49 protein-coding genes and 1 riboswitch (2 of these 50 only partly in view) are annotated in these 56,237 nt (G+C 69.1%); of the genes, 34 read left to right on the top strand and 15 right to left on the bottom strand.

Annotation, left to right across the window (positions count from 1 at the left end; genetic code table 11):
• The 3 genes from NKJ47_RS00480 to NKJ47_RS00470 form a co-directional block, all read left to right on the top strand.
• Positions 1–487 carry the final stretch of an RHS repeat domain-containing protein gene (locus tag NKJ47_RS00480; protein WP_254459639.1) on the top strand. The gene continues 503 nt to the left of window position 1, outside the view, so 487 of the gene's 990 nt are visible here — the last part of the coding sequence; its start codon lies beyond the left edge, outside the window; its stop codon occupies positions 485–487.
• Complete coding sequence (locus NKJ47_RS00475; RefSeq protein WP_254459638.1) at positions 465–992, top strand: hypothetical protein; 528 nt, start codon at positions 465–467, stop codon at positions 990–992. The genes NKJ47_RS00480 and NKJ47_RS00475 overlap by 23 nt, the downstream gene beginning before the upstream one ends.
• 125 nt (positions 993–1,117) lie before the next feature.
• Positions 1,118–3,265: a S46 family peptidase gene (locus NKJ47_RS00470; protein WP_254459637.1), complete on the top strand. Its 2,148-nt coding sequence runs from the start codon at positions 1,118–1,120 to the stop codon at positions 3,263–3,265.
• Positions 3,266–3,496: 231 nt separating this feature from the next.
• On the opposite strand, the gene NKJ47_RS00465 is transcribed toward NKJ47_RS00470, so the two are convergent.
• From NKJ47_RS00465 to NKJ47_RS00455, 3 genes are all read right to left on the bottom strand, one after another.
• Positions 3,497–4,036 (bottom strand): gluconokinase, encoded by a 540-nt coding sequence (locus tag NKJ47_RS00465; protein ID WP_429002468.1) that lies wholly within the window; start codon positions 4,034–4,036, stop codon positions 3,497–3,499.
• 455 nt (positions 4,037–4,491) lie between these two features.
• Positions 4,492–6,918, bottom strand: a complete 2,427-nt coding sequence (locus NKJ47_RS00460; protein ID WP_254459636.1) for an AAA family ATPase — start codon at positions 6,916–6,918, stop codon at positions 4,492–4,494.
• 263 nt (positions 6,919–7,181) lie between these two features.
• A complete protein-coding gene (locus tag NKJ47_RS00455; protein ID WP_254458495.1) occupies positions 7,182–8,105 on the bottom strand; it encodes an IS110 family transposase in 924 nt (307 codons plus the stop codon).
• Between the two features lie 650 nt (positions 8,106–8,755).
• On the opposite strand from NKJ47_RS00455, the gene NKJ47_RS00450 reads away from it, so the two are divergent.
• The 4 genes from NKJ47_RS00450 (at position 8,756) to NKJ47_RS00435 (ending at position 17,889) form a co-directional block, all read left to right on the top strand.
• Positions 8,756–12,187 (top strand): hybrid sensor histidine kinase/response regulator, encoded by a 3,432-nt coding sequence (locus NKJ47_RS00450; protein ID WP_254459635.1) that lies wholly within the window; start codon positions 8,756–8,758, stop codon positions 12,185–12,187.
• A 121-nt stretch (positions 12,188–12,308) separates the two neighbouring features.
• Positions 12,309–14,165 carry a tetratricopeptide repeat-containing sulfotransferase family protein gene (locus NKJ47_RS20685; RefSeq protein WP_302329800.1) on the top strand — a complete coding sequence of 619 codons (1,857 nt, stop codon included), beginning with the start codon at positions 12,309–12,311 and terminating at the stop codon, positions 14,163–14,165.
• 324 nt (positions 14,166–14,489) lie between these two features.
• Positions 14,490–17,201: a TonB-dependent receptor gene (locus NKJ47_RS00440; protein WP_254459634.1), complete on the top strand. Its 2,712-nt coding sequence runs from the start codon at positions 14,490–14,492 to the stop codon at positions 17,199–17,201.
• A gap of 100 nt (positions 17,202–17,301) precedes the next feature.
• The gene (locus NKJ47_RS00435) at positions 17,302–17,889 is read left to right on the top strand and encodes a 2OG-Fe(II) oxygenase family protein (protein WP_254461292.1); all 588 of its coding nucleotides are present in this window, start codon (positions 17,302–17,304) and stop codon (positions 17,887–17,889) included.
• A gap of 100 nt (positions 17,890–17,989) precedes the next feature.
• Here NKJ47_RS00435 and mntP read toward each other — a convergent pair whose 3' ends face one another.
• A complete protein-coding gene (gene mntP, locus NKJ47_RS00430) occupies positions 17,990–18,565 on the bottom strand; it encodes a manganese efflux pump MntP (protein ID WP_254459633.1) in 576 nt (191 codons plus the stop codon).
• A gap of 482 nt (positions 18,566–19,047) precedes the next feature.
• Positions 19,048–19,247, top strand: a riboswitch (cobalamin riboswitch).
• Positions 19,248–19,385: 138 nt separating this feature from the next.
• On the opposite strand from mntP, the gene NKJ47_RS00425 reads away from it, so the two are divergent.
• From NKJ47_RS00425 to NKJ47_RS00400, 6 genes are read left to right on the top strand one after another with little or no spacing between them, the layout of a single operon-like run.
• Positions 19,386–20,900 (top strand): CoA-acylating methylmalonate-semialdehyde dehydrogenase, encoded by a 1,515-nt coding sequence (locus NKJ47_RS00425; RefSeq protein ID WP_254461495.1) that lies wholly within the window; start codon positions 19,386–19,388, stop codon positions 20,898–20,900.
• A gap of 11 nt (positions 20,901–20,911) precedes the next feature.
• Positions 20,912–22,090, top strand: a complete 1,179-nt coding sequence (locus tag NKJ47_RS00420; RefSeq protein WP_254461494.1) for an acyl-CoA dehydrogenase family protein — start codon at positions 20,912–20,914, stop codon at positions 22,088–22,090.
• Positions 22,087–22,896 carry an enoyl-CoA hydratase gene (locus NKJ47_RS00415; RefSeq protein ID WP_254459632.1) on the top strand — a complete coding sequence of 270 codons (810 nt, stop codon included), beginning with the start codon at positions 22,087–22,089 and terminating at the stop codon, positions 22,894–22,896. The genes NKJ47_RS00420 and NKJ47_RS00415 overlap by 4 nt, the downstream gene beginning before the upstream one ends.
• Positions 22,881–24,071: an enoyl-CoA hydratase/isomerase family protein gene (locus NKJ47_RS00410; RefSeq protein WP_254459631.1), complete on the top strand. Its 1,191-nt coding sequence runs from the start codon at positions 22,881–22,883 to the stop codon at positions 24,069–24,071. Before NKJ47_RS00415 ends, NKJ47_RS00410 begins: the two co-directional genes overlap by 16 nt.
• Positions 24,068–24,958 (top strand): 3-hydroxyisobutyrate dehydrogenase, encoded by an 891-nt coding sequence (gene mmsB, locus NKJ47_RS00405; protein WP_254459630.1) that lies wholly within the window; start codon positions 24,068–24,070, stop codon positions 24,956–24,958. Before NKJ47_RS00410 ends, mmsB begins: the two co-directional genes overlap by 4 nt.
• Positions 24,955–25,623: an epoxyqueuosine reductase QueH gene (locus tag NKJ47_RS00400; RefSeq protein ID WP_254459629.1), complete on the top strand. Its 669-nt coding sequence runs from the start codon at positions 24,955–24,957 to the stop codon at positions 25,621–25,623. Before mmsB ends, NKJ47_RS00400 begins: the two co-directional genes overlap by 4 nt.
• Positions 25,624–25,758: 135 nt before the next feature.
• Here NKJ47_RS00400 and NKJ47_RS00395 read toward each other — a convergent pair whose 3' ends face one another.
• A complete protein-coding gene (locus tag NKJ47_RS00395; protein WP_254459628.1) occupies positions 25,759–26,424 on the bottom strand; it encodes a response regulator transcription factor in 666 nt (221 codons plus the stop codon).
• Positions 26,425–26,571: 147 nt separating this feature from the next.
• Entirely contained in the window at positions 26,572–28,515 is a 1,944-nt protein-coding gene (gene acs, locus NKJ47_RS00390; protein WP_254459627.1) for an acetate--CoA ligase, read from the bottom strand.
• Between the two features lie 215 nt (positions 28,516–28,730).
• Here acs and NKJ47_RS00385 point away from each other — a divergent pair, with 215 nt between their 5' ends.
• The 5 genes from NKJ47_RS00385 (at position 28,731) to NKJ47_RS00365 (ending at position 34,674) form a co-directional block, all read left to right on the top strand.
• Positions 28,731–30,143 (top strand): DcaP family trimeric outer membrane transporter, encoded by a 1,413-nt coding sequence (locus NKJ47_RS00385; protein ID WP_254459626.1) that lies wholly within the window; start codon positions 28,731–28,733, stop codon positions 30,141–30,143.
• Between the two features lie 36 nt (positions 30,144–30,179).
• Positions 30,180–30,497, top strand: coding sequence for a DUF485 domain-containing protein (locus NKJ47_RS00380; protein WP_254459625.1), 318 nt, complete (start codon positions 30,180–30,182; stop codon positions 30,495–30,497).
• Positions 30,494–32,224, top strand: coding sequence for a cation acetate symporter (locus NKJ47_RS00375; RefSeq protein WP_254459624.1), 1,731 nt, complete (start codon positions 30,494–30,496; stop codon positions 32,222–32,224). The genes NKJ47_RS00380 and NKJ47_RS00375 overlap by 4 nt, the downstream gene beginning before the upstream one ends.
• 113 nt (positions 32,225–32,337) lie before the next feature.
• On the top strand, positions 32,338–33,021 hold the full coding sequence (yjjG, locus tag NKJ47_RS00370) for a pyrimidine 5'-nucleotidase (RefSeq protein ID WP_254459623.1): 684 nt from the start codon (positions 32,338–32,340) through the stop codon (positions 33,019–33,021).
• A gap of 216 nt (positions 33,022–33,237) precedes the next feature.
• Complete coding sequence (locus NKJ47_RS00365) at positions 33,238–34,674, top strand: coniferyl aldehyde dehydrogenase (RefSeq protein ID WP_254459622.1); 1,437 nt, start codon at positions 33,238–33,240, stop codon at positions 34,672–34,674.
• Positions 34,675–34,692: 18 nt separating this feature from the next.
• On the opposite strand, the gene NKJ47_RS00360 is transcribed toward NKJ47_RS00365, so the two are convergent.
• On the bottom strand, positions 34,693–35,901 hold the full coding sequence (locus NKJ47_RS00360; RefSeq protein WP_254459621.1) for an FkbM family methyltransferase: 1,209 nt from the start codon (positions 35,899–35,901) through the stop codon (positions 34,693–34,695).
• Positions 35,902–36,333: 432 nt separating this feature from the next.
• Here NKJ47_RS00360 and xth point away from each other — a divergent pair, with 432 nt between their 5' ends.
• Positions 36,334–37,110, top strand: coding sequence for an exodeoxyribonuclease III (gene xth, locus NKJ47_RS00355; protein ID WP_254459620.1), 777 nt, complete (start codon positions 36,334–36,336; stop codon positions 37,108–37,110).
• Complete coding sequence (locus NKJ47_RS00350; RefSeq protein WP_254459619.1) at positions 37,107–37,538, top strand: GFA family protein; 432 nt, start codon at positions 37,107–37,109, stop codon at positions 37,536–37,538. Before xth ends, NKJ47_RS00350 begins: the two co-directional genes overlap by 4 nt.
• A 67-nt stretch (positions 37,539–37,605) precedes the next feature.
• On the opposite strand, the gene NKJ47_RS00345 is transcribed toward NKJ47_RS00350, so the two are convergent.
• On the bottom strand, positions 37,606–37,857 hold the full coding sequence (locus tag NKJ47_RS00345) for a GlsB/YeaQ/YmgE family stress response membrane protein (RefSeq protein WP_017908994.1): 252 nt from the start codon (positions 37,855–37,857) through the stop codon (positions 37,606–37,608).
• A 141-nt stretch (positions 37,858–37,998) separates the two neighbouring features.
• On the opposite strand from NKJ47_RS00345, the gene NKJ47_RS00340 reads away from it, so the two are divergent.
• The 8 genes from NKJ47_RS00340 (at position 37,999) to NKJ47_RS00305 (ending at position 43,791) form a co-directional block, all read left to right on the top strand.
• Positions 37,999–38,631 carry a 4'-phosphopantetheinyl transferase family protein gene (locus tag NKJ47_RS00340; RefSeq protein ID WP_254461493.1) on the top strand — a complete coding sequence of 211 codons (633 nt, stop codon included), beginning with the start codon at positions 37,999–38,001 and terminating at the stop codon, positions 38,629–38,631.
• A 47-nt stretch (positions 38,632–38,678) separates the two neighbouring features.
• Entirely contained in the window at positions 38,679–39,320 is a 642-nt protein-coding gene (rsmG, locus tag NKJ47_RS00335; RefSeq protein WP_254459618.1) for a 16S rRNA (guanine(527)-N(7))-methyltransferase RsmG, read from the top strand.
• Between the two features lie 90 nt (positions 39,321–39,410).
• The gene (locus NKJ47_RS00330) at positions 39,411–40,208 is read left to right on the top strand and encodes a ParA family protein (protein WP_254459617.1); all 798 of its coding nucleotides are present in this window, start codon (positions 39,411–39,413) and stop codon (positions 40,206–40,208) included.
• A complete protein-coding gene (locus NKJ47_RS00325; protein WP_160946928.1) occupies positions 40,208–41,128 on the top strand; it encodes a ParB/RepB/Spo0J family partition protein in 921 nt (306 codons plus the stop codon). The genes NKJ47_RS00330 and NKJ47_RS00325 overlap by 1 nt, the downstream gene beginning before the upstream one ends.
• Positions 41,129–41,164: 36 nt before the next feature.
• Positions 41,165–41,473, top strand: a complete 309-nt coding sequence (locus tag NKJ47_RS00320; protein ID WP_017917017.1) for a helix-hairpin-helix domain-containing protein — start codon at positions 41,165–41,167, stop codon at positions 41,471–41,473.
• 203 nt (positions 41,474–41,676) lie between these two features.
• Positions 41,677–42,642, top strand: coding sequence for an NAD-dependent epimerase/dehydratase family protein (locus tag NKJ47_RS00315; protein WP_254459616.1), 966 nt, complete (start codon positions 41,677–41,679; stop codon positions 42,640–42,642).
• Between the two features lie 83 nt (positions 42,643–42,725).
• Complete coding sequence (locus tag NKJ47_RS00310) at positions 42,726–43,448, top strand: glycosyltransferase family 2 protein (protein ID WP_209230346.1); 723 nt, start codon at positions 42,726–42,728, stop codon at positions 43,446–43,448.
• A 1-nt stretch (position 43,449) separates the two neighbouring features.
• The gene (locus tag NKJ47_RS00305; protein ID WP_048491144.1) at positions 43,450–43,791 is read left to right on the top strand and encodes a lipid-A-disaccharide synthase N-terminal domain-containing protein; all 342 of its coding nucleotides are present in this window, start codon (positions 43,450–43,452) and stop codon (positions 43,789–43,791) included.
• Positions 43,792–43,887: 96 nt separating this feature from the next.
• Here the strand turns inward: NKJ47_RS00305 and NKJ47_RS00300 are convergent, their stop codons facing one another.
• Both NKJ47_RS00300 and NKJ47_RS00295 read right to left on the bottom strand, forming a co-directional pair.
• Entirely contained in the window at positions 43,888–44,112 is a 225-nt protein-coding gene (locus tag NKJ47_RS00300; RefSeq protein WP_254459615.1) for a hypothetical protein, read from the bottom strand.
• A 110-nt stretch (positions 44,113–44,222) separates the two neighbouring features.
• Entirely contained in the window at positions 44,223–45,116 is an 894-nt protein-coding gene (locus NKJ47_RS00295) for a hypothetical protein (protein ID WP_254459614.1), read from the bottom strand.
• A gap of 124 nt (positions 45,117–45,240) precedes the next feature.
• Between NKJ47_RS00295 and NKJ47_RS00290 the strand changes: the two genes are divergently transcribed.
• Entirely contained in the window at positions 45,241–47,049 is a 1,809-nt protein-coding gene (locus NKJ47_RS00290; RefSeq protein ID WP_429002557.1) for a DUF885 domain-containing protein, read from the top strand.
• A gap of 26 nt (positions 47,050–47,075) precedes the next feature.
• Here NKJ47_RS00290 and NKJ47_RS00285 read toward each other — a convergent pair whose 3' ends face one another.
• Genes NKJ47_RS00285 through NKJ47_RS00270 form a run of 4 tightly spaced genes read right to left on the bottom strand, consistent with a single transcriptional unit; the run spans position 47,076 to position 53,035 of the window.
• Positions 47,076–50,285: an efflux RND transporter permease subunit gene (locus NKJ47_RS00285; protein ID WP_254459612.1), complete on the bottom strand. Its 3,210-nt coding sequence runs from the start codon at positions 50,283–50,285 to the stop codon at positions 47,076–47,078.
• A 10-nt stretch (positions 50,286–50,295) separates the two neighbouring features.
• Positions 50,296–51,486, bottom strand: coding sequence for an efflux RND transporter periplasmic adaptor subunit (locus NKJ47_RS00280; protein WP_254459611.1), 1,191 nt, complete (start codon positions 51,484–51,486; stop codon positions 50,296–50,298).
• On the bottom strand, positions 51,483–52,640 hold the full coding sequence (locus NKJ47_RS00275; protein WP_254459610.1) for a TolC family protein: 1,158 nt from the start codon (positions 52,638–52,640) through the stop codon (positions 51,483–51,485). Before NKJ47_RS00275 ends, NKJ47_RS00280 begins: the two co-directional genes overlap by 4 nt.
• A gap of 56 nt (positions 52,641–52,696) precedes the next feature.
• A complete protein-coding gene (locus NKJ47_RS00270) occupies positions 52,697–53,035 on the bottom strand; it encodes a hypothetical protein (protein WP_254459609.1) in 339 nt (112 codons plus the stop codon).
• Positions 53,036–53,189: 154 nt separating this feature from the next.
• Here NKJ47_RS00270 and NKJ47_RS00265 point away from each other — a divergent pair, with 154 nt between their 5' ends.
• A complete protein-coding gene (locus NKJ47_RS00265; protein ID WP_254459608.1) occupies positions 53,190–53,927 on the top strand; it encodes an ATP-grasp domain-containing protein in 738 nt (245 codons plus the stop codon).
• Positions 53,928–53,937: 10 nt separating this feature from the next.
• Here the strand turns inward: NKJ47_RS00265 and NKJ47_RS00260 are convergent, their stop codons facing one another.
• On the bottom strand, positions 53,938–54,327 hold the full coding sequence (locus NKJ47_RS00260) for a RidA family protein (protein ID WP_254459607.1): 390 nt from the start codon (positions 54,325–54,327) through the stop codon (positions 53,938–53,940).
• Between the two features lie 132 nt (positions 54,328–54,459).
• Between NKJ47_RS00260 and NKJ47_RS00255 the strand changes: the two genes are divergently transcribed.
• The 4 genes from NKJ47_RS00255 to cls form a co-directional block, all read left to right on the top strand.
• Positions 54,460–55,365: a LysR family transcriptional regulator gene (locus NKJ47_RS00255; RefSeq protein ID WP_254459606.1), complete on the top strand. Its 906-nt coding sequence runs from the start codon at positions 54,460–54,462 to the stop codon at positions 55,363–55,365.
• A 287-nt stretch (positions 55,366–55,652) separates the two neighbouring features.
• Complete coding sequence (gene rpmB / locus NKJ47_RS00250) at positions 55,653–55,889, top strand: 50S ribosomal protein L28 (RefSeq protein WP_184414189.1); 237 nt, start codon at positions 55,653–55,655, stop codon at positions 55,887–55,889.
• A gap of 10 nt (positions 55,890–55,899) precedes the next feature.
• Positions 55,900–56,067, top strand: a complete 168-nt coding sequence (rpmG, locus tag NKJ47_RS00245; protein ID WP_169411268.1) for a 50S ribosomal protein L33 — start codon at positions 55,900–55,902, stop codon at positions 56,065–56,067.
• A 161-nt stretch (positions 56,068–56,228) separates the two neighbouring features.
• Positions 56,229–56,237, top strand: the 5' portion of a protein-coding gene (gene cls, locus NKJ47_RS00240) for a cardiolipin synthase (RefSeq protein ID WP_254459605.1). Its footprint extends 1,410 nt past the window's final position; only the first 9 of its 1,419 coding nucleotides appear in the window; the start codon lies at positions 56,229–56,231; its stop codon lies beyond the right edge, outside the window.

The raw sequence follows: 56,237 nt of genomic DNA, 5'->3' as shown, positions 1-56,237 counted from the left end.
AAATATGGCTGAATTTTGGTTCAGCGATTATCCGAATTATACACTAATAACTCTGCGCACGGCTGCTTTTGATACTGCCATAAAATACATAACAGCAATAATAAAATTAAATAATCTTTTAAACAAGAGTGAATCAGTTGCTGACCCTTCAAGTGCTTCGGGTGAAAATGGTTCAGTAGGTATTCCTCCTCTGCCCACAGATTTAGTTGGAGATCAAAGCAGTCCCCTTGCCGGCCCCAATAAAAGCGGAAAGAGACATACAAGTGGGAAATTGACACCTGAAAATGGGGGTACCGGCGACTATGCAACTGACCTAGAGAAGCTTACTGGTGGGACGAGACCTTGGAGGCCAGGTGACAAAGCGCCGCCAGGCAGCCAGGTTGGAGAGAATGGAATCTTTGGGCGGCCAGTTAATTCATCTGGCGGGAAAACTATTGATATTCCTCAAAATGGCGAAAAGCCTCATGAATCCTTACACTACGACTAAAGAAACCTCTGATGGAAGAATACTCTTACCGCTGCAATGTGATGGTGTTCAGTACGAAAAAATTAAAGATTTGCTGACAGGGGAAAAGTTGCAGTCAATAAATTTTCCTAATGGTCAAGAGCTGTCTTTGACTTGGTTCGTTCGATTAAATTTTGCTTCTGGGGTGGTGGCAGAGATTACATCCTCAAGCACGCTAGCATTTGAAAATGAAGAGCTTGGAAGTATTAATTTTGGAATCGTAAGTTCTGGAAAATTGCAAGCTAATCTAGAAGATTTTGAAGTAAAAGACTTCACTGTTGCTAATGTTCAGATATTGAGCTTTTCCATAAGAAATTTTACTGTTGATGCGGGGCTTGTTATTACTTCTGGGAAGGATGAAAAAATGTTCTTGGCAGCCGGGGAATTTCCTGGCTCTATTTCGGTGGCTGCACCTTTCATATCAGGTTCATTTGCGCCTCAATTCCCAATTGAAGATTACGAGTTGCGCTGCTTCATCGTGCCCTAGAGCGCACCATGAAGTCAGCTTCGCCGGAAATGGCCGTTGATGCAGGGTAACGCGGCAGTCAGAGATTGCCGGTCCAGCGTGGGCAAGCTAAGGTCGACACCTGTCGTGTTTCCCGAAATAGCTCCATGCCTAAGCCCACCAGACTGGCTGCGACCCTCAGTCTCGCCATCACCGCAAGCCTCGCCGCCCATGCCGACGAAGGCATGTGGATGCCGTCGCAGATGCCAGAGCTGGCCAAGCCATTGCACGAGACTGGATTCCAGGGCGACCCGCAGAACTTGGCCGAGGTCACGCAGCCGCCGTTGAGCGCGGTGGTGAAGGTCGGAGGCGGGACTGGGGCGTTCGTGTCTGGGGATGGGTTGTTGTTGACCAATCACCACGTCGCCTACGGGGTGATCCAGTACAACACCTCGGCGAAGGAGAACCTGATCGAGAACGGGTTCATCGCGCGGGATCGCGCCGATGAGCGCGCCGCCAATCCCGATTTCCGGGTGCTGGTGACGGTGGGTTTCGACAAGGTCACCGATCAGGTGCTGGGGCCGGCCAAGGGCAAGACCGGGCGCGCTTATTACGATGCGGTGGATGCGGCGAGCAAGCGCATCGTCGCCGATTGCGAGCGCGAGGCTGGGGTGCGCTGCAGCGTTGCCAACATGTATTACGGCACCGACTTCTACCGCATTCGCCAGTTGGAACTGCGCGACGTGCGCCTGGTGTATGCGCCGCCGCGGGCGATCGGCAACTACGGCGACGAGATCGACAACTTCATGTGGCCGCGGCACAGCGGCGATTTCACCTTGCTGCGCGCCTACGTGGGCAGGGACGGCAAGCCGGCGGACTACAGCGCCGATAACGTGCCCTACCAGCCACCGGCGCATCTGCAGATCGCCACCGATGGGCCGAAGGCCGGCGATTTCGCGATGCTGGCCGGTTACCCCGGCATCACCTACCGGCATCGCACCGCGGCCGAGTTCGCCGAGCAGGTAGAAGCGACGCTGCCGCAGCGGGTGGCAGTGCTGGACCAGTTGATTGGGGTGATCGAGACGGCGGGCAAGACCGACGCGGAGGCGCGTACGCGCTATGCGTCGCAACTTCAGTCGCTGAAGAACAATCGCAAGCGGGCCGCTGGCGAACTGGAAGGGCTGCAGCGCAGCGATGCGGTGCGGCTGCGCGCGGAGGACGAGCGCGGCATGCTTGCGGCTACCCATGGCAGCGATGCGCGCGATATCGCGGCGCTGCAGAAGGTACTCGGCCAGGCCTCGTCGCTGCGCGAGCGCGACCTGCTGCTGGGGTTGATCGCCACGCAGACCCAGGCGCTGCGTTCGGCGCTGACGCTGGAGCGGCTGCGGCTGGAGGCGGCCAAGCCGGATGACCAGCGCGAGAGCGGCTATCAGCAGCGCGACCTGGCGCTGATAGAGGGCATGCTCAAGCAGGTGCAGCGGCGCTATTCGCCGACTGTGGAGAAGGCGCTGCTGACCGCGCTGTTGACCCGCTACCAGCAGCTGCCTGAAGCGCAGCGGGTGCCGGAGTTCGATGCGGTGTTCGGGCGGACCCCGGCGCTACTGCAGGCGGCGCTGGACAAGGCCTATGCCGGCACCGCGCTGGGCACCGAGGCCGAGCGCCTGTCGCGCTTCGCTGTTGCGCGCGAGGGCAAGGCACCCGCGGCCGATCCGTTGATGACTTTGGCCGCCACGCTGGTGCCTGCGCAGCTGCGCCTGGACGACGAGCGCAAGGCGCGCGAGGGCGAGCAGTTGCGGTTGCGCCCGGCCTACATGCGTGCGCTGTTCGCCTGGCGCAAGCAGCAGGGCCGTGCGGTCTATCCGGACGCCAACAGCACGCTGCGGATCAGCTATGGCCGCGTCGAGCCGCTGGCGCCGCGCGATGCGGTCAGCTTCGCGCCGCTGACCACGGTGGCCGGCATCGTCGAGAAGAACACCGGCAAGGAACCGTTCGATGCGCCCAAGCCGTTGCTGGCGGCGATCGCCAAGGGCGACTTCGGCAGCACCGTCGATCCGCAGTCGAAGACGCAGCCGGTGAACTTCCTGACCAATCTGGACACCACCGGCGGCAACTCCGGCTCGCCGGTGCTCAATGCGCGCGGCGAGCTGATCGGGCTGAACTTCGACAGCAACTGGGAGGCGGTCAGCGCCAGCTGGTGGTACGACCCGCGCTACAAGCGCGCGATCCATGTGGACATGCGCTATCTGCGCTGGCTGATGGCCAAGGTGTATCCGGCGCCGCAATTGCTGAAGGAGTTGAACGTTCCGCAGGAGTGAGCCCGACGTTCGTCGGGGCGCGGCAAGCCTGGTCGATGCGGTCGATTCCGCGTCGGTCGCCGCAACGCGGATGAAACGCGATGCGGCATCGCCGCTGCGGGGTTCACCGAATAGCTCGCGCCTGTCGGCAGCAGTACGCGTTGCGACGCGTGCCGCTGCCTCGGAGGCGACACGCAGCGGATGGCGGCAAGGCCACGATCGGCCGGCGGCGAGCGACGGGCGGGGTGCGCCCTAGGCGATGGCGGCATCCAGTTGCGCGATGGCGTTGGCCACGACCGTGGCGAACGGTGCGTCCACGTCTACCGAGATCACGTCCGCTTCGTCCAGCGGCAGTTCCAGCGTGTCGAGCTGGCTCTGCAGCAGCGTCGGCGGCATGAAGTGGCCGTGGCGTGCGGCCAGGCGCTCGGCGATCACGTGCGCGGCCGCGTGCAGGAATACGAAGCGCATCGGTACGCCGGTGTCGCGCAACTGTTGCCGGTGCGCCTTGCGCAGCCCGGAGAAGGCCAGCACCACGCTCTGCCCGGCATCCACCGATGCACGCAGGCGTTGCGCCAGGGCCGCCACCCAGGGCGCGCGCTGCGCGTCGCTGAGCGGGATGCCGTGCGCCATCTGTGCCTTGGCGGCGGCGCTGTGGAAATCGTCGGCGTCCAGGAAGGTGATGCCGTAGTGCGCCGCAAGCGCCTGGGCGACGCTGGTCTTGCCGCTGCCGGAGACGCCCATCACGATGATGGCGTCGGCGCGCGGCGGCGGGGAAGAGGCGAGGTGAGTCACGTGGTGCGGTTCCGGTGTGGTCTTGCGGATGATGCCCGGGTGGGCGTTGCTCGGACGTGCAGTGCGGCTGCAACAAGGTAATGCGATTTTTCGCTCAGCGGCATCCTCTGCTTGCAGGCGGATGTGGTGCTTCGTGGAAAGCCGGTTCTGTCTGGGATCATCGCGTCGGGGCTGAAGCCCCTCCCACAGGGATGCCAGCCAGGCCCCCGTGGCTGTGCTTACTTCGTCGCGTCAGCCGTTGACGGCTTCTTGGGCGTGGTGTGGACGTACGGCGCATCTGTAACTAGGTCGTGCGCCTCTTTCGCTCACCAGCGCTGGTATCTGCTGGTGGTGTGCGCGCCGTGGAAACCGTGTTCTGCCGTGGAATATCGCGTCGGGGCTGAAGCCCCTCCCACAGGGACTCCATCCAGGGCTGCTGGTTCCGCACACCGCGTCTACATCCTCCGGCCGGGCGTTTACACCGCCGCACTCGCTGTTTCCACCAGGTCGTCCCACCGCAGCCGCGTGCCGGAGGCGTCGTCGCTGTGCTGCAGGGCGCGGCGGACGGCGCGGCGCATGGCGCGGCTGATCCAGTTCTGCAGGTCGCGGCCGGACTGGCCCTCGCTGCGATCGGCGATCCAGGTCGCCGCGGCGTCGGCGTCGAGATCCAGCGGTTTGCCGCGCAGCAGGCGCGCGACGATGGCGGTACGCGCCGCGTGGTCGGGCAGGGCGATGGCGATCTGCCGGTCCAGCCGCGACAGCAGCGCCGGGTCGATCGCGGCGGCGTGGTTGCTGGCGGCCAGCAGGAACACCTGGCCGGCCTGGCTGGCGACGCCGTCCAGTTCCTGCAGCAACTGGCCGACGATCTCGCGGGTGAAGGCGTCGTCGCCGTCGGCACCGCGCGCCGGCGCGACGATGTCCAGTTCGTCGACGAACACGATGCACGGCGCCTGCGCCCGCGCGCGCTCGAACGCGGCCTGCACGCGCTGGCCGGACTGGCCGAGATAGCCGGCCTTGAGGTCGGCGCTGCTCAGGGCGATGAAGGCCAGGCCCGACTGGCTGGCCAGGATCCGCGCGACCTGGGTCTTGCCGGTGCCCGGCGGGCCGACCATCAGGATGCCGCGCGGCACCGGCACGCCCAGCGTGGCCAGGGTCTCGGCGTTGCGCAGTTCCTTGCCCAGGCCGACGAACTCTTCGACCGTGGCCGCCGGCAGCACGATGTCGTCCCAGCCGAGCGTGGCGACGACCGTGGAGCCTTTGCCGCGCAGCGTGCGCAGTTGCGCGAGCAGGGTGGCGTTGTCGAGCGTGCCGTCGACGCACTCGGCGGCGACCCGCGCCACCAGGGTGTGCAGGTCGCGGCCGGACAGACCGCTGCTGTCGGCGATCACCTGTGCGTCCGGCGCCAGTGCGAAACCGGCGCGCCGCAGTTCGGCGCCGAGGATGCGCGCGCGTGCGGCGGCGTCGGGCAGGCCGATGGCGATGCTGGCGGTGAAGCGCGACAGGATCGCGTCGTCCAGCAGCGCCGGGCGGTTGGTCGCGCCGATCACCAGCACCTGCCCGTGCGCGGCGCGGAAGCCGTCCCACTCGGCGAGAAAGGTCTGCACCAGCTCGGCGCCGAAGCTGTCGCTGTCGGTGCCGCCGCGGCGCGCGAACACGCTTTCGCATTCGTCGATGAACAGGATCGCCGGGGCGTGTTCGCGGCAGCGCTGCCAGATCGCCTGCACCTTGGGCCCGGTATGGCCGACGTGCGCGGCCTTCAGGTCGGCCACACCCAGCGCTTCGACATGGCAGCCGGCATGGCGCGCCAGCTTGCGCGCGATCAGGGTCTTGCCGGTGCCCGGCGGCCCGTGCAGGAGCATGCCTTTCGGCGCCGGGGCGCGTCCTGACACGAACAGGTCCATCAGTTTCAGGATCTGGTCGAGCGTGGCGTCGGGCAGGGCGATGTCGGCCCAGTGCCGCTGCACCGCCTCCAGGCTCTGCAGCCGCTGCTGCAGCGCGCGTTGCTGGCCGCATGCCATGTTCCAGGCCTGCACGTGATCGTGCAGCGCGGCGATCGGGGCCGCATCGTCCACCGCCTCCTGGGCGAGCGCGAGCGCCACGGCGTGCAACGCGGGCGCGGCGGTTTCCGTCAGGTCATGGTCGATGACGAGGAAGGCCGCGGCGTGGTCGGGATCCGGCAGCACGATCAGCGCCTGCAGGCGCGGTTCCTGTGCGCCGTCGTGCAGGGCCAGCAGGCGCGCACCGGACAGATCGCCATGCGTGGCCGCTACCGTCCAACGGCCGTGCAGGGCGCGCTGCGGCCACGGCGCGCGGGTCACCGGATACGTCGATCCCGGATCGTGCTGCGCGGCGTCGGCCACCTGCGCCAGCGCCAGCGGCGTGCGCGCGAACGCCTGCAGCGCGCGCCGTTCGGCATGGCTGTGGTGCCAGGCCAGCAACTGCGCGCCGGCGACGACCAGCAGGCCGTACACCAGCAGCGACGGCAGCAGGCTCTGCAGGATCAGGCCGCCATCGCCATGCAGGCCGAGCTGGCGCCACCAGTCCAGGAAGCCGCGCGTCTCGCCCAGCCAGTGCGCGCTCGTCCACGGTAGGACCAACACCAGGAGACCGATCAAGGCCGCGCGCCAGCGCCAGTCCGGCAGCAATGGCCGCAGCAGCAGTGCCGGCCCCCAGGCGCGGCGGCGTTCGCGCCGTACCGCCGCCCGCGCGGCCAGCCTCGCCTGCGCGACGAAGCGGCGCCGGATCGCGGCCACCGCCTGTTCCACCGCCGGCAGGCGCCGTTCCACCTCCGCATCGGCCTGCGCCTGCCGCGCCTGCGCCTGCTGCAATTGCGCGTGCAGGCGCTGCGTCCGCTGTTGCAGCGACGGCGGGGGCGTCGGCACGGCGGCCGGGATGCCGGACATCAGCAGGGGCGGGCGCAGGTGGTCACCGCGCGCATCTTAGCCCGAGCGCCGGCGGGGCGGCCGTGGCGGGAGCGATGTGCGCGGTGCGCTGGCATGGCCTGGATGAAGGCCACGGGGCCGATAGGTGCAGCGGGGAAGACCATCGGGGCGGCTGTCCGCTTGAAGCGGGCGCTGCGGTGGCAGGGTGAGGGGCTGGATGGCGAATCTCGGCCCGGAGGCACCACCGCGTCGTCCGACGAGAAGTGTCCTGTAGGAGTCAACTGTCATGCCCCAGCGATAACCGGAGGGGCGTACGGTGCCTGATCGCGCGCGATGGCATTGAGCCAGCGCAGGAACTTGTGCATGCAGGCGACGATGGCGACCTTGGCCGGCTTGCCGGCCGCGCGCAAGCGCGCGTAGGTGTTGGCCAAGGGGGATTTGGCGCGGATGCTGGCCCAGGTGGCCATGTACAGCACGCCTCGCACGTCGGCACGGCCGCCTTTGATGCGACGTTGGCCTTTCCAGCAGCCGCTGTCGTGATTGAACGGGGCCAGCCCGACCAGGGCGGCGAGCTTGCGTGGCGGCAGCGTGCCCAGCTCTGGCAACCGCGCGGCCAGGACCGCGCGCAGGATCGTGCCGAGCCCAGGCACCTTGGGCAAGCTCGAGCAGGTCTTGCCCTGCTGCTCGATCTCCTGCGTCAATGTCTGGATCTGCTGGTTCAGCAGGGCGACCACCTCTCGGCAGCGGCGTTGCACCTTGGCGCTGGTGATGTGCTCCAGGCGCCGCCGATGGGCATCGCGCTGGCCCACCAGGGTGGCGCGTAGGTCCAGCAGTTCGCGCAGGGACTGAAGATGCTCGGGCACCACGGTCGTGGGCGTGGCCGGGATGTGCTGGGCGGCGATGGCCAGCAGGCGCGCGTCCAGGGCGTCGGTCTTGGCCTGCAGGCCCAAGGCTTGGGCTAGCTTGCGCGGACGATCGGCGGCCATCCGCACTGCCGGCAGGTCCGCCTCTCGGAGTACCTGCAGCACGGCATGTTCGTAGCCGCCACTGGCTTCCAGCACGATCCGCTCGCAGCCCAGCGCCGCCAGGCGTTGGGCCAGCGCACGCTGCCCCTGTGGCGTATTGGGTTGGGTCCAGGCCTGCTCGTCCGGCAGGACATGAATGACCAGTTCGGCCTTGGATACATCGATCCCGACATAGCGCCGCATAGACGTTCTCCGCAGTAGACTCAGGAACGAGAGCACTCCTGCCGATGCCCATGCTTGTGGAGTTCGAGCTCGCGACTCGGGCAACTGTTCGGGCTGATGAGGCAGGAGATACGGGGTGCGGCGGCGCTGACTCCTACTCGTGCTTGCTGGCACTGCGGCTAAACGGCCTGCCGCACTCCGCTCTCACCTATAACGATAGACCCTCATTTGACACAAGCGGCTTCAGCCGCGACGGGCTTTACCGAGCATGCTTGGCACGCGGCAAGAATAAAGAGGCTGGCCCTGGCCGCGGTCATGCGCACGCTGCCGACCGTCGCCTGGGCCATGGTGCGCAACCCTGCTCCCTGCGACGGCTCCCAGCTCTTTGCCTTGCCAGAGCGTTGACGGGGAACAGAGTGCCTACAGCGCAAGCGGCACCCGGCTTGATCGTGGCGAGACCAGGCGATTGGACGTTCCCTCACGCCGCTCCCACAAGCGGAGATCGCCTCGGTTGTGGGAGGGGCTTCAGCCCCGACGCGAGGCAGCGATGCCGCTGCAGGAACCTCGCGGATGCAGTGGGCGATGGTCGGACGCGGTGGTCCTCGCGCCCCCGACTACGCCGACACGCCGGCCAGCCTCTAGACTGCACGCATCGTCGTGGGGGCTCGCCTTTGGTTTCCAGTTGGATCCTGCTGCTGGTGTCGGTCGGCTATGCGGCGCTGCTGTTCGCGGTGGCGTGGTGGGGCGATCGCCGTCCGCTGTACCCGGAACGGCCGTGGCTGCGGCCGGCGGTGTACAGCCTGGCGCTGGCCGTGTACTGCTCGTCGTGGACGTTCTACGGCGCGGTCGGCAGTGCGGTGCGCAACGGCGCCGGCTATCTGCCGATCTACCTGGGCCCGCTGCTGATGCTGCTGTTCGGCTGGCGCATCGTCGAGCGCCTGGCGCTGATCGCGCGCAGCGAGAACACGGTGTCCATCGCCGACTTCATCTCCTCGCGCTATGGCCGCTCGCGGCGCCTGGCCGCGCTGGTGGCGGTGATCGCCCTGGTCGGCGTGGTGCCGTACCTGGCGCTGCAGTACAAGGCGGTGGCGATGAGCCTGCAGGTGCTCAGCGGCCAGTCCAGCGCCGGGGCGCCGTTCTATGCCGATCCGGCGCTGTACGTGGCGTTGGGGATGGCGCTGTTCGCCACGCTGTTCGGCACCCGCCAGGTCGATGCCACCGAGCACCACCACGGCATGATGCTGGCGATCGCGCTGGAGTCGGTAGTCAAGTTGCTGGCGATGGTGGCGGTGGGCGTGTTCGCCTACGTGTGGCTGTCCGCGCGCGACGGCGGCCAGGTGCTGGCGTCGACGCGCACGCTGTTCCAGAACACCCCGCCGGTGGGCTTCATCTCGCAGACCCTGCTCAGCTTCCTGGCCCTGGTGTGCCTGCCGCGGCAGTTCCACGTGGCGGTGGTGGAGTGCAGCGACGTCGGCGACATCCGCAAGGCGCGCTGGCTGTTCGGCCTGTACCTGGTGCTGATTTCGGCGATGGTGGTGCCGATCGCCGCGGCCGGCATCGCCCTGTTCGGCGGCGGCAACGTGGCCGACGACAGCATCGTGCTGGCGCTGCCGCTGGCCGAAAGCCGCAGCGCGCTGGCGCTGGTCGCCTACGTCGGCGGCTTCTCCGCGGCCACCGGCATGGTCATCGTCTCCAGCATCGCGCTGGCGACGATGATCAGCAACGACCTGGTGATGCCGGTGCTGCTGCGCCGCCGCGGGCACCAGGCCGCCGATGCCGACGTGGCCTCGAAGGTGCTGTGGATCCGTCGCCTGGCGATCCTGCTGCTGGCGCTGATCGCCTACGGCTACTACCGCAGCAGCAGCAACGACACCACGCTGGCGTCCTACGGCCTGATGGCCTTCGCCGCGGTGGCGCAGTTCGCGCCGGGGGTGATCGGCGGGCTGTACTGGCGCGGTGCCAGCCGCAAGGGCGTGGAGACCGGCATGGTGTTGGGCTTCGCCACCTGGATCTACACGCTGCTGCTGCCGGCGCTCACCCAGGCCGGCTGGCTGGCGCCGGCCTGGCTGCTGGACGGGCCGTTCGGCATCTCCTGGTTGCGCCCGCAGCAGCTGTTCGGCATGAGCGGTTGGGACCCGCTGGCGCACGGCACGTTCTGGTCGCTGCTGGTCAACGTCGGCACGATGATGCTGGTGTCGGCGCGCTGGCGCCCGGGCCTGGACGAGCGCCTGCGCGCGGCGCCGTTCCTGGAACCGTATTCGCAGCGTCCGGCGGTGGCCGGCGACTGGCTGGGGCAGGTGCGCGTGATCGACCTGCAGGCGCTGGCCGAGCGCATGGTCGGCGAACGCCACGCCCGCCGCGCCTTCGCCGAACAGGCGCAACTGCTCGGCCGCGAGCCGCAGCCCACCGCGGTCGCCGACCGCGCCTGGGTGCAGTTCACCGAGCGCCTGCTCGCCGCTTCGATCGGCGCGGCCTCCGCACGCCTGGTGCTGACCAGCCTGCTGCGCGGCTCGGGCATGGACCTGGGCGAAGTGGTGGCGGTGCTCGACGAGGCCGGGCAGGAGCTGCGCTTCAACCGCGAGATCCTGTCCACCACGCTGGAGAACATCAGCGCCGGAGTCAGCGTGGTCGATCCGGCGATGCGCCTGACCGCGTGGAACCGCCGCTACCAGCAGATGTTCGGCTATCCCGACGGCATGCTTTACGTCGGCCGCCCGGTCGCCGACCTGATCCGCTACAACGCCGAGCGCGGCGAGCTGGGCGGCGGCCAGGTGGAGGACCAGATCGCCCGCCGCATCGCGCACATGCGTGCCGGCACCCCGCACGTGTTCGAACGCACCCGCAGCGACGGCAAGGTGATCGAGATGCGCGGCCAGCCGCTGCCCGGCGGCGGCTATGTCACCAGCTACAACGACATCACCGACTACAAGCGCGCCGAGCAGGCCTTGCTCGAAGCCAACGAGACCCTGGAACAGCGCGTGGCCGACCGCTCGCGCGAGGCTGAGCTGGCACAGCAGTCCAAGACCCGCTTCCTGGCCGCGATCAGCCACGACGTGCTGCAGCCGCTCAACGCCGCGCGGCTGTTCGCCTCGGCCTTGCGCGATGCGCACCAGAACGAGGAGCAGCGGCATCTGGCCGAGCGTGTGGATGCTTCGCTGCGCGCGGCCGAGGAACTGCTCGACGGCCTGCTCGACGTGTCGCGGCTGGACGCCGGCGGCCTGCGCCCGACCATCGAGGATGTGGATGCCGGCCTGTTGCTGCGCGAACTGGCCGCGCAGTACAGCCCGATCGCCGCCGGCCGCGGTCTGCGCCTGCACGTGTATGCGCGGCCGTTGTGGGTGCGCAGCGATCGCCGGCTGCTGCGCCGGGTGCTGCAGAACTTCCTCGCCAACGCGCTGCGCTATACCCGCCAGGGCCGCATCGTGCTGGGCATGCGCCGCCGCGGCGCGGCGCTGGAACTGCAGGTCTGGGACACCGGCCCGGGCATCCCGCCGCACCACATGCAGCAGATCTTCGACGAGTTCCAGCGCTACCAGCAGCCGTTCGACTGGGGCGAGCAGGGGCTGGGCCTGGGCCTGTCGATCTGCCAGCGCATCTCGCGCCTGCTCGGCCACGACCTGGACGCGCGCAGCCGCGTCGGCCACGGCAGCATGTTCTCCATCACCCTGCCGCGGGCGGCGCCGCCGCCGCAGGCGCAGCAACGCCCGCCGCGTGGGGCGGCGGCGGCCGATTCGCTGGCCGGGCTGCGCGTGCTGTGCGTGGACAACGACCAGGAAATCCTCGACGGCATGCGTGCGCTGCTCGGCCGCTGGCAGGTGGAGGTGATCTGCGCCAGCACCGTCGACGCGGCGCTGGCGCAGGCCGCGTGCGCGCCGCACGTGATGCTGGTCGATTACCACCTGCACGACCGGCTCGACGGCCTGGAGACCCTGGACGCGCTGCGCGAGGCCATGCCCGGGCCGGTGGCTGGCGCGCTGCTCACCGCCGACGGCCGCGACGAACTGAAGCTGCAGGCCCGCGAGCGCGGCTACCGGCTGCTGACCAAGCCGGTCAAGCCGGCCTCGCTGCGCGCCTTCCTCACCGCCTACCACGATCCGATCTAGGACCATCGCGCGTTTGTGTAACGGCAATGTATGCGCTGTATGGCAACCGACGGCGCGGCCGGCGTGGCGGCGGGCGCGGCAGGGCGGCTAAGGTGACGGACCGCCCACGACCCGCCTGCGCATGACCTCCCTGGACGACACCGCGATCCCCCCGCTCCCGGACCTGCTGGCGGCGCTGGAGGCCGGCCAGGCGCAGACCCTGGAACGCGGCGCCCGCGCCTACCTGCGGCAGCGTCCCGACGACGTCCTGGCCAGCAGCCTGCTGGCGATGAGCCTGCAGATGCAGGGCCAGCCGGCGCCGGCGGCCGCCCTGTACCGCACGCTGGCCGAGCGCGAGCCGCACGAGGTGGCGCACTGGAACAACCTGGGCACCGCCTTGCGCGAGGCCGGCGAACCCGACGCGGCGGGCGCGGCCTATCTGCGTGCCCGCGCGCTGGCGCCGGACGATCCGTTGCCGCACCACAACCTGGGCCTGCTGGCGATGGACGCCGGCGACTACGCCGCCGCCCGCGAACACCTGCTCGATGCGCACGCGCTGGCGCCGCACGCGCCGCCGCTGTGCGTGCACGCGGCGATGGCCTGCCACGAATGCGGCGACTTCCAGCGCGTGCAGGCGCTGATCGCCGACTGGCGGCAGTGGCCGCCACTGGATCCGGACACCACCGTGGAGCTGGCCTGGCTGTTGTCGCAGGGCGGCGAGACCGACGCCGCCTGCGAGCTGCTGCGCGCCTGCGCCCAGGGGCCGATGGCGCAGCCGGCGCGGGCCTGGTCGCGGCTGGTGCTGGTGCTCGAACGCGCCAACCGCCTGCCGCAGGCGCGCGAAGCCGCCGCGCAGCTGCCGCCGCCGGAACGGATCGACGACCCGGACGTGCGCCAGGACGCCTGCAATGCGCTGGCGGTGCTGGCCATGCGCGAGGGTCAGTGGCAGCAGGCGCATGCGCTGTTGCGCGGGCTGCTGGCCGCCGGCAGCGCGGTCGACCGGCGCAAGCAGAGCAACCTGTTCTTCGCCCTGGCGCGGGTCTGCGACCGCCTGGGCCTCTATGACGAAGCGCTGGACGCCTGCGCGCAGGGCCATGCCGGCCAGGTCGAGAGCCTGGCCGCGCTGGTGCCGGAGCTGGCGGCGGCGGACGCGCCGCCGTTGCCGGTCGCGCAGGTCCGCTGGGATCCGGCGCGCCACGCCGCGGTGCGGCCGGTGGCCGCACCGGCCATGGCCGACTCGCCGGTCTTCGTGGTCGGCTTCCCGCGCTCGGGCACCACCCTGCTGGAACAGATGCTCGACGCCCACCCGCAGTTGGTGGCGATGGACGAGCGGCCGTTCCTGCAAGGGCTGGCCGACCGCCTCGAGGCGCGCGGCGTGGCCTGGCCGGACGGGTTGGGCGAGCTCGACGATGGCGCCTGCGCCGCGTTGCGCGCCGAGTACTGGCAGGCGGTGCGCGGGGTGGTGCAACTGCAGCCGGGCCAACGTCTGGTCGACAAGAACCCGCTGAACCTGCTGCGCCTGCCGCTGATCCGGCGCCTGTTCCCCGAGGCGCCGGTGATCCTGGCGCTGCGCCATCCCTGCGACGTGCTGCTGAGTTGCTACATGCAGGCGTTCCGCTCGCCGGCCTTCGCCCTGCTGTGTTCCAGCCTGCCGCGGCTGGCGCGCGGCTATGCCGATGCCATGGACTTCTGGCGCTACCACGCCGCCTTGCTGCAGCCGCGCACGCTGGAGCTGCGCTACGAGGACCTGGTGGCCGACCCGCAGGCGCAGGTGGCGCGCCTGGGGCAGTTCCTGCAACTGGCGCAGCCGGAGCGGCTGCTGGAGTTCCAGCGGCATGCGCGGGACAAGGGCTTCATCAGCACGCCCAGCTACGCCCAGGTGGTGGAGGGCATCAACCGCAACGCCCTGGACCGCTGGCACGCCTACCGCGACGCCTTCGCGCCGGTGCTGCCGGTGCTGCAACCGTTCCTGCAGCACTGGGACTACCGCGGCGGCTGAGCGCTGCGTGTTGTCTGAACCGTTCCCGTCTGCGGGTTGAACGGCAAAACGCCGCACGCGCTGTACCGCGGTTGAAGCGGCGTTTTTGTCAGGGGCTGGCGCACGCTGGCACACCGAAACAACACCCTTCTTATAAAAAACTAACAAGTGCCTGACGGTCCCGTAATGGACCGCTGGCCCGAGGCATCCATTTCGCCCGCCGCGCCTTCGAGGTGCCCGGGATGGTTCGCGCCTGCGTGCAACGCCGGCGCTTGTCGCACATCACATGAGGTCTTCCCGATGTCCGTAGCAAAGAACAGACTCGCTCACGCCGTTTGCCTGGCCATGGCCGCGCTTCCCGCCACGCTCTACGCGCAGAGCGCCGCGCCGGCGGCGGCCGCGTCCGGCGATGCGCCGGTGACCCTGGACAAGCTCACCGTCACCGGTTCGCTGGTGCGTCGCGTGGACGTGGAGACCGCCAGCCCGGTCGCCGTGGTCGATCGCCAGCAGATCCAGCAGAGCGGCAAGCAGACCCTGGGCGACCTGTTGCAGGCGCTGCCCGGCATCGCCGGCGCCGCGACCAACCCGCAGGTCAACAACGGCGGCGGCGACGGCGCCTCGACCATTTCGCTGCGCGGCCTCGGCGACGAGCGCACGCTGATCCTGATCGACGGCCACCGCATCCAGAACAACGACGTCAACTCGATCCCGGCCAACATGATCGACCACGTCGAAGTGCTGAAGGTCGGCGCCTCGGCGATGTACGGCTCCGACGCCATCGGCGGCGTGGTCAACTTCATCCTGCGCAAGAACTTCGAGGGCGGCGAAGTCTCGGCCAACTACGGCCAGACCAGCCGCGGCGACGGCGCGCGCCAGGGCGGCAGCTTCACCTTCGGCAAGACCTGGGACCGCGGCAACGTCGTGGTCGGCCTGGACTACAACAAGCAGAATGACGTTTCCAGCGCCAACCGCGCGTTCTCCAAGTACGCGATGTACCTGTCCAGCGGCAGCGTCTACAAGGGCGGTTCCAGCCGCACGCCGACCGGCTACTACAAGCTGCCGGCGGCGACCCTGGCGGCCAACGGCTGCAGCGCCAACGGCGCGCTGACCGGCAACGGCAGCGGCGGCTACAAGTGCTACAGCTCCTCGGCCGACGCCTACAACTACCAGGCGCAGAACCTGCTGCTGACCCCGCAGCAGCGCGTCGGCGGCTTCGTGCTCGGCAGCTTCAACATCACCGACTCGACGCAGGCGTACGTCAACGCCTACCACAACCACACCATGTCCAACTTCGCGATCGCGCCGCTGCCGTTCGATGCGCAGAACGACGGCATCACCATCGCCGCGAACAACCCGTACAACCCGTTCGGCGTGGAGTTCGGCCCCAACGGCTACGAGTTCCGTTCGCGCTTCACCACCCTGGGCCAGCGCGAAGGCTTCTACGACACCGCCACCGACCAGGACGTGATCGGCCTGAAGGGCGGCATCGGCGACAGCAGCTGGGTGTGGGACGCCAACTTCAACTACGGCCACTACCGCCAGCGCAACTGGAGCCACGGCTACGTCGACTACGCCGCGCTGCAGAACGCGATCAACAGCGGGCAGGTCAACATCTTCGACCAGGGCAACGCCAATACCGTCGCCTGGCTCAAGAGCAACGAGTCGATTCCGCGCCAGGAAACCACCACCATCATGCGGCAGTGGGAAGCCAGCGCCAACGGCAGCCTGTGGGAGATGCCGGCCGGCGCCGCGCAGCTGGCGGTGGGCGCGCTGTACCGCAAGGAGAGCCTGGACTCCACGGTGTCGGCCAACGCGCTGATCAACAGCGACAACACCTGCGCCATCTCCTCCGAAGCCTGCGCCTCGCCGCTGAGCGGCAGCTTCAACGTCAAGGAAGCCTACGCGCAGCTGTTCATGCCGGTGCTGGAGCAGTCCTCGCCGATCGGCGCGCTCAACCTGACCCTGAGCGACCGCTATTCCGACTACAGCAGCGTGCGCTCGGGCAACAACAGCGCCTCGTTCCAGGTGGAGTGGCGGCCGATCCACGACCTGATGGTGCGCGGCACCGCGGCGCAGGTGTTCCGTGCGCCGACCATCACCGACATCTACCAGGGCCCGACCGCCGACTCGCCGAACTTCGTCGACCCGTGCATCGGCTACAGCGGTAGCGGCAACGCCAATGCCTGCGCCGGCGTGCCCGCCGGCTGGACCGGCTCGGGCCTGTCGCAGACCAATGCGATCAAGTCCGGCGCGACCTACGTCGGCTACCAGCTCAAGCCGGAGAAGGGCACCTCGTTCGACTACGGCCTGGTCTACAGCCCCGACTACGTGCCGGGCCTGTCGCTCAACCTCGACTGGTGGAAGGTCAAGCTCAACGACCTGATCCAGCCGATCTCCGCGCAGACCGTGGCCGACCTCTGCTACAACGACAACAACAGCCCGTACTGCAGCTACATCCACCGCTACCCGGCCGGTACCGTCAGCGCCGGCAACATCGACTACATCCAGACGCCGGTGGTCAACATCGGCAAGCTCAACACCCAGGGCATCGACCTGGGCGCCAGCTACGCGCTGCCCGACACCGACTACGGCAAGTTCACCCTGGCCGTGGACAGCACCTACCTGCACCGCTACGACATCGACACCGGGGACACGGTGGTGCACATGGCCGGGCGCTACAACTCGTCCTACGGCAACTACGCGCACTGGCGCGCGCATGCGCTGTTCGGCTGGAAGCTGGGCAACTGGGATGCGAGCTGGACCACGCGCTATGTCGGCAAGATGCAGGTCGGCACTGGCGACCTGAGCCAGAACATGTCCGCCGATGCGGCGTTCAAGGGCGTGGTGCTGAACTACGGCAGCTACATGTACCACTCGCTGCAGGTGGGCTACGACATGGCCGGGGCCAACCTGCGCCTGGATCTGGGCGTGGACAACCTGACCAACAAGCAGCCGCCGATGATGTACCAGAACAACGTGTTGAACGCGAACACCGACGTGAGCACCTACGACACGCTCGGCCGCTACTACTGGATGCGGGCCACCTACCGCTTCTGAGTGGAACCGGCGCCGCCTGCCTGTGCGGGCGGCGCCGGAGCGGATGACAACGGCGCGTCCATTCCGGGCGCGCCGTTCTGCTGCAGGGGGCAGCGTGCCGATGCGCCTGAACCACACCGACCTGCGTCACTACGTCCGCGTCTACGACGCGGCGCTGGATCCGGGCTTCTGCGCGCAACTGATCGCGCAGTTCGAACAGACCGCCGCCCAGCACAGCCGCAATGGCGCCGGCCAGCGCGCCGGGCTGGACGACAGCGCCTGGACCGAACTCAACGTCACCCGCCTCGCCGATCCGGCGTTCCAGGGCTTCTTCATCGAACAGGTGCGTGCGGCGCTGGCCCGCTACAACGCCGATCTCGGCCTGAGCGCCGAGGTGCCATGGCGCCCGCGCCTGGCCGACCTGCGGATCAAGCGCTACCGCGCCGATGCCGGCGAACGCTTCCAGCCGCACTTCGACGCCTGCGATGCGGAGACCGGCCGCTACCTGGTGTTCCTGTGGTATCTCAACGACGTGGCCGAGGGCGGGCACACCCGCTTCCTCGACCTGGACCTGGAGATCGCCCCGCGCGCCGGGCGCCTGCTGGTGTTCCCGCCGTACTGGATGTTCCTGCACGCGGGCCTGCCGCCGCGAAGCGGCGACAAGTACATCCTGTCCACCTACCTGGAATTCACTGCCAAGCCGGCCTGACCCAGGGCGCGGTCATGGCGGGATGGGCGCGCACCGTTGCCGCACATCCCCAATTCCGAATCGCGAATCCCCAATCTGGGCCGAGCGAACGCCACCGCGCTCATCCCGCGCCATGCAGATGCTCGAACAGGATGGTGCAGCCGATCGCGATCAGCAGCGCGCCGCCGACGATCTCCGCGCGCTTGCCGGCCAGGGCGCCGAGCGCGCGGCCGAGCATGATGCCCAGGGTGACCATGGTCAGCGTGCACAGGCCGATGACCGCCGCGACCTCGACGATGTTCACGTCGAGGAAGGCCAGGCCGACGCCCACCGCCATCGCGTCGATGCTGGTGGCGAAGCCGGTGGCGGCCAGGCTCCAGAAGCCGTGGCGCTTGGGCGCGGCCTCCTCGGGCGCATCGCTCTCCGGCTTGAGACCGGCGATGATCATGTGCACGCCCAGCGCGCCGAGCAGGCCAAAGGCGATCCAGTGGTCGAAGGCGACCACGTACTTGGACGCGGCCTGGCCCAGCACCCAGCCCAATGCCGGGGTCAGCGCCTCGATGCAGCCGAAGATCAGGCCGGCGCGCAGCGCGTCGGCCCAGCGCGGGCGCTGCATCGCCGCCCCCTTGCCGACCGCGGCGGCGAAGGCGTCGGTCGACATGGCGATGCCGAGCAGCAGAATCGAAAGAAACGACATGGGGAACCTTACCGGGACAGGCGACAACGACGAGTGCGCGCGCCCGGCCTTCGCCTTGCGCACTCGCCGCTGGTCTCGCCAACCGAACTGGCTGCCCGTACCACGGCGCATCGGCCGAGTCTGTTGATACGGGCGCTGTCCGCGCAGGGTGGACAGCAGGCTACTCCCCAAGGGGACGCGCAGTCTAACAGCCGCCAACTGCGGCGAACATACCTAGAACGCACGCGAACCTGCAGCTTCTCTTCTTAGCACCGGCTATAGCGGCGCGTGCCTGTGGGCCTCCGCGTGGGGGCGCTGCGACGGCCCGCCGCGGCGGCGATCGTGCGGCGCGTTCGGTGTCGTCGCTGCAGCCTGGTGTCCGCCGGTCGTGCACGCCGGCCGTCGCAGGCGAACGCCGCGGTGCGCTGTCGGCCACGGCGCGCAGCGTGCCGGCGTCGACACGCGCGCTGCGCTGCAGCGTGTTGCCGTCGCCGCGGCGCGACTACACTGGTCACGCTTCAGGTGCCTGGTCGTCGCAAGACGCGCCGGGTGAAACGGGAAGCCGGTCCGATGCCGGCGCTGCCCCCGCAACGGTAGGCGAGAACACCCGACAACAGACCACTGCGCAAGCGGGAAGGCGTCGGGGTAATGCGATCCCGCATTGCTCGCAAGCCCGGAGACCGGCCTGGCGTGGACGTCCTGCGACGTTCTTTCTCGGGTGTTGCGGTGGGCAACCTGACGAGCCGAACGACGTCGGGGCCCTGCGCCGCGCGTTCGCTTGTCCTGTCCATCGCCGCCCGCCCGGTGGTGATGCGATGAGGAGACAGGACCCGTGAACCAGATGACCCGGACCCGCGCCGAGGTGGCGACCGTCAAGTTGCTGATCGACGGCGCGTTCGTCGAATCCAGCAGCAGCCAATGGCGCGAGGTCGTCGATCCGGCGACCCAGGACGTGCTCGCGCGCGTGCCGTTCGCCACCGCCGCGGAAGTGGACGCCGCCGTGGCCGCCGCGCGGCGTGCGTTCGCCAGCTGGCGCAAGACGCCGATCGGCGCCCGCGCGCGGATCTTCCTGGCCTACCAGCAGCTGATCCGGGCGCACATGGGCGAGCTGGCGGCGATCCTCACCCGCGAGCAGGGCAAGACCCTGGCCGATGCGGAAGGCGACGTGTTCCGCGGCCTGGAAGTGGTGGAACAGGCGGCTGCGATCGGCAACCTGCAACTGGGCGAACTGGCCAACAACGTCGCCAACGGCGTGGATACCTACACGCTGCTGCAGCCGCTGGGCGTGTGCGCCGGCATCACCCCGTTCAACTTCCCGGCGATGATTCCGCTGTGGATGTTCCCGATGGCCATCGCCACCGGCAACACCTTCGTGCTCAAGCCGTCCGAGCAGGATCCGCTGGTGACCATGCGGCTGGTCGAACTGGCGTTGCAGGCGGGCGTGCCCAAGGGCGTGCTGAACGTCGTCCATGGCGGCGCCGAGGTGGTCGATGCGCTGTGCGACCACGCCGACATCAAGGCGCTGTCGTTCGTCGGCTCCACCACGGTCGGCACCCACGTCTACCGGCGCGCGGCGCTGGCCGGCAAACGCGTGCAATGCATGATGGGCGCCAAGAACCATGCGGTGGTGTTGCCGGATGCAGCGCGCGAGCAGACCCTCGATGCGTTGGTGGGCGCGGCCTTCGGCGCCGCCGGCCAGCGCTGCATGGCCGCCTCGACGGTGGTGCTGGTCGGCCAGGCGCGGCAGTGGATTCCGGCGTTGGTGGCCAAGGCGCAGACGCTGAAGGTCAACGCCGGCAGCGAACCCGGCACCGACCTGGGGCCGGTGATCTCGCGCAGTGCGCGCGAGCGCATCGAAGCGCTGATCGACACGGGCATCGCCGAGGGCGCGACGCTGGAACTGGACGGGCGCAATCCGACGGTACCCGGTTTCACGCACGGCAACTTCGTCGGCCCGACGATCTTCTCCGGGGTCGCACCGGGCATGCGTATCTACGACGAAGAGATCTTCGGCCCGGTGCTGGTGATCCTGGAGGCGGCCACGCTGGAGGACGCGATCGCCCTGGTCAACGCCAATCCGAACGGCAACGGCACGGCGCTGTTCACCCAATCCGGCGCCGCCGCACGCAGGTTCCAGGAAGAGATCGACGTCGGCCAGGTCGGCATCAACGTGCCGATCCCGGTGCCGGTGCCGCTGTTCTCGTTCACCGGTTCGCGCGCCTCCAAGCTCGGCGACCTCGGCCCCTACGGCAAGCAGGCGGTGCAGTTCTACACGCAGACCAAGACCGTCACCGCGCGCTGGTTCGACGACGCCGGCACCGGGCAGGGCGTCAACACCACGATCCGCCTGTCATGACGGCCGCGGCGATGCAGTGGTCGCTGGAGCCGCCGGCCGATGCCGGCCTGGACGAGGCGCAGCGCGCCTATCGCGAGGCCGCACGCGGCTTCGCCCAGGCCGAGCTGGCGCCGCACGCGGCGCGCTGGGACGCGGACGGGATCTTCCCGCGCGAGGCGATCGGCAAGGCCGGCGAACTCGGCTTCTGCGGCCTGTACGTGGACGAGGATGCCGGCGGCAGCGGCCTGTCGCGCCTGGATGCGGCGATCGTGTTCGAGGAACTGGCCGCCGTGGACCCGTCCACCGCCGCCTTCATCAGCATCCACAACATGGCCACCTGGATGCTGACCCGTTTTGCCACGCCGGCGGTGCGCAAGGACTGGGGACCGGCACTGGCCAGCGGCAGCAAGCTCGCCTCGTACTGCCTGACCGAACCCGGTGCCGGGTCCGACGCGGCCGCGCTGAAGACCCGCGCGGTGCGCGAGGGCGACGGCTACCGCATCGACGGCAGCAAGGCGTTCATTTCCGGCGCCGGCGCGACCGACCTGCTGGTGGTGATGGCGCGCACCGGCGAGGACGGCGCACGCGGCATCAGCGCCTTCGCGGTGCCGGCCGATGCGGCGGGGATCGCCTACGGGCGCAACGAGGACAAGCTGGGCTGGCACAGCCAACCGACCCGCGCGGTGAGCTTCGACGGCGTGCGCGTGCCGCTGGCGCATCGCCTGGGCGAAGAGGGCGAGGGCTTCCGCATCGCGATGCGCGGCCTCGACGGCGGCCGCCTCAACATCGCCGCGTGCTCGCTGGGCGCGGGGCAGGGCGCACTGGATGCGGCGCGGCGCTATCTGGGCGAGCGCCGCCAGTTCGGCAGGAAGCTCGCCGAGTTCCAGGCGCTGCAGTTCACCTTGGCCGACATGGCCACGCAGCTGGTCGCCGCGCGGCAGATGGTGCACACCGCCGCGCGCAAGCTCGACGCCGGCGCGCGCGATGCGACCGTGTGGTGCGCGATGGCCAAGCGTTTCGCCACCGATGCCGGCTTTTCGATCTGCAACGACGCGCTGCAGCTGCACGGCGGCTACGGCTACATCCGCGAGTATCCGGTCGAACGCCTGCTGCGCGACAGCCGGGTGCACCAGATCCTGGAAGGCACCAACGAAATCATGCGCGTGATCGTCGCGCGTCACCTGCTGAACACCGAGGAGGAATTGCGATGAGCGCCGCCGACACCGCCTACCGCGGCCGGGACTGGACCGGGCTGGGCCTGCAGATCGACGGCCACACCGCCGTGGTCACCCTGTCCAATCCGCCGGCCAACACCTGGACCGTGCACAGCCTGCGCGCGCTGCGCGAACTGGTCGGCGCGCTGGACGCGGATCGCGACATCTATGCGCTGGTCCTCGTCGGTGCCGGCGAGAAGTTCTTCAGCGCCGGTGCCGACCTCAATCAGTTCGCGGACGGCGACAAGGCGCGCGCGCGCGAAGTGGCCCGGCGTTTCGGCGAGGCCTTCGAGGCGCTGAGCGCGTTCCGCGGGGTCAGCATCGCCGCGATCAACGGCTATGCGATGGGCGGCGGGCTCGAAGTGGCGTTGGCCTGCGACCTGCGCATCGCCGAGGCGCAGGCGCAGATGGCCTTGCCCGAGGCGACGGTCGGCCTGCTGCCCTGCGCCGGCGGCACCCAGCACCTGCCGCGGCTGGTCGGCGAAGGCTGGGCCAAGCGCATGATCCTGCTCGGCGAACGCGTCGATGCCGAGACCGCGTTGCGGATCGGCCTGGTCGAAGAGGTGGTGCCGACCGGGCAGGCGCTGGCGCGGGCGCGCGACTGGGCGGCCAAGGCGGCGCGGCAGAGTCCGATCAGCGTGGCCGCGGCCAAGCGCCTGGTGCAGGCGACCCGCACCCAGTCGCATGCGAGCGCGCTGGTCAGCGAGCGCGAGGCGTTCGTGGACCTGTTCGACAGCGCCGACCAGGCCGAGGGCGTCAACGCCTTCCTCGGCAAGCGCGCGCCGGAATGGAGGAACGCGTGAGCGCCGCCGATGACGCTGCCGTGCTGTGCGAGACGCGTGCCGCCGGCGGTGGTGGCCGCATCGGGATCGCCACGCTCAACGCGCCGCGGACCCTCAACGGCCTGTCGCTGGAGATGGCGCGCCTGCTGGATGCGCAACTGACGCAGTGGGCGCAGGACCCGACGCTGGCGCTGGTGGTGCTGCAGGGCGCGGGCGAGAAGGCGTTCTGCGCCGGCGGCGACCTGCATGGCCTGTATCGCGGGATGCGCGCGCGCGCCGCGCACGGCGCGCACGGCGCCGCCGCGCAGGCGGACCCGCGCGGCGATGCGCATGCCGAGGCCTTCTTCGAAACCGAGTACCGTCTCGACTACCGCATCCATACCTTCCCCAAGCCGGTGCTGTGCTGGGGCCACGGCATCGTGATGGGCGGCGGGATCGGGCTGATGGCGGGCGCCAGCCACCGCGTGGTCGGGGAACGGTCCCGGCTCGCCTTTCCCGAGATCAGCATCGGCCTGTTTCCCGATGTCGGCGGCAGTTGGCTGCTGTCGCGGGTGCCGGCGCATGCCGGCCTGTTCCTGGCCTTGACCGGCGCACCGCTCGGCGCCGGCGATGCGATCTACGCCGGCCTGGCCGATGTGCACGTGCCGGAGGCGGCGCGTGCGCAGGTGCTGGCCGCCCTGCAGGCGACGACCTGGCCGACGGCCGCGCAAGACACCGCGCGCGCGCTGGACGCGCTGCTGGCCCGCTTCGCCACGCCGGCGCCGGCCGGCCCGCTGCAACGGCATGCCGCAGCGATCGCCGACGCGTGCGTGCCGCCCACGCTGGAGGCGGTGGCGGCGGCGATCGCCGGCCTCGACGCCGCCGACCCATGGATCGCGACGGCGCAGGCCACGCTGGCCGCCGGCGCGCCGGGCTCGGCGCGGCTGGCCTTCGAGCTGCAGCAGCGCGCCGCCTCGCTGTCGTTGGCCGAGGTGTTCCGCCTGGAGTACACCGCCGCCCTGCACTGCGCCGCGCATGGCGATTTCGCCGAAGGCATTCGCGCGCTGCTGATCGACAAGGACCGCGCGCCACGCTGGCAGCCGGCCACCCTCGACGCCGCGTCCGCGGCCTGGGCGCGCGCTTTCTTCCATGCGCCCTGGCCGGCGCAGGCCCACCCCCTGGCCGATCTCGGCCGTCACACGGAGATCAGCGCATGAGCCGGATCGCGTTCATCGGCCTGGGCAACATGGGCGGCCCGATGGCCGTCAACCTGGTCAGGGCCGGGCACGTGCTGCGCGTGTTCGACCTCAACCCCGCCGCCCTCGCGGCCGCCGCCGCCGCCGGCGCGCATGCCGCCGACAGCGCGGTGGCCGCGGTGGTCGATGCCGAGGTGGTGATCTCGATGCTGCCGGCCAGCCGCCACGTCGAAGACCTGTTCCTCGGCGCGCAGGGGCTGCTCGCGCACATTCCCGCGGGTGCCCTGCTCATCGACAGCAGCACCATCGCCCCGGCATCGGCGCGCACCCTGGCCGCCGCGGCCGAGGCGCGCGGGCTGCAGCCGTTGGATGCGCCGGTGTCCGGCGGCACCGCCGGCGCCGTCGCGGGCACCCTGACCTTCATCGTCGGCGGCGCGGCCGCCACCCTGGAGCGCGCGCGGCCGGTGCTGGAGGCGATGGGCCGCAACATCTTCCACATGGGCGGGGCCGGCGCCGGGCAGGTGGCCAAGCTCTGCAACAACATGGCATTGGGGGTGATCATGGCCGCGACCGGCGAAGCGCTGGCGCTGGGCGCCGCGCATGGCCTGGATCCGGCGGCGCTGTCGCGGATGATGGCGGTCAGCACCGGCCGCAGCTGGGCTACCGAGGTCTGCAACCCATGGCCGGGCGTGCTGGACCAGGCGCCGGCCTCGCGCGGCTACCGCGGCGGCTTCGGCAGCGACCTGATGCTCAAGGACCTGGGCCTGGCCGCGGAGGCGGCGATGGCGACCGGCGCAGCGATCCCGCTCGGCGAACTGGCGCGCAACCTGTACGCGCTGAACCGCCGCCAGGGCCGCGGCGGCCTGGATTTCTCCAGCGTCGTGCAGCTGCTCGCGGAGGCGCCATGAGCACTGTCCGCGAGCGCCTGACCCTGCCCGGCGGCAGCGAAGGCCGCCTGTTGCTGCACTCGTGCTGCGCGCCGTGCTCGGGCGAGCTGATGGAATCGTTCGTCGAGTCCGGCATCGACTACACGGTGTTCTTCTACAACCCCAACATCCATCCGGCCAAGGAATACGAACTGCGCAAGCAGGAGAACATCCGCTTCGCCGAACAGCACGGCGTGCCCTTCGTCGATGCCGACTACGACACCGACAACTGGTTCGCGCGCGCCAAGGGCATGGAGAACGCGCCCGAGCGCGGGATCCGCTGCACCATGTGCTTCGACATGCGCTTCGAGCGCACCGCGCTGTACGCGCATGAGCACGGCTATGCGGTGATGACCAGTTCGCTGGGCATTTCGCGCTGGAAGGACATGCGCCAGATCACCGACAGCGGCATCCGCGCGGCCGCGCCGTACCCGGACCTGACCTACTGGGACTACAACTGGCGCAAGCACGGTGGCGCCGCGCGCATGGTCGAGATCAGCAAGCGCGAGCGCTTCTACCAGCAGGAATACTGCGGTTGCGTGTATTCGCTGCGCGACACCAATCGCCATCGCCGCGCGCAGGGCCGCGAGCGGATCAAGCTCGGCGTGCTGTTCTACGGCGACGACGAGGGCAAGCCGTCGGACTGAGCCTAGGCGGTAGGCCGGACGCCGGCGGGTGATTGCGGATGCGGCGCTGGCCGGCGCTTGCGCGAGGCTGGGCCGGCCGCCGTGGACCGCTGCCGCGGTGCGGCGGCCCCGCCTGGCCGGGTACGCGCAGCCGGCTCAGTCCTCTTCCGGCGGCAGCACGATGGCGTCGCCGTCGATGGCCAGCTTGCCGGCCAGCAGCACCGCCTGGGTGCGGTTGGTGACGCCGAGCTTGCGCAGGATGGCGGTGACGTGGGCCTTGATGGTGGCTTCGGACACGCCCAGGTCGTAGGCGATCTGCTTGTTGAGGCTGCCGGCGCCGAGCATCTGTAGCACCCGGAACTGCTGCGGAGTCAGTTCGCGCAGGCGCTGCCCGACCTCGCGCTCGGCGCGGTCGGTGGGCGGCACGTTGTGCGCTTCCGGCGGCGCCCAGTGCTCGCCGTCCAGCACCGTGCTCAGGGCCAGGCCGATGGTGTCCGAGTCGGCCGATTTGGGAATGAAGCCGAACGCGCCGTGATCCAGCGCGCGCCGCATCACCGTCGGCTCCTCGCGCGCGGACACCACCACCACCGGCAACTGCGGATGCAGCGCGCGCATGTGCACCAGCGCGCTGAAGCCCTGCGCACCGGGCATATTGAGATCCATCAGCAGCAGATCCGCATCGGCGTGGCGATCGGCCAGCGCGTACAGCGCCTCGACGCTATCAGCCTCGTACAACTGCACCCCGGGCATCACCCGCTGCACCGCCCCGCGCAGCGCCTCGCGGAACAGGGGATGGTCGTCGGCGATCAGCAGGGTGGGCATTTGGAAGGCCGGGAGTGGGGAACCGGGAATGGGGAATGGCAACGGCAAAAGCAAAGCGTCGGGTGCCCGCGGGAATGAAGCGACCGGGGAATGGCTTTTCCCATTCCCCATTCTCGATTCCCCATTCCCGAACGAACGACGAGCGCGCTAGCGCGCGAGCCGTTCGTTGACCAACGAATCCACCACCGACGGATCGGCCAGGGTCGAGGTGTCGCCGAGCTGGTCGGGGGCGTTCTCGGCGATCTTGCGCAGGATGCGGCGCATGATCTTGCCCGAGCGGGTCTTGGGCAGGCCCGGCGCCCACTGCAGGTGGTCGGGGGCGGCGATCGGGCCGATCTCCTTGCGCACCCAGGCCACCAGTTCCTTGTGCAGGGCCTCGCTTGGCTGCTCGTCGGCCACCAGGGTCACGTAGGCGTAGATGCCCTGGCCCTTGATGTCGTGCGGGAAGCCGACCACCGCCGCTTCGGCGACCTTGGGGTGGGCCACCAGCGCGCTCTCCACCTCGGCGGTGCCGATGCGGTGGCCGGAGACGTTGATGACGTCGTCGACGCGGCCGGTGATCCAGTAATAGCCGTCGGCGTCGCGGCGGCAGCCGTCGCCGGTGAAGTAGCTGCCCGGATAGGTGCGGAAATAGGTGTCGATGAAGCGCTGGTGGTCGCCGTAGACGGTGCGCATCTGCCCCGGCCAGGAATCGCGCAGCACCAGGTTGCCCTCGGTGGCGCCTTCCAGGATCTCGCCGTCGGCGCTGACCAGCGCCGGCTGCACGCCGAAGAACGGCAGCGTCGCCGAGCCGGGCTTGAGGTCGATGGCGCCGGCCAGCGGGGTGATCAGGATGCCGCCGGTCTCGGTCTGCCACCAGGTGTCCACGATCGGGCAGCGGCCGTCGCCGACCACCTCGTAGTACCAGCGCCAGGCTTCGGGATTGATCGGCTCGCCGACGCTGCCGAGCAGGCGCAAACTGGTGCGCGCTGTCTTCTTCACCGGCGCCTCGCCCTCGCGCATCAGCGCGCGGATCGCGGTGGGGGCGGTGTAGAAGATCGTCACCTGGTGCTTGTCGATGACTTCCCAGAAGCGCGACACGCTCGGGTAGTTGGGCACGCCCTCGAACATCAGCGCGGTGGCGCCGTTGGCCAGCGGGCCGTAGACGATGTAGCTGTGGCCGGTGACCCAGCCGACGTCGGCGGTGCACCAGTAGATGTCGTCCTCGCGCAGGTCGAACACGGTCTCGTGGGTGTAGGCCGCGTACAGCAGGTAGCCGGCGGTGGTGTGCAGCACGCCCTTGGGCTTGCCGGTGGAGCCGGAGGTGTAGAGGATGAACAGCGGATCCTCGGCGTTCATGCGCTCGGGTTCGCATTCGGCCGGCTGGCTGTCGACCACGTCGTGGAACCAGCGGTCGCGCGGGGCCTGCATGTCCACCGCCCCGCCGGTGTGACGCACCACCAGCACGGTCTCCACGCTGGTGGTGCCGGGCAGCTTCAGCGCCGCGTCGACGTTGGCCTTGAGCGGGATCTTCTTGCCGCCGCGCAGGCCCTCGTCGGCGGTGATGATCAGCTTGCTGCCGCAGTCGATCACCCGGTCGGCGATCGAGTTGGGCGCGAAGCCGCCGAACACCACCGAGTGGATCGCGCCGATGCGCGCGCAGGCCAGCATCGCCACCGCCGCGTCGGGGATCATCGGCAGGTAGATGGTGACGCGGTCGCCCTTGCGCACGCCGAGCGCGCGCAGCGCGTTGCCGAGCCGGCACACGCGCTCGTACAGCTCGCGGTAGGTGACCCGGTAGGACGGCGCGTCCGGGCTGTCCGGCTCGAACAGCAGCGCGGTCTTGTCGCCGCGGGTGGCCAGTTGCCGGTCCAGGCAGTTGACGCTGGCGTTGAGTTCGCCGTCGTCGAACCAGCGGATGCGGAAGTCGTCCAGGGCGAAGCTGACGTCCTTGATGCGGGTCGGTTTCTTGAACCAGTCCAGGCGCTCGGCGACCTTTCCCCAGAATGCCTCCGGCTGTTCCACCGATGCCTTGTACTGGGTCTGGTACTGGGTCTTGTCGACCCGCGCACGGGCGGCGAACTGCGGATCGACGGGATAGAGATCGGCCATGGTTCCCTCTGCAATGAACGGGGCGCCGCATGCCGCGGCGCGTCAACGCGCAGTGTGCCGCATCCGGCGTTAAGCGCACACGCGTCGGGCCTTAGACGATGGTCGTAACTCAGCCGACGTTCGACTAATGGCCAATAGGCGCGGCCGCCGCGCTCACGCACGCTGGGCTACGGCCGTGCGCTTGCGTGCGGCCATCCATTATTCGGGAGGGAGTAATGAGCAACCGCATCGCATCCTTGGCGCGCCGCCCGCTGGCGGCCGCGCTCCTGGTGGCCCTGGTCGCGCCTGGCGCGGCCTTCGCCCAAGGCAAACCCTCGGCGCGCGAACAGGCGCTGGAGACCCGTGTGGCCGAGCTGGAGCGGCAGGTGCAGCAACTGCTGTCCGCGCAGCAACAGCAGCAGGGGCAGATCGCGCAGACCCAGACCGAGGTCGCCGCGGTCCGCTCGAGCCAGGCCGCGCCGCCGCCGGCACCCCCGGCGCCGCCGGCCGGCAAGGCGCCGATCCAGGTCACCACCATCACCCCGGGCGCGGCGCCCGGCACCACGTTCAAGGTCGGCGGCTTCATCAAGGCCGACTTCCTGGCCACCCGCACCGGCGACGGCCAGCTCGCCGACGACGCCACCGGCCGCGCGCTGTACCTGCCCGGGCAGACCCCGGTGGGCGGCGCCAAGTCCGGCACCGACTACAACGCCCACGCCAAGTTCTCGCGGATCAACTTCGGCGTGGACAGCGTCACCGAGGGCGGCAACAAGACCGGCGCGCTGGTGGAACTGGACTTCTTCGGCAACGCGCTGGGCACCCAGACCGCCACCAACACCTACGGCGCCACCCTGCGCCATGCCTACATGTACTGGAACCACTGGCTGGCCGGCCAGACCTGGTCCAACTTCATGGATCCGGCGGCGCTGCCGGAAGCGGCCGACTTCATCGGCCCCACCGACGGCGTGGTGTTCGTGCGCCAGGCGCAGCTGCGCTACACCAACGGCGGCTTCAGCATCGCCCTGGAAAACCCGGAAACCACCCTGTACACACGCAGCGCGGCCGGCGTGGTCAGCACCGCCAGTTCCGACCGCGGCGCCCTGCCGGACCTGACCGTGCGCTACGGCTGGAAGGGCGACTGGGGCAGCTTCGGCATCGCCGGCGTGGTCGGCCAGCAGAAGGTGGACAACCGCGCCACCGGCGCCGACGCCAGCAAGGCGTCCGGCGGCCTGACCCTGGGCGGCAAGTGGGTGGCCAGCGACAGCGACAGCCTGTTCTACCAACTCACCGGCGGCGAAGGCATCGGCCGCTACATCGGCCTGGGCATCGCCCAGAACGCGGTGTACGACGCCGCCGACCGCGACCTGGACACGGTCGGCGTGGTCGCCGGCTACGTCGGCTGGCGCCATGCGTTCTCGCCGAAGCTGCGCACCAACCTGATCTACGCGCGCAGCGACTACGACAACGACACCGCGCACACAGGCCTGGGCGTGACCAAGCGCGTGCAGAGCATCCGCGGCAACGTCTTCTACTCGCCGCTGCCCAAGGTCGATATCGGTGCCGAGCTGATGTACGGCAAGCGCGAGATCGAAAGCGGCGCCAAGGGCGACATCACCCGCCTGCAGTTCACCACCAAGTACAGCTTCTGATCCGCGCGCTGCGGCCACTTTTCCCGGAGGCACCACATGACCCTCTCCAACGAGGCGCTGATCGCCAAGATCGACGCCAATCCCAGGTACCACGCGCTCAAGCGCCAGCGCAACGTGCTGGGCTGGACGCTGACCATCCTGATGCTGCTGGCCTACTTCGGCTTCATCGGCCTGATCGCCTTCGACAAGGCGTTCCTGGCCCAGCCGATCGGCAGCGGCGTCACCACCATCGGCATCCCGATCGCGATCGGGGTGATGGTGTTCACCATCGCCATCACCGCCATCTACGTGCACCGCGCCAACACCGTCTACGACCAGCTGACCGCCGCCATCCTCGAGGACGCCCGCCAATGAGCAAGCACCTGCGCTTCCTTCTGCTGCTGCTGGCCGCGCTGCTGCCGGCCGGCGCGGCGCTGGCCGCCGGCGGCGACGTCGGCCAGACCGACAAGCAGCCGACCAACTGGGTGGCGATCTCGATGTTCGCCTTCTTCGTCGCCGGCACGTTGTGGATCACCAAGTGGGCGGCGAAGAAGACCCGCTCGGCGTCCGACTTCTACACCGCCGGCGGCGGCATCACCGGCTTCCAGAACGGCCTGGCGATCGCCGGCGACTACATGTCGGCGGCCTCGTTCCTGGGCATCACCGCCGCGGTGATGACCAATGGCTACGACGGCCTGATCTACGCGATCGGCTTCCTGGTCGGCTGGCCGATCCTGACCTTCCTGATGGCCGAGCGCCTGCGCAACCTCGGCAAGTACACCTTCGCCGACGTGGCCGGCTACCGCTTCGCGCCGACCGCGATCCGCAGCTTCGCCGCCTCCGGCACGCTGGTGGTGGTGCTGTTCTACCTGATCGCGCAGATGGTCGGCGCCGGTGCGCTGATCAAGCTGCTGTTCGGCCTGGACTACTGGGTGGCGGTGAGCCTGGTCGGCGTGCTGATGATGGTCTACGTGCTGTTCGGCGGCATGACCGCCACCACCTGGGTGCAGATCATCAAGGCGGTGCTGCTGCTGACCGGCGTGACCTTCATGGCCGTGGCGATCATGTGGCACTTCAACTTCAGCTTCGAGGCGCTGTTCGCCGAGGGCGTGCGGGTGAAGACCGCGGTGGCGGCCAACGGCGGCGCCTCGCCGGAAGAGGCGGCCAGTGCCGGCCTGTCGATCATGGGCCCGGGCGGCTTCGTCAAGGATCCGATCTCGGCGATCTCCTTCGGCATGGCGCTGATGTTCGGCACCGCCGGCCTGCCGCACATCCTGATGCGCTTCTTCACCGTCCCCGACGCCAAGCAGGCGCGCAAGTCGGTGCTGTGGGCCACCACCTGGATCGGCTACTTCTACATCCTGATCTTCATCATCGGCTTCGGCGCCATCGCCCTGGTGCTGACCAACCCGCAGTTCGCCGACGTCGCCACCGGCACCATCCACGGCGGCAAGGGCGCGGCCAACATGGCGGCGGTGCTGGTCGGCAACGCGGTCGGCGGCAACGTGTTCATGGGCTTCATCTCCGCGGTGGCCTTCGCCACCATCCTGGCGGTGGTCGCCGGCCTGACCCTGTCCGGCGCCTCGGCGGTGTCCCACGACCTGTACGCCACGGTGCTGAAGAAGGGCAATCCGGCTCCCGGCTCGGAGCTGAAGGTGTCGCGCGTCACCACCATCGCGCTGGGCATCATCGCGGTGCTGCTGGGCATCGTGTTCGAGAAGCAGAACGTGGCCTTCATGGTGTCGCTGGCCTTCGCCATCGCCGCCTCGGCCAACTTCCCGGTGCTGATCCTGTCGCTGCTGTGGAAGGACTGCACCACCCGCGGCGCGGTGATCGGCGGCTTCCTGGGCCTGATCTCCTCGCTGGTGCTGACCGTGCTGTCGCCGTCGGTGTGGGTGGACACGCTGGGCAACCCGACCGGTTCGGCGCCGTTCCCGTACACCTCGCCGGCGCTGTTCTCGGTGACCATCGGCTTCGTCGGCATCTGGCTGTTCTCGGTGCTGGACCGCAGCGCGCAGGCCGCCAAGGAACGCGCCGCGTTCAAGGCGCAGCAGATCCGCGCCGAGACCGGCCTGGGCGCCTCGCGCGGGTCGGCGCACTGAGCGCGCGCGCCTAGCGGGCCGCGGCCATCGCCGCACGCGACGCCGGCCTCGTGCCGGCGTCGTCGTGTCTGCAGGCGCTACCATGGCGGGCCATCGCTGCACCGGCTGCCCGCATGCGCTACCGCTGGATCCTGTTCGACGCCGACGACACCCTGTTCCACTTCGACGCCTTCGCCGGCCTGCAGCGCATGTTCGCCGGCTACGGCGTGCCGTTCGGCGAAGCGGAGTACGCCGCCTACACCGCCTGCAACCGGCCGCTGTGGGTGCAGTACCAGAACGGCGCGATCACCGCGCTGCAGCTGCAGCAGCGCCGTTTCGCCGACTGGGCGCAGCGGCTGCAGACCGAGCCGGAAACCTTGAACGCGGCGTTCCTGGCGGCGATGGCCGAACTGTGCGCGCCGCTGGACGGGGCGGTGGACCTGCTCGATGCGTTGCGCGGACGCGCGCGGCTTGGCCTGGTCACCAACGGCTTCGGCGCGCTGCAGAATGCGCGCCTGCAGCGCACCGGCCTGCACGACCGCTTCGAGGTGATCGTCATTTCCGAGCTGGTGGGCGTGGCCAAGCCGCACCCGGCGATCTTCGCGCACGCGCTGGCGCAGCTGGGCGACCCGCCGCCGGCGCAGGTGCTGATGGTCGGCGACAACCCGCATGCGGACATCGCCGGCGGCCTGGCCGCGGGCCTGCACACCTGCTGGTTCAATGCGCACGGCGCCGCCGCGCCGGAGGGCATCGTGCCGCACCACGAAGTCGCCTCGCTGGCGCAGCTGCAGGCGTGGTTGCTGGAAGAGCCTGCGTAGCCGTGCGGATGGGCGTGAGCGCCCGGGTTCACCGGGACGGGACTGAAGTCCCTCCCACAAGGAGCGCGTCAGCATTGCCGCGGACTGAAGGTTCCACCTGTGGGAGGGACTTCAGTCCCGACGCGACCCACTGTGAGACCCAGGGGTCGCGGCCGCGCGCTGCCGACCCGCGACCTGCGCGCACGCCAGCCGCGACCGGCATCGTATAGTGCGCCCATGCCGCCCTCCGCAGCCGACGCCGCCCTCGCCGACACGCCGCTGGCCGCCCTGCCAGTCACCCTGCAGCGCCTGCGCGCGGCCTGGCAATCGGCCAAGCCGGAGCGGGCGCAACGCCGCGAGGACCTGCTGCGGCTGCGCGCGGCGCTGAAGCGGCGGCTGCCGGAGATGGCCGATGCCATCGCCGCCGATTTCGGCCACCGCTCGCGCCACGAATCGCTGCTCGCCGACGGCATGACCGTGCTCGGCGAGATCGATCACCTGCTGCGCCACCTTGCGCGCTGGATGCGCCCGCAGCGGGTCGGCGCCGGCTGGCGGCTGTGGCCGGCGCGCGCGGAAGTACGGCCGGTGCCGGTCGGCGTGGTCGGGGTGATCGCGCCCTGGAACTACCCGGTCAACCTGGCGCTGATCCCGCTGGCCACCGCCATCGCCGCCGGCAACCACGTCTACCTGAAACCCTCCGAGCACACCCCGCGCAGCGCGCAGTTCCTGCAGTCGCTGTTGGCCGAGGTGTTCCCGCCGCAGCGGGTGGCGGTGGCGCTGGGCGGTGCCGAAGTGGCGTCGGCGTTCGCCGCGCTGCCGCTGGACCACCTGGTGTTCACCGGCTCCACCGCGGTCGGGCGCAAGGTGATGGCCGCCGCCGCGGCCAACCTGACCCCGCTGACCCTGGAACTGGGCGGCAAGTCGCCGGCCATCGTCTGCGCCGACTACCCGCTGGAGCAGGCCGCCGCGCGCCTGGCCACCGGCAAGTGGTTCAACGCCGGGCAGACCTGCATCGCCCCGGACTACGTCCTGGTCGACGCCGGCCGCGAGGCGGCGCTGGTGCAGGCGCTGCGCGCGCAGGTGCTGGCGCGTTACGGCGATTTCGCCAGCGCCGAGGACTACACCCGCATCGTCAACGACGGCCAGTACCGGCGCCTGCGCGGCTATCTGGACGATGCGCGGGCGCGCGGCCTGGAAGTGATCGAACTGGCCACGGTGGAGCGCGAACGCGCCGAGCGCGAGCGGCTGATCGTGCCCACGGTGGTGCTGCAGCCGGGCGATGACGCGCTGTTGATGCAGGAGGAGATCTTCGGCCCGATTTTGCCGGTGCGCAGCTACCGCTCGCTGGATGCGGCCATCGCCGAGATCAACAGCCGCGACCGGCCGCTGGCGCTGTATCCCTTCAGCCACGACCGCGCGCGGATCGAGGCCATCCTGCATGCGACCGTTGCCGGCGGCGTCACCGTCAACGACAGCCTGCTGCACTTCGCCGCCAACGCGCTGCCGTTCGGCGGCATCGGCCCCAGCGGCATGGGCGCCTACCATGGCCGCGCCGGCTTCGATGCCTTCAGCAAGGCCCTGCCGATCCTGTGGCAGGCCCGCCGCGCCGGCAGCGACCTGCTCAAGCCGCCGTACGCGCGGATCGCCTGGCTGCTGGATTTGCTGATGCGCTGACCGGCCAGTGCGAGCGCGTCACGTCACCTCCACATCGAACTTGGCCGGGGTGAAGCCTCGTTCCTCGAACCAGCACACCCCTTCCTGCACAAAGGTGAGCACAAGGCGATAAGTACCTTCTTCATTGGGTGGAGCGATGTGCATCAGGTGTTCGGAGATTCGTCCTGGCACAATGCAAGAATCGGCGAGCCGACTGCGGATGCCGTCATAAACGACCATTTCGTTCTCCGCCGTACACCAGTGGTAACAAAGGAACACCGGATTATCGCCTTCGCTATACCAAGTCTCGGGACCGTCGTTAACAACCTGCACTTTGATCTCGACGGTTGTGGAGGCGACGATTTGCGGCATAGAGCCGACGAGTGCAATGCTGCCCGTCGGTTGGGTGATGGGGGCAGCGCGCCTGCGGCTGACAAGCTCGGCTGTTCGTTTAGCCTCTGTCGCCAGAACTTCCAGCTTGACGCCGACGCTCGGGTCGAAGGCGCCGACGATATTGGGGAAGCGCTGCTTGACCACGTGTTCGTGCATCACTCGATATGCGTCCTCTGGCGAGTGAAGATCGACGATCTCGCGGTTGTCCGCATCCACGGCATATAGATGCGGGAATACGTTACGCATAAAATCAAGAAAGTCGGGAACGGTGATTCTCTGCAGGACGTCGAGGCAGAAGTGGTTCATTTCCATCACTACTGTCGGTCGCCGCGTCGCCAGAAACGACAAGCCACCTCGAATGACGTTCATTTCGAAGCCCTCCACGTCGATCTTCAGAAAGTTTGGCGAGGGGTCCTTGGTGGCGAAGAAGTGATCCAGTTGATCGATACGGATCTCTTCAGTGACGTGTCCGTCCTTGGGGCGGATCTTGTCGCTGACATAACCACCCGAGCGGTTCGTCGCGGCAAAGGTGATCGCGAGCGTCTCCTGCTTCATTCCGAGGCCGAGATTGAACGCTTCAATGTTTCCGCACTGATTACGAGCCAGGTTCTCCCTTAGGATGCGATAGGTGGACGGGGTGGGTTCGAACGCGTAGGTCTTCCTGGCCAGGCCTGAGAACAACAGCGCCGTCAGGCCGATGTTGGCGCCGATGTCAGCAACCACATCATCCGCTTCAACCAAGGTGCGAAACAGTTGCACCATATGCGGTTCGAATTCATCGCCCATGTTGGTCAGATAGTCGTCGTCTGACGAAACCTTATAGATTTCTTGGTCAATCTTGATTGTCTTAAGCATGCGTTCCTTCAACAGCTTTGGGTTCGGTGTCCAGAGGGTGAGCAAACAGGATTGGCAAGATCGGCAGGTGTTGTCGCATGCCGAGGGCCGGAGGTAGAGCACGGAACATGCAGCCTCGGCCGTTAGGCGGCTTCATCAGTTCTGAAGTATTCGCGGCGCCCCCCGGCCGCCGCATTGCGAGCCGCCTCGGGGCGGTCGCATGGACATCGTTCACTAGATTGACGTCGGATTGTGCAGATTGCAACGGGGGGAGAGACTTCTCGGCGTAGTCGAATTTGTAGGATGCTCGCAGCGCAAATGGGGACCCATCGGGCGCGGTATGCCAGAATCCACGGTGAGCCAGCTAGCGTTTGCGAGGTCCTAGATGCGCTAGTGCCGCCAAGCGCCGTGGCCTGAAATAATTGTGATGAAGACCGAGGAGCGGGACCACCCTTGAAAATCGCCAGCTGGAACGTCAACTCGCTCAACGTGCGCCTGCCGCACCTGCAACAGTGGCTGGCCGCGTTCGCGCCGGACGTGGTCGGGATCCAGGAGACCAAGCTGGAGGACCACAAGTTTCCCGACGCGGCGCTGGCCGAGGCCGGCTACCGCAGCGTGTTCGCCGGGCAGAAGACCTACAACGGTGTGGCGATCCTGTCGCGCACGCCGGTCAGCGACGTGCAGATCGGCGTGCCGGGCCTGGAGGACGAGCAGAAGCGCGCCATCGCCGCCACCGTCGGCGACCTGCGCATCGTCAATCTGTACGTGGTCAACGGCCAGGACGTGGGCACCGACAAGTACGCCTACAAGCTGCGCTGGCTGGAGGCGGTGCACGCCTGGCTGGCCGACGAGCTGCAGCGGCATCCGCGGCTGGTGGTGCTGGGCGACTTCAACATCGCCCCGGACGCGCGCGACGTGCACGATCCGCTGGTGTGGAGCGACAACCACATCCTCACTTCCACCGCCGAGCGCGGCGCTCTGCACAAGCTGCTCGCGCTGGGCCTGCACGACGGCTTCCGCCTGCACCATGCCGACGGCGGCCTGTTCAGCTGGTGGGATTACCGTCAGGCCGGCTTCCGCCGCGACCTGGGCCTGCGCATCGACCTGACCCTGGTCTCCGACGCGCTGAAGCCGCACACCCGCGGCGCCGGCATCGACCGCGAGCCGCGCACCTGGGACCGCCCCAGCGACCATGCGCCGGCCTGGGTCGAACTGGAACCGACGGCATGAACGAGCGTCAGGTGCGCCGTTGCATCGACAAGGTCGGCGACACCGTGATCGCGCCGCTGCATCGGCTCAGCTGCCACTGCGGCGCGGTGCAGATCGACCTGGAGCTGCCGCACGGCATCGTCGACCCGCGCCGCTGCAACTGCTCGCTGTGCCGACGCCGCGGCGCCATCGTCGCCTCGGTGCCGCTGGCCGCCCTGCACCTGCGCCAGGGCGAGCAGGCGCTGCGCCTGTACCAGTTCCACACCCACACCGCGCAGCATTACTTCTGCGGCACCTGCGGGATCTACACCCATCATCGGCGCCGCTCCGATCCCAGCCTGTACGGCTACAACGTCGGCTGCCTGGAGGGCGTGGACCCGTACGCGCTGGCCATCGCGGTGCCGGTCGAGGATGGCGTGCGGCATCCCGCCGACCGCACTGCGCCGTGAGCAGCCGGCCCGTAAACGCAAAACGCCCGGCGAACCGGGCGTTTGCGCAAGCGGCGGGGGCGGCGCGTCAGCGCGCGCGACCGCGGGTGAACAGGTTGACGATCGCCAGCAGGATGATCGCGCCGATCAGCGAATACAGGAACGTCCACAGGGTGATCGCCTGGTTGATGCCGCCGCCGAACAGCCAACCGGCGATCAGCGCGCCGACGATGCCGACCACGATGTTCAGGATGATGCCCTGCTGTGCGTCACGGCGCATGATGATGCTGGCCAGCCAGCCCACGATGCCGCCGACGATCAACCAGATAATGATGCCCATGCGTCAGACTCCTCGGTTCGGCCCGCACCAGGAGCGGTGGGGTGCGCGCCATTTAAGGAGCGTTGCCGTGAAGCGACCGTATAGCACCGGCCCTGCGCCGCAGCGGCCATTGTGCTTTGTGGACGCGGCGTGAGCACACCGATGCCGCCCGTGGCCGCCGCCGCTGCCGCCGAGGCGCCGGACTGGCGGCTGGGCCCGGTGGCGCTGTGGCTGCGCCCGCATCCGCCGCGCACCTCCGGCGAGGCCCAGGCGCGGCACCTGCTGGCTGGCGAACTGGCCATGCCGGCGGCGACGTTGCCGCTGCGCCGCGATGCGCGCGGCCGGCCCGGCCTGCACGCGCCGCTGGCGCACCTGGACATCGGCTGGAGCCACAGCGGCGACTACCTGCTGGTGGCGGTCGCCGCGCAGGCGCGGCTGGGCGTGGACATCGAGCGCCAGCGGCCGCGGCCGCGCCTGCTGGAGCTGGCGCAGCGCTTCTTCCATCCGGACGAGGTCGCGCTGCTGGCCGCGCTGCCGGCACCGGCGCGCGAGGCGCTGTTCTTCCGCCTGTGGTGCGCCAAGGAGGCGCTGCTCAAGGCGCACGGTCACGGCATCGCTTTCGGCCTGCACCGGCTGCGCTTCGCCGAGGACGCAGCCGGCGTGCTGCGCCTGGCCTGGTGCGACCCGGGGCTGGGCGCGACCGAGGCCTGGCACCTGCACGAGTGGGAGGCCGCCCCCGGTTATCGGGCCGCCCTGGCCTGGCGCGCGGATGCGCCTGTCGAGGACACGCCCTGACGCGGACGCGCGGTTCGGGCGCCGGCGGCACCTGCGATAATCCGCCGATGACCGATGCCTCTCTCCCCGATTCCGTCCGCGCCGCGCTCGAGCAGGGCCTGCACGCACAAGGCCTGGACGCCGCGGCGCTGGCGCCGCCCCTGCTGGCCTACCTGGCGCTGCTGACGCGCTGGAACCGCACCTACAACCTGACCGCGATCCGCGACCCGCACGAGATGGTGACCCGCCATCTGCTGGATTCGCTGGCGATGCAGCCGTTCGCCCGCGAGGGCGCGCTGGCCGACCTGGGCACCGGCCCGGGGCTGCCCGGCATCCCGCTGGCGATCGCGCGGCCGCAGCTGCGGGTGACCCTGGTCGAAAGCAACGGCAAGAAGGCGCGCTTCCTGCGCGAGGCGGTGCGCCAGCTGCGCCTGGACAACGCGCGGGTGGCCGAGTCGCGCGCCGAGGCGCTGGACGAGGCCGGCGCCTACGATCTGCTGACCGCGCGCGCGCTGGACACCCTGGCCGGCATCGTCGCCGTCGGCGGCCACCTGCTGCGCCCGGGCGGGCGCCTGCTGGCGATGAAGGGCGTGCGCCCGGACGAGGAGATCGCCGCGCTGCCGCCGGGCTGGGTGGCGCCGACGGTACACCCGCTGCAGGTCCCCGGCCTGGGCGCCGACCGCCACCTGGTGGTGGTCGAGCGCGGTTGAGCGGCGGCCACGGCCGGCCCCGATTTCCGCCTCGGGGGGCTGTGACCGCATAATGCCCGGCCCCACCCCCATCGCCGACGAGGCTCCCGCATGGCCCGCATCATCGCCATCGCCAACCAGAAGGGCGGCGTCGGCAAGACCACCACCGCGGTCAACCTGGCCGCGGCGCTGGCGCGCCAGTCGCAGCGCGTGCTGCTGGTGGACCTGGACTCGCAGGGCAATGCGACGATGGGCAGCGGCATCGACAAGCGCGAACTGGCCGCCTCCACCTGCGACGTGCTACTTGGCGAAAGCAGCGCCGAACAGATCCGGGTGACCGCGCCGGAAGGCTTCGACCTGCTGCCCGGCAACATCGATCTCACCGCCGCCGAGATCCAGCTGATGGACCAGCCGGCGCGCGAGCAGCGGCTGAAGACCGCGCTGGCGCCGCTGCGCGAGGCCTACGATTTCATCCTGATCGACTGCCCGCCGGCGCTGTCGCTGCTGACCCTGAACGCGCTGACCGCCGCCGACTCGGTGATCGTGCCGATGCAGTGCGAGTACTACGCGCTGGAGGGGCTGACCGCGCTGCTGGAGACCATCGAGGCGCTGCGCGCCGAGCTGAACCCGGCGTTGGAGATCGAAGGCGTGCTGCGGACCATGTTCGACGTGCGCAACAACCTGGCCAACGCGGTGTCGGCGGAGCTGACCAACCACTTCGGCGACAAGGTGTTCCGCACCATCGTGCCGCGCAACGTGCGCCTGGCCGAGGCGCCCAGCCATGGCCAGAGCATCGTCGGCTACGACCGCACCTCGCGCGGCGGCGTCGCCTACCTCGGACTGGCCGGCGAGATCGTGCGCCGCCGCAACGAACGCAATCGGCCGATGCCGGCCATGGAGACGTACTGATGAGTGCCAAGCCCCCCGCCCTCGGAGCGAAGAAGCGCGGCCTCGGCCGTGGCCTGGAAGCGCTGCTGGGGCCGAAGGGCGCGGCCGCGCCCGTCCCCACCGCCGAGCTGCAGCCGGGCGAGAGCCTGCGCCGCCTGCCGGTCGGACAGTTGCAGCCGGGCAAGTACCAGCCGCGCCAGGAGATGGACGAGGCCAAGCTGCAGGAGCTGGCCGAGTCGATCAAGGCGCAGGGCGTGATCCAGCCGATCGTCGCCCGCGAACTGGCGCCGGGCAGCTTCGAGATCGTCGCCGGCGAACGCCGCTGGCGCGCCTCGCAGCTGGCCGGCCTCAGCGAAGTGCCGGTGGTGGTGCGCGAGCTGGACGACCGCACCGTCATCGCCATGGCGCTGATCGAGAACATCCAGCGCGAGGACCTCAACCCGCTGGAAGAGGCGCAGGCGCTGCAGCGGCTGATCGACGAGTTCTCGCTGACCCACGCCGAGGCCGCCGAGGCGGTGGGCCGCTCGCGCGCCTCGGTGTCCAACCTGCTGCGCCTGCTGGAGCTGCCGCCGGCGATCCGCGCGCTGCTGGAAGCGCGGCGCCTGGAAATGGGCCATGCGCGCGCGCTGCTGACGTTGTCGCCGGAGCTGGCCAGCCGCCTGGCCTCCGACGCCGCCGACCAGGGCTGGTCGGTGCGCGAGGTCGAGCACCGTGCGCAGCAGTTCGCCGCCGGCAAGGTGCCGAGCAACCGCAAGGCCAAGCCGGCGCGCACCGCGCCGCAGGCCGACATCGCCTCGCTGGAGACCGAACTGTCCGAGTCCCTGGGGACCAAGGTGTCCATCGCCCACGGCCGCGGCGGCAAGGGCAAGCTGGTGATCCACTACACCGACCTGGACACGCTGGACGGCGTGCTCGAGAAACTGCGCCCGCGGCAGGCCTGAGCGCCGCCGCCCGCGTCCGCCAGGACCGCTTCCGCCATGCATCCCAGCAAGGTCGACCGCCACCACCTGTTGCGCCTGACCGACCTGCCCAATGTCGGGCCGGCCTGCGAGAAGGACCTGCGCCTGATCGGCATCCGCGTGCCCGCGCACCTGCAGGGCCGCGACCCCTACGACATGTACGCGCAGTTGTGCCTGCGCACCGGGGTGATGCACGATCACTGCGTGATCGACGTGTTCCTGTCGATCGTGCGCTTCATGCAGGGCGAGACGCCGCGCCCGTGGTGGGAATTCAGCAAGGAGCGCAAGGCGGCGCTGGCCAAGGACGCGCCGCTGACCCTGCGCTGAGGCCGTGCGTCGCGGCGCGGGCCAGCAACCGGAGCATTGCATGAGCAACGAGGACACGCAGAACAGCCCGGGCGGTAGCCCGATCCTGCGGCACCGCCAAGCGGGTGCCGTCGATCCGGGCGGCGTCAACGCCGGCCTGCCCTGATCGTTGCGGTGTCGCGACGCCCGTCGTTTCTTCGCTTTTTGCTTTCCAGGATTCCGCCATGCCCATCCTCGTCACCGGCGCCGCCGGCTTCATCGGCGCCTACACCGTCCGCGCGCTGCGCGCCGCCGGGCAGGCGGTGGTCGGCCTGGACAACTACAACGACTACTACGACCCGCAGCTCAAGCGCGACCGCGTCGCCGCGCTGTGCGCGGACGCGGACATCCGCACGCTCGATCTGACCGACCGCGACGGCCTGGCCGCGCTGTTCGACGAGGTGCAGCCGACCCGCGTGGTGCACCTGGCCGCGCAGGCCGGGGTGCGCTATTCGCTGCAGAATCCCTATGCCTACGTCGACAGCAACCTGGTCGGCTTCGTCAACATGCTGGAGCTGTGCCGGCACCGCGGCGTGCAGCACCTGGTCTACGCCTCCAGCAGTTCGGTGTACGGCGATTCGGCGACGCCGCCGTTCTCCGAGGACCAGCGCATCGACCAGCCGCGTTCGCTGTACGCCGCGACCAAGGCCGCCAACGAGCTGATGGCGCACACCTACGCGCAGCTGTACGGGCTGCGCGCCACCGGCCTGCGCTTCTTCACCGTGTACGGCCCGTGGGGCCGCCCGGACATGGCGCCGCTGCTGTTCAGCCGCGCGGTGCTGGCCGGGCGCCCGATCGAGGTGTTCAATCACGGGCGCATGCGCCGCGACTTCACCTTCGTCGCCGACATCGTCGCCGGCGTGCTCGGCGCGCTCGATCACCCCTCGGGCGAGGCGGTGCCGCACCGCGTGTTCAACCTCGGCAACCACACCCCGGTGGAGCTGGAGCGCTTCATCGCGGTGATCGAGGCCGCGGCCGGGCGCAGCGCCGAAAAGGCGTACCGGCCGATGCAGCCGGGCGACATGATCGAGACGATGGCCGATACTGCGCGGGCCCAGGCCGCGTTCGGCTTCGATCCGAGCACCCCGATCGAGGTCGGTCTGCCGCAGGTGGTGGCCTGGTGCCGGGAGTACTTCGGCGCCGCCGCCTGACGCTTCATCCGCCGATCATCGGTCCGCGGCACAATGCCCCGTTTTTTCCCCCACGCGCCCCCGCGCCCAGCCTTGCCGAATCCATGAGCCAGCTTTCCCTTTCCGTCGTCGTCCCGGTGTTCAACGAGCGCGACAACGTGCCGCCGCTGGTCGCCGAGATCGTCGCCGCGCTGCGCGGCACGATCGATTTCGAGATCGTCTACGTCGACGACCATTCGCGCGACGACACCCTGGCGGTGCTCGAAGGGCTGAAGGCGTCCACGCCGGAGCTGCGCGTGCTGCACCACGTCAGCCAGAGCGGGCAGAGCACGGCGGTGCGCAACGGGGTCAAGGCCGCGCGCGGGCTGTGGATCGCCACCCTGGACGGCGACGGCCAGAACGACCCGGCCGACATCCCCAAGCTGCTGGCCGCGCGCGCCGCGGCGGCGCCGCTGGTCAAGCTGTTCGCCGGCTGGCGCGTATCGCGGCAGGATTCGGGCAGCAAGCGCTGGGCGTCGAAGTGGGCCAACGCGATCCGTGCGCGCATGCTGCGCGACGACACCCCGGACACCGGTTGCGGCATCAAGCTGTTCGAGCGCGAGGCGTTCCTGGACCTGCCGTACTTCGACCACATGCACCGCTATCTGCCGGCGCTGATGCAGCGCGCCGGCTGGCAGACCCTGAGCGTGCCGGTGAACCACCGCCACCGCACTTCCGGCGTGTCCAAGTACAACAACCTCAATCGCGCCCTGGTCGGCATCCGCGACCTGCGCGGGGTGGCCTGGCTGATCGCGCGCAGCCGCCGCACCGCGGTGCAGGAGCGCTGAGATGGACGCGCATTTCCTCAACGAACCGATCCAGGCGCTGTACTGGACCGGGCTGCACGTCACCGGCTGGAAGCTGATCGGCTACGTCGGCGCGCTGATGTTCGGCGGCCGCTGGCTGGTGCAGTTCGTCGCCTCCAAGCGCGCCGGCAAGCCGGTAATCCCACGCCTGTTCTGGTACATGAGCGTGGTCGGCAGCCTGATGACGCTGAGCTACTTCATGTTCTCGGCCAAGCAGGACTCGGTGGGCGTGCTGCAGAACCTGTTCCCCGCCTTCACCGCCTTCTACAGCCTGTACCTGGACATCAAGCACCGCGGCTGGCGCCGCGACCGCGCGTCGCATTAAAAGGCGACGCATTGAAAAAGAGGGGCGGCGCCAAGTCGAATCCTGGTATTTTTATAAAAAAATAGAAATTAGGTTTTCTTGGTTGTAATAATGAATCTAATTTGGTGTGCTGTGATTTCTTTCTTTAAAGAAGGCTTTTGCAAGCCACCGCCAACTTGGAAAGCCGGTCAATAGAGCAATTGCTGCAGAGCAGAGGCGGACATTGTGAACCCAGTTTTCCATTACTCCACCGCGCTGAGCTGGGAAAAAGAATCCAAAGTATATGCTTGATGTAAGAGCAATCATAAAGATGACGACGATAAGTATCTGGTGCAGTTTCATATTTTTCATTTGTTGGGCTTTAGCTGGCTTTGATTAAATGTCCATTTGGTTAATCGGGGCAAATATGCCCCGCCCCGATTAATTGGTTGCGGCATTTGGTTGTTGATAACCTATCCCCAGCCGCAAGTTACCTTCACGCCGCCGTTATATGCCTCGGACTTGCACACCATCTTTTTTGGGCTTGGTGGGGGTGGGGGAACGCTAATTCCGATATTTGAAAGAGAAACAATTATAGTGGCTACATCCGAGCCATTTCCATGGCTAAAGTCAAAAGTGGTGATAACACCGCCTCTGCCTTCAGTGAGTTGCTCTTGTTTAATGGGGATAATGTTGCCGAGTCTATCTTTGTAGCTGATGGGTATGGGCTGATACATTTGATTAACAACATCCCACCGATAGATGACGGTGCTCCCGTCGGGGAACTTTATTCTAAAATTTTGAAAAGTTGACCAGCCCTTACCGGCCAAGCCGTTTATGACTGTAATCCATGTCTCGTAACGTGCCATTAAATAATTATGCACCGCGGTTCGTTTCTGCGGATGCGTCATATCATCGTAAGCACTTCCGGGGAGCCCATCACCCGTAACAGGTATCTCTTGAGAGTTAAAGGCAATAGCAGCCCGCATATAGCCCAAGTAGTCAACTACTATCGGCTCTACGGAGAGAGGTGTTGTATGCGTGAAAACTTGGCAGTTAACGTCATTTGGCTTAGGATATTTGCGACAAGCATCTCCGCCATCATAGTCGCGAATTATTTCAAACTTTTTCGCTGTGTTTCCTGATGGGTTTAAGACATACAGGTTAATATCTGCGGGGGGAGACAGTGCTCTTCCATACTGCAGTGCTGACTGGTTCATTTGCTGATCGCTACACGCGTCACAGGTGACGTTGTCAACGGTTTGAGCTAGCGAGGTTGCTGGGATGCTGCTGGCCGCTGCAAAGATCGCAGCTACGGCGAGTACTTTGTTATCCACGATTTCCCCTTGGTTGGCTTCCAGGGTCATTGTTCAAACTTTGTTCATGAAAGACAATGGGTGCCAGAGTTTTGAGTCTGTAGAGCGAAGTTCTTTTAGTTTTGCGGTGCCACTAACTCCTTCAATTTATTAGTGATTTCCCACGCCCATGCCGATGCTCGCCAAGACCCCGCTGGCCATGTCCCTGCTGCTCGCTGTCGCCGTGGCCGCGCCCGCGCTGGCCGCACCGCCGTCGTCGCCGGCGTCCAGCGCCGCGCCCGCTACGGCAAACGCCAGCGCCGCCGATGCGCGCTTCCAGGCCATCTACGAGAAGGAGTGGGCCTGGCGCCAGGCGCAGCTCGGCCAGGCCGACGAGGACAGCGACAGCAGCGGCGACAACCGCCACCTGCCGGACGTCGGCGCGGCCGCGCAGGCGGCGCGCCTGAGGGTGTGGGACGACGTGCTGCGGCAGCTGGACACGCTCGATGCGGCCCAGCTCTCGCCGGAGAACCAGGTCAACCTGGCGGTGTACCGGCCGCAGGTCGAGAACCTGGCCGCGGCGGTGCGCCTGCGCGCCTACGAGATGCCGTTCAATTCCGACAGCGCGTTCTGGTCGGACCTGGCGTTCATGGCCCGGCGCAATCTGCGCTCTGCAGACGAGTACCGCGCCTACATCGCACGGCTGGACGACGTACCGCGCTACTTCGCGCAGCAGACCGACAACATGCACGCGGGCCTCAAGCGCGGCTTCAGCGTGCCGCGCGCGGTGCTCGACGGCCGCGACGGCGCCATCGCCACCGTGGCCGAACTGAAGGACCCGACCACCGCGGTGCTGTACACGCCGTTCAAGCAGATGCCGGCGCAGATCCCCGCCGCTGAGCAGGCGCAGCTGCGCGCGCAGGCGCAGGCGGCGCTGCGCGACAAGGTGATCCCGGCCTATGCGCAACTGCTGACCTTCTATCGCCAGGAGTACATGCCGCAGGCGCGCACCACGCTGGCTGCCGAGGCCCTGCCCGACGGCAAGGCCTACTACCGGCAGCAGATCCGCGAGTACACCACGCTGGACATGGATCCCGAGCAGATCCACCAGCTCGGCCTGCGCGAGGTGGCACGGATCCAGAAGGAGATGGACGCGATCATCCAGCAGGTCGGCTTCCACGCGCCGGCCGGGCAGAAGACCTTCCCGGCGTTCCTGCAGTTCCTGCGCACCGATCCGCAGTTCTACGTGAAGACCCCGCAGGAGCTGCTCGATCGCGCCGCGTGGATCGCCAAGCGCGTGGACGGCGAGGTCGGTAAGTTCATCGGCACGCTGCCGCGCGGGCGCTTCACCATCGTGCCGGTGCCGGCGGACATCGCGCCGTTCTGGACCGCCGGCCGCGGCGGCGTCGGCACCTACTGGCTCAACACCTACGACCTGCCGTCGCGGCCGCTGTACAACCTGCCGGCGCTGACCCTGCACGAGTCCTCGCCGGGCCATTCGCTGCAGGGCGCGCTGGCCGAGGAACAGGGCGCGCAGCCGGCGTTCCGCCGCGAGAACTACATCTCCGCCTACGGCGAGGGCTGGGCGCTGTACAGCGAGAAGCTGGGCAAGGAAATGGGCATCTACGCCACGCCCTACGAGGACTTCGGCCGGCTCAGCTACGAGATGTGGCGCGCCTGCCGCCTGGTGATCGACACCGGCGTGCACCACAAGGGCTGGACCCGCGCGCAGGCGCAGGCCTACCTGCGCGAGCGCACCGCGCTCAGCGAGCACGAGGTCACCACCGAGGTCGACCGCTACATCTCCTGGCCGGGCCAGGCGCTGAGCTACAAGCTCGGCGAGCTGACCATCCTCGACCTGCGCGCCGAGGCCGAGCGCGAACTCGGCCCGGACTTCGACATCAAGTCCTTCCACGACGCGGTGCTGCAGCAAGGCTCGGTGCCGCTGCCGGTGCTGCAGCAGCAGATCCGCGCCTACATCGCCGCGCGCAAGAAGAAGGCCTGACGCCCGCCGCGCCGGCCGGCGCCCGATCAGCCGGCCACGCGCGGCGCGGCGATGCGCGCGGCAAACGTCGGCAGCACCAGCAGGGTCAGCGCGGTGGCGGTGAGCAGGCCGCCGATCACCACCGTCGCCAGCGGTTTCTGCACCTCCGCACCGGCGCCGCTGGCGATGGCCATCGGCAGGAAGCCGACGATCGCCACCAGCGCGGTGGTCAGCACCGCGCGCAGGCGGCTGGCCGCGCCGTCGATCGCCGCCTGCCACGGCGCCGCGCCTGCCTGGCGGCGCTCGCCGATGGCCTGCATTAGCACCAGTCCGTTCAAGGTCGCCACGCCGGACACGGCGATGAAGCCGACCGCCGCCGAGACCGAGAACGGCATGCCGCGCAGCAGCAGGGCGAACACGCCGCCGACCAGCGCCAGCGGCACGCAGCCGAACACCAGCAGCGCCTCCCTGGCGTTGCGCAGGGCCATGCACAGCAGGCTGCCGATCAGCAGGAACACCACCGGCACCACCATCGCCAGGCGCCGTTCGGCGCGCTGCAGGTTCTCGAACTGCCCGCCCCAGCGCAGGTAGGCGCCCGGCGGCAGCGCCACCTCGGCCACCGCCGCCTGCGCCGCGGCGACGAAACCGCCCAGGTCGCGGCCGCGTACGTTGGCTTGCACCACCACGCGGCGGCTGCCGTTGTCGCGGCTGATCTGGTTCGGCCCTTCGCTGATGTCGATCCGCGCTACCGAGGACAACGGGATTACCTGCCCGGCGGGCGTGGCGATCGGCAGTGCGGCCAACTGGTCCGGATCGTTGCGCGCGGCGTCGTCCAGCCGCACCACCACGTCGAAGCGGCGGTCGCCCTCGAAGATGCGCCCGGCCGCGGCGCCGCCGATGCCGGTGCTCACCGCCTCGCTGACGTCGGCCGCGGTCAGCCCGAGTTGCGCGGCGGCCACGTGGTCGATGCGCACGTTGAGGGTGGGCAGGCCGGCGACCTGTTCCACCCGCACGTCGGCGGCGCCGGGCACCGCACGCAGTTTCTGCGCCACCTGGTCGGCGGCGGCGCGCAGGCGCTGCATGTCCTCGCCGAACACCATCACCGCCAGGTCGGTGCGCACGCCGGAGATCAACTCGTTGAAGCGCAGTTCGATCGGCTGGCTGAACTCCACGCCGTTGCCCAGCTGCTGCCCGGCCAGTTTCTCCAGTCGTTCCACCAGCGCCTCCTTGTGCAGGGCCGGATCGGGCCACTGCGCGCGCGGCTTCAGCGCGATCACGCTGTCGGAGATGTTGGTCGGCATCGGGTCGATCGCCGCCTCGGCGGTGCCGGTGCGCGAGAACACCGCCGCCACTTCCGGCTGCCGGGCGATGGCCCTTTCCAGCGCCAGTTGCATCGCCAGCGACTGCTCCAGTGAGGTCGAGGGCACGCGCAGCGCCTGCATCGCCACGTTGCCTTCGTCCAGCGTCGGCATGAACTCGCGGCCCAGCAGCGCGAATGCGCCGACCCCCAGCACGCCCATCAGCGCCACCCCGGCGGCCACCATGCGTGGGCGTGCGATCGCGCCGCCGATCAGCGGTTGCAGACGCCGCCGCAGCCGGCGGACCAGCCAGGTCTCGTGCTCGCCGGCGTGGTCGCGGGCCGCATCGGCACGCGCGGTCGGCTCGCGCACCAGCAGCGCGGCCAGCGCCGGCACGAAGGTGAAGGAGAACAGGAAGGCGCCGACCAAGGCCAGCATGAAGGTCGCCGCCATCGGCTGGAAGGTCTTGCCCTCCACGCCTTCCAGGGTGAGGATCGGCGCGAACACCAGCAGGATGATCAACTGGCCGAACGCCGCCGGCCGCGCCATCTTGCGCGCCGCCTCGGCGGCCACGCCCAGGCGCTCGGTCGCGGTCAACGCGCGCCCCAGCGCGGCGCGGCGCTGGCCGAGCAGCAGCAGGGTCGATTCGATCACGATCACCGCCCCGTCCACCAGGATGCCGAAGTCCAGCGCACCGAGGCTCATCAGGTTGCCGCTGATGCCGAAGCGGTGCATGCCGATCACCGCGAACAGGAACGACAGCGGGATCACCAGTGCGGCGATCGCCGCCGCGCGCAGGTTGCCCAGCAACAGGAACAGCACCACCACCACCAGCAACGCGCCTTCGGTGAGGTCCCTGGCCACCGTGCGGATGGTGGCGTCGACCAGCACGCTGCGGTCCAGCACCGGCATGGCGACGATGTCCGGCGGCAGTGTGGCGTTGACCTGCTGCAACCGCGCGGCCGCGGCCTGCGCCACGGTGCGGCTGTTGTCGCCGGCGAGCATCAACGCCGTGCCCAGCACCGCCTCGTGGCCGTCGCGGCTGGCCGCACCCAGGCGCGGGGCGCGGCCGGAGGCGACCTCGGCCACGTCGGCCACGCGCACCACCACGCCGTTGCGGGTGGCCACCGGTGCCTGCGCGAGATCGTCGGCGCCCAGCGCCAGGCCGTCGGCACGCACCACCAGGCCTTCGCCGGCGCGCTGCACGAAGCCGGCGCCGGCCTGCACGTTGGCGCGCCGCAGGGCCGTCACCAGATCGGCCAGGCCCAGGCCATGCGCGGCCAGCCGCGCGGTGTCCGGATGCACGGCGTATTCCTTGACGTAGCCGCCGATCGTGTCGACCCCGGCCAGGCCCGGGCTGGAGCGCATCTGCGGCGCGATGATCCAGTCCTGCACGGTGCGCAGGTAGGTGGCGCGCTCCTGCGGGGTGCGCAGCAGTTCGCCCTCCGGCGTGCGGTAGACCGCGCCGGCCTGCCAGCCCGCCGCGCCCGGCCGCGCCAGCCGGGCCGGGTCGAACGCGGTGAAGTCGACCGTCCACATCAGCACCTCGCCCAGGCCGGTGGTCACCGGCGACAGCCGCGGCGTCACGCCGTCGGGCAGGTCGTCAGACGCCTCGCGCATGCGCTCGGCCACCTGCTGGCGGGCGAAGTACAGGTCGGTCGCATCGGTGAAGATCGCGGTGACCTGCGAAAAGCCGTTGCGCGACAGCGAGCGGGTGGTGACCAGGCCGGGAATGCCGGCCAGCGCCGTCTCCAGCGGATAGGTCACCTGGCGTTCGATCTGCTCGGGGGTCAGCGCCGGGGCGACGGTGTTGAGTTGCACCTGGCGGTTGGTGATGTCCGGCACCGCGTCGATCGGCAGCCGGCCCAACTGGTACAGGCCCCAGCCGGCGATCAGCGCGGCCAGGAACAGCACCAGCCAGCGCAGCCGCACCGCCGTGTCGATGATGAGAGTGAACATGGTCGCCTCCTCAGTGGCCGTGCTCGGCGTCGCCCTTGGCCAGTTCGGCCTTGAGCAGGAAGGCATTGCGGCCGGCGATGCGTTCGCTGCCGCTTAACCCGTCGAGGATCTCGAGGCGATCGCCGGCGCGGCGCCCGGTCAGCACCGGCTGCGCGCGGAAGCCCTCGGCAACGGCGACGAACACCGCGCTGCGCCCTTCCACGGTCTGCACGGCGTCGGCCGGCACGCTCAGTGCGGTGTCCTCACCCTCGGTGACGACCACCGCCGACACCGGCGACCCTGCCGGCGGCACCGGCGCGGCGACCGGCATCGCACGGATCACCGCCGCGCCGCCCGGCGCGCGCAGGTCGGCGGTCGCCGCGGTGACCGTGGCGGCAAAGTTGCCGCCCGGCGCGCTCACCTCCAGCGTCGTCCCCGGCGCGACCTGCGCGGCCAATGCCGGCGGCGCGGCGAACACCAGTTCGTTCATCGTCGGATCGGTGACCTCGGCCACCACGCTGCCGGCCGCGACCACGCTGCCCGGGGTGACCTGCACGGTGCCGACCCGCCCGTCCAGCGGGCTGACGATGCGCACGCGGCCGCTGGCGTCGGGCGCGCCGTTGGCGGCGGCCTGCGCCTGTGCCGCCGCGGCCTGCGCACGCGCCGCCACGGCCCGCGCGTGCGAGCTTTCCAACTCCTGCCGGGCGACCACGCCCTGCGCGACCAGGGTCTGGTCGCGCGCATGCGCCAGCCGTGCGGCCTCGGCCTCGGCGCTGGCGGCCAGCGCATTGGCGCGAAACACCGCGGCCTCGCCGCTGACCACAATCGCCAGCGGCTGCCCGCGGCGCACCGCGCTGCCGGGCGCGACCAGCACGCGCTCGACGCGGCCGGTGATGCTCGCCGCCACCGCGGCGCGCGCGCCCACCGCCGGTTCGATCCGGCCGGCCAGGCGGGTCGAGGCGCCGCCACCGCGGCCGACCGCGACCACTTCGATCCCGGATGCGGCGCGTTGCTGCGGGGTCAGTCGCACCGTGTCGCCGGCCTTGGCATCGGCGTCCGCAGCGGATGTCGATGCGGGCTCGCGCGCATCCTCCTTGCGCTCGGCGCCATGGCCGTGCGCGTCGTCGGCCGTCGGGGTGGCCTGCTTGTCGCCGGCGCAGGCGGCCAGCAGGAGGGCCAGCAGCAGGCTGCCGGCACGGAAGATCGGACGGGACAGGTTCATTGGACCTCCATGAACGGCGCGCGCCCTTCCAGGCGGGCCAGTTCGATTTCTGCCGTGACCCGCGTCAGGCGGGCATCCACGGCGATGCCGCGGGCGGCGATGAGCGCGGCACGGGTGCTGCGCAGTTCCAGTTGAGCGATGCGTCCGGCATCGAAGCCGATGCGGGCCAGGCGGTAGGCTTCCTCCGCGGCCGCCACGCCGTCGTCGGCCGCGCGCTGTTCGGCGCTGGCGGCACGGATGCCGCCACGGTTGCGGTCGAACAGCGGCACGCTGAGGCTGACGCCGAGCGTGTAGGCGTGGGCGCGGTCTTCGCGGAAGCGCGTCTGCCCGGCGGTCAGGCTCAGGTCGGGTAGGGCGCGCTTGCGCTCCACCTCGACCAGGCGCGCAGCGGCCTCGGCCTCGGCGCTGGCGATGCGCACCGGCAGTGCCGCCACCTCGGTTGCGCGCGGCAGTGGCGGCGCGCGGTCGAGCAGGCCGGCGTCGATGGACTGCACCGGCGTCTCCAGCAGGGCGATGGCGGCCAGGCGCGCCAGCGCCGCGTCGCGGAACGCCTGCGCCTCGTCCACGGCGGCGCTGGCATCGGCCACCTCGCTGCGCGCCTGCACCGCGCGCAGTTGCGGCTCGCGGCCCTGCGCGACCATCGCGGCCATGGCCGCCGCATCGTCGCGGGTCAGCGCCAGCGCCTGGTCGGCCAGGGCGGCGCGGCGCAGCGCGGCTTCCGCCTGCGCGTAGGCCAGCGCCAGCTCGCCGGCGGCATCGCTGCGGTGCCGCGCGCCGCGCAACGCGGCGCTGTCGGCTTCGGCACGGGCCGCGCGCACGCGTGCGCCGCGCTGGCCCCAAACCTCCAGCGGCTGCGACAGGCTGAGCGTGGTTTCGGCCCGGCCCGTGCCGGCATAGGCGCCGCTGCCCCAGGCGTTTTCGGTGGACCAGGACAGCGACGGGTTGGGCAGCGCCCGGGCCTGCTCGGCGCGCGCGTCGGCGGCCTCGGCCAGCGCCGCGCCGACGCGGGCACCGGGCAACTGGTCCAGGCGTTGCAGCAAGGTGGCGTAGGAAGGGGCGGTCTGCGCCATCGCCAGCGCGGCCGGGGCCAGGCCCAGCAGCACGGCGACGACCCGCCCGGCCGCGCGCGGCGGCCGACGTGTCGGATGCGACATGGAAAGATTCCGGAAGTGAGAGAAACGGACGCCCGCGGTCGCGGGATGCGTTCAACTCACGCCCGGGGAGGACGCTTCAATCCATCCTGGGCGAGGCCGTCGGGTGCGGCGTCGCCGGCCTGCATCCAGCGCGCCGGCCGCGGCGCGCCGAGCACGGCGAGGGTGCTCGCCGGCAGGCTCAGATTCGAGTGGTGGCAATGGTTGTGACTGCAGCTGCCGGCGTGCTTGCCGTCGCTGTCGTCGCCATCGGCATGCGCCGCGGCGGGCGTGTGCACCGCATCGGCCGATTCCGGTTCCAGCGCGCAGGCCAGCGCATCGGCCACCGGCACCACCACGAACGCCGCCAGCAGCAGCATCAGCAGGGCGGTACGCAGTGGTCGGAAGAAGCGGCGCATGAGGCCGGCAGACTAACAAGCGCGTCCGCGCGGACACAATATCAACCTGCGCCTATTGATCTCGCCGGGAAGTCCACCAGGACGCCGATGCGCCTGCCTCGTCCAGATATCCTTGCGTTTCCTACCGTCCACCACCCGCCCAGGAAAGATGCCAATGCCCACGCTGCTCATGACGCCACGGCAGACCGAGGACTCGCGTGCGCTATGGAAGGTTGCGGCGGGGCGTGGATGGCGTATTGAACGGCTCGCCGGGTGGGCCATCCCCGATGCATTGCGTGATGTTGAGTCGCCCGTGCTATATGCCGAGGCATTGTTCGGTCCAACATTCGCTGAGAAGTTAGGGGTAACGCTGTTAGATCCACCAGAAGACTGGCTGGTGCGACTACCGCAGACGTATCGACGACGGAAAATCGTCCTGACGACGCTGGCTGAGGCGCGCCAGCGAACCTCACCAGCTTTCATCAAACCGCCAAACGACAAGAGCTTTCCTGCCGGTGTATACGTGGGTTCGGCCCTGCCAAATGACTACGATGACGATATGCCGGTCCTTGTTTCGGAGGTCGTGCATTGGCAGAGCGAATTCCGCTGTTTCGTGCTCGACCGTGAAGTGCGAACGTTCTCGCTCTACTGTCGTGATGGCGAACTACAACGCGATAGCGGTTTTGAAAGCAGTGACGAAGAAGACCGAGACATGCTCGGTTTCGTCCAGCAACTGCTCGAGGACGTCTCGGTTGATCTACCGCGGGCCATCGTGATCGATGTGGGATTGATCGCCCAAGATGGCTGGGCCTGCGTGGAATTGAACGCAGCATGGGGCGCGGGACTGTACGCCTGCGATCCGGCGGCTGCGTTGGACGTGATCCGTTACGCCACGGTGCCGCCGCACGATTGACCTGCCGTGCTCAGGGCAGCTTCGCGATCACCTTGATCTCGAACTGGAAACCGGACAGCCAGGTCACGCCGATGCCGGTCAGCGTCGGGTGCGGCGCCTGGCCCCAGTACTCGGGCACGATCGCCCAGGCGGTGGCGAAGTTGCGTTCCGGATCGACCAGGAACACGGTCGCGTCGATCACGTCGTCGAACGTGCAGCCGGCGGCGGCCAGCACCGCGTTGAGGTTGTCGAAGGCGCGGCGCACCTGGGTGGCGAACTCCGGCTCGGGCGAACCGTCCTCGCGGCTGCCGACCTGGCCGGAGACGAACAGCAGGCCATTGCAGCGGATCGCCGGCGAGTAGCGGTTGCGCGCGTACAGCGCCTGGCGGCCGGCGGGAAAGACGACATCGCGGTGGGACATGGGGGCGCTCCAGAAAAGGGGCGGCGCGCGCTGCGCCTGCCGGAGTCGCCAGCGTGGCGTGCGCTGTTGTCTGGATAAACCGCGATGGTCCGCCTAGATTGATTGTCAATTCCAAACAATCGCGGGCGGCCGATGGACCGATTCGAGGCGATGCGGGCGTTCGCGCGGGTGGTGGAGACCGGCAGCTTCACCCGCGCCGCGCACACCCTGCAGCTCAGCCGTACCACCGTGACCCAACTGGTGCAGCAGTTGGAGGCGCACCTGCGGCTGCGCCTGCTCCACCGCACCACCCGCCGGGTCAGCGTCACCGCCGACGGCGCCGCCTACTACCCGCGCATCGCGCGCCTGCTGGCCGAGCTGGAAGAGGTCGAGGCCGGCCTGGGCAGCGCCGCGGCGGCGCCGCGCGGACGCCTGCGCATCGACGTGCCAGGGCCGTACGCGCGCCTGCGGCTGGTGCCGGCGTTGGCCGACTTCCACACCCGCTACCCGCAGATCCAGCTCGACGTGGGCGTGAGCGACCGCGAGGTCGACGTGATCGCCGACCAGGTCGACTGCGTGATCCGCGGTGGCGTGCCGGCCGATCCGGCGCTGGTGGCACGGCCGCTGGCCAGCCTGCCGCTGGGGTTCCATGCCAGTCCGGCGTACCTGCATCGGCACGGCGTGCCGGAGCACCCGCGCGCGCTGGACGGGCCGGCGCATTGCATGGTCGGCTTCCTCAGCCCGCGCAGCGGCCGCGCGCGCAGCTTCCAGGCGCGGCGCGGCCAGGAGCAGTGCCAGGTGCAGGGCCGCTACCAGGTCGGCTTCGACGACGGCAACGCCTATCTGGCCGCCGGCCTGGCCGGGTTGGGCGTGGTCGTGCTGCCGTCCTACATGGCCGCGCCGCACGTGGCCAGCGGCGCGCTGCGGCCGCTGCTGCAGGACTGGCAGTTGCCGCCGATGCCGATGCATCTGATGTTCGCGCCCAACCGGCACATGAGCCAGCGGCTGCGTGCCTTCATCGACTGGGCGGTGGAGGTGCTGGGCCCCGACCCCGCCTAGCCGGCGATCGCGGCGGCCAGGCAGGGGCCGGGCGAGGCCGCGCGGACCCTGCGGCCGGTCACGGCGGCTGCGCGGCCTGTGGACAACTTGCACAAGCCCTTGATCGCCTGCATAATGCGCGGCTCGCTGTGCCCGACGAGGTCGGGGCCGGCGGCCGGATGCGCGATCTCCGGCCGGCTTTTCCAGCGTAACCGTTTGATTTCCCACGTCGCGTGGTGGCCCACAAGGCTGCCGGGGCCGCCGTCTCCCAGGCTATGGGCGACTCAAACTTTCTATCGAGGTGCGCAATGTCCCGCGTATGCCAAGTGTCCGGCAAGCGTGTGCAGACGGGTAACAACGTCTCCCACGCCAACAACAGAACCCGTCGTCGCTTCCTGCCCAACCTGCACGAGCGCCGCTTCTGGGTCGCCAGCGAGAACCGCTGGGTCAAGCTGAAGGTTTCCGCGCACGCGCTGCGCACCATCGACAAGAACGGCATCGACGTCGTTCTGGCTGAGCTGCGTGCGCGCGGCGAAAAGGTCTGAGGAGTAGAGCATCATGGCAGGCAAGCGCGATAAGGTCCGTATGATTTCCTCGGCCGGTACCGGCCACTTCTACACCACGGACAAGAACAAGAAGAACACCCCGGGGAAGATGGAATTCCTCAAGTACGATCCGGTCGTGCGCAAGCACGTCCTGTACAAGGAAGGCAAGATCAAGTGATCGGCTGATCCTCGGATCGCCGCCCACGCTGGACACGGAACCCGCCGCAAGGCGGGTTTCGTGCGTCTGGGCGAGGCGAAACCGCGCGCCGCCGATGCGGCCATGGTTGCGTTTGCCGCCGCAGCCCGCAGAATCGGGCGACTTGGGTGACGAGGATCGCGATGCTGCCA

The sequence above is a fragment of the Xanthomonas sacchari genome (genome assembly GCF_024266585.1).
Lineage (GTDB): Bacteria > Pseudomonadota > Gammaproteobacteria > Xanthomonadales > Xanthomonadaceae > Xanthomonas_A > Xanthomonas_A sacchari_C.
This window is presented reverse-complemented; position numbering and strand designations above follow the sequence as displayed.

Bases quoted from the DNA above. Each gene is read 5' to 3' on its own strand.
- NKJ47_RS00255 (WP_254459606.1), top strand. From the start codon at position 54,460: ATGGACCGATTCGAGGCGATGCGGGCGTTCGCGCGGGTGGTGGAGACC.
- NKJ47_RS00365 (WP_254459622.1), top strand. From the start codon at position 33,238: ATGCCGCCCTCCGCAGCCGACGCCGCCCTCGCCGACACGCCGCTGGCC.
- NKJ47_RS00295 (WP_254459614.1), bottom strand. From the start codon at position 45,116: ATGACCCTGGAAGCCAACCAAGGGGAAATCGTGGATAACAAAGTACTC.
- NKJ47_RS00475 (WP_254459638.1), top strand. From the start codon at position 465: ATGAATCCTTACACTACGACTAAAGAAACCTCTGATGGAAGAATACTC.
- NKJ47_RS00435 (WP_254461292.1), top strand. From the start codon at position 17,302: ATGCGCCTGAACCACACCGACCTGCGTCACTACGTCCGCGTCTACGAC.
- NKJ47_RS00315 (WP_254459616.1), top strand. From the start codon at position 41,677: ATGCCCATCCTCGTCACCGGCGCCGCCGGCTTCATCGGCGCCTACACC.
- NKJ47_RS00280 (WP_254459611.1), bottom strand. From the start codon at position 51,486: ATGAACCTGTCCCGTCCGATCTTCCGTGCCGGCAGCCTGCTGCTGGCC.
- NKJ47_RS00305 (WP_048491144.1), top strand. From the start codon at position 43,450: ATGGACGCGCATTTCCTCAACGAACCGATCCAGGCGCTGTACTGGACC.
- NKJ47_RS00420 (WP_254461494.1), top strand. From the start codon at position 20,912: ATGCAGTGGTCGCTGGAGCCGCCGGCCGATGCCGGCCTGGACGAGGCG.
- yjjG (WP_254459623.1), top strand. From the start codon at position 32,338: ATGCGCTACCGCTGGATCCTGTTCGACGCCGACGACACCCTGTTCCAC.
- NKJ47_RS00425 (WP_254461495.1), top strand. From the start codon at position 19,386: ATGACCCGGACCCGCGCCGAGGTGGCGACCGTCAAGTTGCTGATCGAC.
- rpmB (WP_184414189.1), top strand. From the start codon at position 55,653: ATGTCCCGCGTATGCCAAGTGTCCGGCAAGCGTGTGCAGACGGGTAAC.
- NKJ47_RS00440 (WP_254459634.1), top strand. From the start codon at position 14,490: ATGGCCGCGCTTCCCGCCACGCTCTACGCGCAGAGCGCCGCGCCGGCG.
- NKJ47_RS00395 (WP_254459628.1), bottom strand. From the start codon at position 26,424: ATGCCCACCCTGCTGATCGCCGACGACCATCCCCTGTTCCGCGAGGCG.
- NKJ47_RS00265 (WP_254459608.1), top strand. From the start codon at position 53,190: ATGCCCACGCTGCTCATGACGCCACGGCAGACCGAGGACTCGCGTGCG.
- NKJ47_RS00410 (WP_254459631.1), top strand. From the start codon at position 22,881: ATGGAGGAACGCGTGAGCGCCGCCGATGACGCTGCCGTGCTGTGCGAG.
- NKJ47_RS00415 (WP_254459632.1), top strand. From the start codon at position 22,087: ATGAGCGCCGCCGACACCGCCTACCGCGGCCGGGACTGGACCGGGCTG.
- NKJ47_RS00400 (WP_254459629.1), top strand. From the start codon at position 24,955: ATGAGCACTGTCCGCGAGCGCCTGACCCTGCCCGGCGGCAGCGAAGGC.
- NKJ47_RS00455 (WP_254458495.1), bottom strand. From the start codon at position 8,105: ATGCGGCGCTATGTCGGGATCGATGTATCCAAGGCCGAACTGGTCATT.
- NKJ47_RS00285 (WP_254459612.1), bottom strand. From the start codon at position 50,285: ATGTTCACTCTCATCATCGACACGGCGGTGCGGCTGCGCTGGCTGGTG.
- NKJ47_RS00270 (WP_254459609.1), bottom strand. From the start codon at position 53,035: ATGCGCCGCTTCTTCCGACCACTGCGTACCGCCCTGCTGATGCTGCTG.
- NKJ47_RS00380 (WP_254459625.1), top strand. From the start codon at position 30,180: ATGACCCTCTCCAACGAGGCGCTGATCGCCAAGATCGACGCCAATCCC.
- NKJ47_RS00290 (WP_429002557.1), top strand. From the start codon at position 45,241: ATGCTCGCCAAGACCCCGCTGGCCATGTCCCTGCTGCTCGCTGTCGCC.
- NKJ47_RS00275 (WP_254459610.1), bottom strand. From the start codon at position 52,640: ATGTCGCATCCGACACGTCGGCCGCCGCGCGCGGCCGGGCGGGTCGTC.
- mmsB (WP_254459630.1), top strand. From the start codon at position 24,068: ATGAGCCGGATCGCGTTCATCGGCCTGGGCAACATGGGCGGCCCGATG.
- acs (WP_254459627.1), bottom strand. From the start codon at position 28,515: ATGGCCGATCTCTATCCCGTCGATCCGCAGTTCGCCGCCCGTGCGCGG.
- NKJ47_RS00330 (WP_254459617.1), top strand. From the start codon at position 39,411: ATGGCCCGCATCATCGCCATCGCCAACCAGAAGGGCGGCGTCGGCAAG.
- NKJ47_RS20685 (WP_302329800.1), top strand. From the start codon at position 12,309: ATGACCTCCCTGGACGACACCGCGATCCCCCCGCTCCCGGACCTGCTG.
- NKJ47_RS00375 (WP_254459624.1), top strand. From the start codon at position 30,494: ATGAGCAAGCACCTGCGCTTCCTTCTGCTGCTGCTGGCCGCGCTGCTG.
- NKJ47_RS00340 (WP_254461493.1), top strand. From the start codon at position 37,999: ATGCCGCCCGTGGCCGCCGCCGCTGCCGCCGAGGCGCCGGACTGGCGG.
- NKJ47_RS00470 (WP_254459637.1), top strand. From the start codon at position 1,118: ATGCCTAAGCCCACCAGACTGGCTGCGACCCTCAGTCTCGCCATCACC.
- NKJ47_RS00385 (WP_254459626.1), top strand. From the start codon at position 28,731: ATGAGCAACCGCATCGCATCCTTGGCGCGCCGCCCGCTGGCGGCCGCG.
- NKJ47_RS00350 (WP_254459619.1), top strand. From the start codon at position 37,107: ATGAACGAGCGTCAGGTGCGCCGTTGCATCGACAAGGTCGGCGACACC.
- NKJ47_RS00360 (WP_254459621.1), bottom strand. From the start codon at position 35,901: ATGCTTAAGACAATCAAGATTGACCAAGAAATCTATAAGGTTTCGTCA.
- NKJ47_RS00460 (WP_254459636.1), bottom strand. From the start codon at position 6,918: ATGTCCGGCATCCCGGCCGCCGTGCCGACGCCCCCGCCGTCGCTGCAA.
- NKJ47_RS00320 (WP_017917017.1), top strand. From the start codon at position 41,165: ATGCATCCCAGCAAGGTCGACCGCCACCACCTGTTGCGCCTGACCGAC.
- NKJ47_RS00345 (WP_017908994.1), bottom strand. From the start codon at position 37,857: ATGGGCATCATTATCTGGTTGATCGTCGGCGGCATCGTGGGCTGGCTG.
- NKJ47_RS00300 (WP_254459615.1), bottom strand. From the start codon at position 44,112: ATGAAACTGCACCAGATACTTATCGTCGTCATCTTTATGATTGCTCTT.
- NKJ47_RS00260 (WP_254459607.1), bottom strand. From the start codon at position 54,327: ATGTCCCACCGCGATGTCGTCTTTCCCGCCGGCCGCCAGGCGCTGTAC.
- NKJ47_RS00325 (WP_160946928.1), top strand. From the start codon at position 40,208: ATGAGTGCCAAGCCCCCCGCCCTCGGAGCGAAGAAGCGCGGCCTCGGC.
- rsmG (WP_254459618.1), top strand. From the start codon at position 38,679: ATGACCGATGCCTCTCTCCCCGATTCCGTCCGCGCCGCGCTCGAGCAG.
- NKJ47_RS00310 (WP_209230346.1), top strand. From the start codon at position 42,726: ATGAGCCAGCTTTCCCTTTCCGTCGTCGTCCCGGTGTTCAACGAGCGC.
- mntP (WP_254459633.1), bottom strand. From the start codon at position 18,565: ATGTCGTTTCTTTCGATTCTGCTGCTCGGCATCGCCATGTCGACCGAC.